We start from the raw sequence: 55,873 nt of genomic DNA on the forward strand, positions 1-55,873 counted from the left end.
TGGGGGCGGCGCAGCCCCTGGATTCAAACATGACTAATGCCGGACGGGAGAAAAACCGCCGGGTAACTATAATTATCTTGCATGAAGCGGACTAAAGTCCGGGGGAGTGAGTTATGAAAACGAAACAAATCACACAATGGCGCCTGGTATCTTTTTTGGCGCCCTTGCTGCTCTGTGTAGCAGGGTGCGGGAACCCTATCCTGCGGGATGCCTGGATTACTGAATCGAAACCGGGGGCCGAGGGGCCTCTGGTGGGTGTGGACAAGGCCGCCCTTACTGCGGCTATCGCGGAGGCGGAAACCCTGATCGCCGGCACGGCAAGCGGGGAGGACGCTGCGGCGATCCCCCTGGGGGTTCACTTTGTTACGGGCGCGGAAAAGGCGGCGTACCAGGCGGCCATTGACGCTGCTCGGGCGGCGCGGGATGACGGGGCGGCGCTGGACCTTGCCACGGCGAGCGGCGTGTTTACTGCCGCCGCCGCCGCCAAGACCGGGACCAAACCCGGCCCGGCTCCCATCCTGGGGGTGACGGCGGTCAGCTTTGACGGGGCGGTCTATGGCGATGCGCAGCCTGAGGCGAAGCCTATTACGATTACCAATAGCGGGACTGGGGCAGCGGCTATCAGCGCGGTCGCGCTGAGCGGCGACGGGAAGGACGACTTTACGCTGGGCGGTTCCGGGGATGCGGTAAGCGCGGGTGGCAGTATTGCTACGCGGACTGTGCAGCCTGTGGCGGCCCTTGCGGCGGGAAGCTATACGGCGACCATCACCGTGAGCTATGACGGCGGGGCTGCGGCAACGGCGCAGGTGAGTATTACTGTCAGCAAGGCGGCGGGGGGCGCCGTGGGGACGCCGGGCGGGGACAGCGCCGGGACTACTATCACGGCAACGGCGCTTACGGTGGACAACGATGAGCAGGAGCCTGAGTACGCCATAAGTACCGGGGACACTGCGCCGGACACGGGCTGGCAAGATTCGCCCAGCTTTAACGGGCTTGACTACGGCGTTACCTACTATGTGTATGCCCGCGCCGGGGCGAGCGCGAATTATGGTGTGGGCGCGGCAGTGCGAAGCGCGGCAATAACCGTGGGCAAGCTGAGCCAGGAGGCCTTTGGGTTTGGCGCAGAAACGGTGAGTAAAACCTACGGCGACGGCGCCGGCGCCTATACCGCCACCGGTGGGTCGGGGGACGGTGGGATTAGCTATGCGGCAAGCGGGGGCGACGGGGCGGTCAGCGTGGACGCGGCCAGCGGCGCCGTTAGCTTCCTGAAGGCGGGTACGGGGTACATCACCGCCACCAAGGCGGGGGACGCCACCTATAATGCGGTCACCGCAACACTGACGGTGACCGTGGCCAAGCGCCCCCTCACCGCCACGGCAACGGCCACAGGCCGGCCCTACAACGGCACGACAGAGGTGACTGTCACCATCACGCCAACAAACAAGGTGGGTAGTGATGAGGTCTCCATCACGGGGACGGGGACGGCGGACAACGCCAACGTCGGCAGCAGGACTGTCAGCATTTCCGGCATCGACCTGACCGGGGCGGCGGCGGGTAACTATACTGCGCCTGCGCCTGCAAGCATTACCGGCGTTACGGTGACTATCAGCAAGGCGGCGCCTGTTTACACGGCGCCCACCACCCTCAGTGCATTTGCCGGGCAGACCCTGGCGGATGTTGCACTGTCCGGGGGCTTTAGCTGGGACACCGACCAGAACCCGACGACCACCGCGGTGGGCGGCGTGGGGGACCATACCTTTAAGGCGAAGTACACCCCCACGGACACGGAGAATTATCTGGTGGTGGAGGATATCCCGGTGAGTATCGCCGTAACGGCGAAAACCCTCGCCATTACGGTCAGCCTGAACCTGAGCCACGAGGTAGACCTTATCGACTTCCCGGCGGACGGCATCACGCTGTCCAGGGCCGGGGACGCCAAAGCGACCATAAACGCCACAGGATATACCAGCGTGAAGTGGTATGTGGACGGCGATGCGGCCGTCAGCGTTGATGGCGACAGCATTACGCTGAACGCGGGGGATTACGATGTGCGGAACCATCAGGTCACCTTCCAGGGTGACCGGGACGGGGTCACGTATTCCAAAGAAATCGGCTTCACGGTAAGCAAGTAAGGGAGGACCGGCATGAACAAACACAATATGGTCACCATTTCCATTTCCATTCTGAAAAAGGTGACCCGACCTTGGTCGGCAGTCACCTTTCTGGCGCTGATGGCCCTGGGGGGGTGTATGAATCCCCTGTCAGAGCGGTCCTCCTCCGGCGGCGGCTTCACGGATACGGTTCCCGATGGCTACGGGCGGGTGACGGTCTCCCTGGCAGGGGCCGGGGCGCGGACCCTGTACCCTGCGGCGGAGGACTTTGGCGCCATTATCCTGAGTTTCCAGGGGCCTGTGGGGGCTGCTATCCCTAAGCCTATGCCGGTCATCGACGGTTCCGCTTCGGTGGACCTGGCCCTGGGGGCCTGGACCATTACTGCCACGGCGTATACCAAGGCCACGTCGACCGTGGCGGCGGCATGGGGCAGCGCGAAAACCACCATCGGCGCCGGGGAGAACCCGGCGCTGGGCATCACCCTGTCGCCCTATACGGGGGACAACGCGGCGAAGGGAACGCTGCGCTATGCCATCAGCATTGGCGCTATTGACCAGACGAAGCTTGATTCCGCCAAGATAACGGTTACAAAAACGAACGGGGACGACCCGGACGTGACTGCCGGCACTGGTGCCTTAACCTGGGACAAGGATGCAGGCGGCAAAGGCAAGTATGCGGGCACTGTCGACCTGGACGCCGGTTATTATCTGGTGCAGGTCAAGCTGACCCGTGGGGGATTGAGCGCCACCCGCAGCTGGGTGGCCCATCTCTACCCCGGCCTGGAAACCCTGGCGACCTATGACTTTAGCGAGGCGGACCTGAAGCCCGCCCTGATGGGCACGGTGAGCCTGGACGGTTTGCCGATCTATGGCGAGGAACTGACGGCGGTTACCACTGACCTGGAAGCGGGACCCGGCGACCTGAGCTATGTCTGGAAACGGGGCGACATAGCGGCGGGCGAGGAAGCGGAGATTGACGACGAGAACGCCGCCACCTATACCCTGACCGCCGCCGATGTGGACAAGCATATCGTCGTGGAAGTGAGCCGCGCAGGTTACGACGGCAACAAACGAGCCGACATAGGCCCGGTGGCCAGGCGGCTCCTCACCGTTAAGAAGGCGGAGGCTATGGACCGGTTTTATGACGGCTCGGAAACGGTGACTGTCACCATCAAGGCGGGAAACGTGGTGGGCGACGACGAGGTCTCCATCACCGCGGAAGGGGCGGTGGACAGCGCCAACGCCGGGGCGGACAAGAAGAATGTTACCATTAGCAATATCGTTCTGATCGGGGACGATGCGGATAACTACGCCGCGCCTGTAAGCATTACCGGCGTTGAGGTGACCATCAGCAAGGCGCCGATTACCCCGGTGGTGGAGGTGGAATCCTTCACCGCGCCGGGGGAGCCTGACCCGCAACTGGAGAGCGGCAATCTGGGGAGCGGCGGCGTGTCGTACACCTACGCCACTGCGGAAGACGGCGAGTACGACAGGAAGGCTCCCGAAAAGGCCGGGACCTATTGGGTCAAGGCGGCGGTGGCGGAAACCACGAACTACCAGGGCGCTGAGAGCGAAGCGGTGTCCTTCACCATACACCCCGCCGGGAAGCCGATCACCGCCTGGATGGAGAACCATGCCATCGTTACCGACGCGCCCAATACGGTGATCCTTTCGAGGGCCGGGGATAGCGGCAAGGCAAAGGCTCTCTTCGTTACGGTGAAGGACAGTGAGAAAGCCGACAGCTACCAGTGGAGCATAGGCGGGGTGGTGCAGGAGGAGGAAACCGATTCGTCCTTTGCGTTTGACAGCGCCGACTGGGACATCGGGAAGTACCGGCTAACGCTGCAGGTGGTGAAGGGCGGCGTGCCGTATTCAACAATAATTAGCATTACGGTTGGGAACTAGGGGGAAGGTATGAAGAGTATACAAATGATACGGGGAACCATGGCGGTGTTATTACGGGGGGCGGGGGCCGGGGTTCTGGCGGCTTTGTTCCTCTCTTGTGCCAACCCGGCATCGCCGCCGCAGGCGCAGGGAGGGACGGCGCCGGCGCCGGCGGGGACAGCGCAGGTGCGGTTTGTCCCGGACTTTGGCGGCAGCGCCCCGGCCTCGCTGGGCCTCCGGGCTTCCCCGGCCCTGCGGGCAGGGTCCGAGCGGACTATCTTTCCCTCCGCGCCGGAACCGGAAGACCTTTACCTGGAATATACCTTTACCAAGGGCGACGCCATTACGACGCCTGAAGTAGACGAGGATGGGGTGTATACCCTGGAAATCAGGGATGACTGGACGGTGACGGCGAAGGCCTATCTCGACGCGGATCATGAACAGCCGGTGGGAGAGAGCGATGCCACATCCTTTACGGTTAGTGATGACGCCGATGTCCAGAACATAGCCATCATCCTCAACCCCATAGCGGGCAGTGGGCAGGGAACTATCGACTATACCATCAGCTACCCGAAGGCGGCGACCTTTGCCGCCATCACCCTGAAAAAGATAGGGGGCGACACTCCTGTTACTTTGAACGACCCTTCCGAGGATGTCGAGAACACGATGACCCATAAGGGAACCGTGGAGGAGGCGGATGCGGGGTACTACGCCCTAACGGTGCAGCTCAAGGACGACCAGGGGCGGACTGCGGGGAAAAATGACGTGGTCCATGTGTATCAGAATATGAAAACTACTATTGATCCGGCGGACTGGACCTTTACCGTTGCTGACTTTACGGCGTTTCTGGTGAAAACCGCCGCGGTGACCGACCTTGTGGCCCCCGCCACGGAGGTGGCCCCGGCCGAGAGCCTGAACGTCGACAGCGAAGCGCCCTACACGGTGACGAGCCTCGCCTGGAAGCTGTTCACCGGGGGCGATTCCTGGGCCGACTTCTCCGGCGGCGCTTTCATGCCCCAGGCCACCTACCGGGCGGTCATCACCCTGACGGCCAGAAGCGGCTACAAGTTTTCAGGCAGCTTCACCCCCACGGTGAACGGGACCACCTCCGGCGACTGGATCGTGAGCGGCGGGACCATTGTCGGTGGCGACACCGTCATGAACACCCTGAGCTTCACCGTCAGCTTCCCGGCAACCACCGGCGGAAAGGTGGCGGTCACCACCCCCAGCTGGGAAACCACGATGACCCCCCCCTTCACCGGCAGTATCCCTGTGGGGACTGTGTACCCTACGCCGCCTGCTACGTCGGTTAAGTATGATTATACCTGGGAAAAGGGCTTTGAGGCGGTAACGCCTGAGCAGAAAAGCGGGAAGTTTATCCTGGCGGAGGGGGATGGCTACACCCTGACCGTAAATGCGTATGTCGATAATGTTATCGACGCAAACCACCTGGTGGGGACCGGGACGACGATCTTCTCTGTGGCCAATGGCGATGACAAGAACGTCACCGTGACGCTGAAGCCGGTGACCGGGAACGGGACCTTGAAATATACCATCAACTACCCGTCGGGGGCCACGGTCTGCAACCTGACCCTTACGAAAACGGGCGAGTCCCCTGTTATCTTGACCGCCACCACGAGCGGCACATCCCTAACCAAGACAGGGCTACCTGCCGGGAGCTACAAGCTCAAGGCGAAGCTGTTGAACAAGGACAAAACGGGGGTGTTGGAGAAGAGCATGACGGTCCACATCTACGGGAACATGACCACCACCGTGACTGGCACGAACTTTGAGTTTCTGGCGAAGGATTTTAAGGTGGGGGACCCGGCGGTATACGGGGGCTGGACTGGGGAGTATACCACTGACAAGGACAATGACCTTATCAAGAGCATCACCCTCACGGGGAAATCGAAGACTATCCTCATCGGCCGCAAGCCGAATCAGCAGGTCAGCCTGAAGATAGACAGCAACGGCGATCTCCAGTTCCGGGACAATGTGGGCCGGGGCGTCCCCATAGGCAGCTATGCGGAGTTCCAGTTGATTAACACCGATGACAACAGAAGCGGCCGCTACATTCAGGAAGCGGACCTGGACCTGATGGGTTCCTCAACACAGCAATGGACGCCGGTGACCCTTGGAGGAGGGACCTTCGACGGCGACGACAAGGCTATCAGCAACCTGTATATATCCTACATGGGGGGCGGCTTAAACAACCAGGGCCTCTTTGGGTATGTTGAACACGGCGTTGTGTCAAATGTGCATATAGCGAGCGGTACCGTTGCCGACTACGCCATTGACGGCGGTGGTGGGGGCAGCAGTATCGCCGGCGTGGCGGGGTCCATCTACGACGCCACCATCCAAAACTGTTCCAACAACGCCACAATTAATGGCTTTAACTCCAGCTCCAATATGGGCGGCGTGGTGGGGTACAGCCGCGGAGGCTATGTCACCAACTGCTTCAACACCGGCTCCGTTACCGGCCGCAACAGTATCGGCGGCGTGGTGGGTTATTCTTATTCGTGGAGCGGGATCAAAGCCTGCTCCAACAGCGGCAAGGTTAAAGGCTATGAGAATATCGGCGGCGTACTTGGGTCTAATGGCTCTAACAGCCATGTCAAAGCCTGCTCCAACACCGGCGAGGTTTACGGTTTTACAAATGTCGGCGGCGTGCTGGGGCTACTCGAATCCAATGAAATCGTCGCCTGCTACAACACCGGCAACATTACTAATGGTTACGACGCCGTCGGCGGCGTGGTAGGGAGGAACCGTACCGGCGCCGTCATCGCCTGCTACAACACCGGCTCCATTTGCAAAAATCTACCTGGTGACCTCTTTAATGCCGGCGGCGTGCTGGGGTTCAACGGCAAGGACCCCAGTTACATCTCCATCATCGGCTGCTACTGGACCGATATAGCTGATGACCGTGCAGTCGCAGGCGTTGGATCCCACAGTTCCGGCAGGCCCGCCGGCCCCACCTCGCAGTTCAGCTTCGCCTATTGGCCCACCGTCGACACCAATACCGATATCGGCAACGAGCTCTACCTCAAGGAATGGGGTATCGGCGACGGCAGCGATAACGGCAAATACTGGAAGAACCTGGGCAACAACTTGACCATATTCAACACGAACCCGGCATATCCCAAGCTCTATTGGGAGTAATAAAAAGGCTGCGGGCAAGTTCCTGGACGAAAAAGGCGCCGGGCGCCTTTTTCGTCTTGGAGTTTGGCGGAGCCAAACTCCAGGGCTGGGGGACGCGGGAGCTGGGGAGGCCCACAGTGGAAAAACAGGGCTCACCGGCAAAGCAGAATCACTATACAAGCCGTATCGTATCGGAGGCTTGTATGCACAGAAAAACTATGGCAGGAAAGGGCCGGCCCTTTCTGCTATGCGGAAACGGCTATCTTCTCCCGCACCATCTCACCGACAATCTGGGCGGGGGTTTTGTGTTCCGCTTCGTTTTCGTTGCCAAGGTAATTCATGGTGAGGGCATCGTAGCCCATAAGCCGGGCTTCGCGCTGGCTCAAAAAGCCCGTCCCATTGGGGCCCAGGGTAAGGTCGGCGCGGCTTATCTCATCGTCCAGGGCCCGGGCTTCTGCGGACTGGTAAGTCCGTGCATCGTTCATTCGTTCCATAATCATCTCCAACTATACCATAAATCCGCCATTCCCGCCACTACCAACAAAAGGCAGGAAAGGGCGACCCGCCATGGTCGGCAGGCACCTTTTTGGAGGGGGAACGCCGGGCGCCGGGAGCCGAAATGGTGGGGAAGTCCGGCCGTTGGCCTGGGTCCCCCCGGTTATGAAAGATACATGCACATGAAGACGGGTATACCCCTCCCCACGCCCGATTTGCCGATAAGTACAGGGCACTAAATTTATACCGCCTACTCTATCAGCATATATTCGTTGAAGTACAGTATTTCTATCTGCCCCAGCCGGAGTATGGCATTGTACCGGGACAGGAGTTCCGCCTTTATTTCAGCCTCGCTTTTGCGGCCCAGCTCTTCTACGCTGAGCGCGGCAAAATAGGCGATGCTGATGTTCCGGAGCTCCTTGAGCCGGGAAACCAGTTCCTCCGAGAAGGGCCGGTCGCCGGGGTAATAGGGGAAGGCTGCCTGGAGGATCACCATCCCCGGATTGGGCGCGGCGGTGGGGCAGCGGAGACGGCCCAGGCCGGTAAAGATATTCGCGTCACCGGCGGACAAGGGCGCGGCGGGGGAAACCGGCGGGGATGCGGCGGCCTTGGGTCGGAGTATCAGGGCATAGAGGGAACCCCCCAGGATGACCAGAACCAGAAACAAAACGATGACCAGGAGAACACGGTAGAAAATCAGTAAGGGCCGGGACTTTCGCTCTGGGGACCGGGGCCCGGAAGGCCGGTATTCAATACGGGGCATATTATATCAGGCGGATGCCCGCCTCCTCGAAACGCCGGAGGACCTCCAGGTTCACCGCGTTGATGGTTCCCCAGTAATCGGCCTGCTTGGTAATATAGTAGACAAAGGTGATTTGGCAGACCAGACCGCCTACGGAGGCCAGGGCCGCGATGGGCTGGCCTTCCAGGCCGGGGACGGTATTGTGGATATTCCTCAGCAGGTCAATCCCCTGGGCAATCTTTTCGCCGGTGTTATCCCCCCGAACCCTTATGGTCTGGGTGATCTTGGAATGGGGGGCGGAGCTGACGTTCTCTATGGGGGTGGCGGCGAAGAGGCTGTTGGGGATAACCACGGTGCGGTTTTCCAGGGTTCGCAGCCGGGCGGTCCGTATCCCAATTTCGGTGATAACCCCATCGTAATCGCCTATCTTTATCCGGTCGCCCAGCCGGAAGGGCTTATCCACAAAGACCGTGATGGACCCAAAAAAGTTGGAAAGCGTATCCTTGGAGGCCAGAGCCAGGGCGGCGCCTCCCAAACCAAGCCCGGCCAATAGGGCGCTGATATTGTAGCCCAGGACCCGCAGGACCAGGACGGCCGCGATGATCCAAACAAGGGTTGTAAAGAAGTTCCGCAGCAAAGGCTGCAGGGATGTCTCCCCCTTAAGGAGCGCCCCCCCTTTGCCGGGCACATAGTGATCAACAATGGCGCCGAAGATCCTGTTTATGCCCAGGCTAAAAAACAGGATCAGAAGAATATACAGGATACGGTCCGTCCAAAGTGACACCCCTGGGGACATTCCCAGTTGTTTCAGCCCCAGATGTATACCCCCCAAGGTAACGCCGATAACCAGGGGCAGCCGGATTCCGTCTATGATCAGATCATCAAGCTTGGATTTGGTCTTGGAACAGGCGTGTTTTAGTATGGCCGCCATGATCCAGGAGCAGATCTTCCCGGCCACAAAGCCCCCGGCGATAAAAGCCGCCGCCAGGAACCATTGTTTCACCGGGCGCCCCAATAAAATGTAACTCCATAAATCCTGCATATACTCCCCTGGGATCCCTTCCTTTTTTTATTGTTAAAGAATATTATGACACTTAGCATACCATTTTTAAGGAGTTATTACCATGTTCGTACAACGGAATTCAATGGGAACTGAAAAAAAGGAAAAAATGAGGGGTGGTGAAGGGATCGTTAACTTCACCTATTTTGTGCCGAGCGATACGGAAAAGAACGCCCGTATGCTGGCGGAACTGTCCCTGGAACCCGGGGCGTCCATAGGCTACCATAAGCATGATAATGAAACCGAATACTTCATCTTTATTTCCGGTACCGGCACTGCCAATGACAATGGTACGGAGGTCTCCGTAAAGCCCGGGGATGTGATCATCACCGGCAACGGCGCTTCTCACGGTGTCAAAAATACCGGTTCCGTCCCCCTGGTGCTTAACGCCCTGATAGTTACGCATTAAGGAGGTACACCCATGTGCGGCATCGTCGGATATATCGGGGCGGAAGAGACAGCCCCAATTCTCATTAAGGGCCTTAGACGGCTGGAGTACCGGGGTTACGACTCCGCGGGGATCGCCGTTTTAGGCAGGGCCGGTTTGACGATTCGGAAGTCCAAGGGCGCCCTAAAAAACCTGGAAGAGAAGATTGCCGGTGAACTGGGGACAGGCGGCCTGGACGGTACCATGGGTATAGGGCATACCCGCTGGGCAACCCACGGTGAACCCTCCGACATTAACTCCCACCCCCATACTGATGTATCCGGTAAAATCGCCGTGGTCCACAACGGGATCATAGAAAACCACGCCAAACTCAAAGCATGGCTTATGGAGCACGGGGTTATCTTCCTCAGCGAAACCGACACCGAGGTTATCGCCCATCTTATTAACTTCTATTATAAAGGTGATTTACTGCAGGCCGTGATTGGGGCGCTGAAACGGCTTGAGGGTTCCTATGCCCTGGGGATCATCTGTGAGAATGATCCGGATCGGATCATCGCGGTTCGCAAGGAAAGTCCCCTGGTGGTTGGGGCGGGTAAGGGGGAAAACCTCATCGCCTCGGACGTACCGGCACTGCTGGAATATACCCGGGAAGTCTACTACCTGGAGGATCGGGAAATCGCCGTACTCTACCGGGACCGGATAGAGTTCTACAACGAAGAGGGCGAACAGCGTCAACGGGAAAGCCGGCATGTGGAGTGGGACGCCGCCGCCGCCGAAAAGGGCGGTTACGAGCACTTCATGATCAAGGAAATTCACGAACAGCCCAAGGCCCTGCGGGATACCCTGCGGGCACGGATTAAAACTGCAGGTACAAAAACTATCAACCTGGAAGAGATCGGTTTCGATGCTTCCTGGGCAAAGGCGGAACGGGTGGTTATCGCCGCCTGTGGTACGGCATGGCACGCCGGGGTTATCGGCAAGTATGCCTTCGAAAAGTTTGCCCGGATCCACACGGAGGCGGAGATCGCCTCGGAGTACCGCTACCGGAACCCCATATTCAACCCCAAGGATATTTTCCTTATCATAAGCCAGTCCGGAGAAACCGCGGATACCCTTGCTGCCATGCGTATGGCTAAAAAAGGCGGCGCCCGGATCATCGCCATTACCAATGTTGTGGGTTCCACCCTGGCCCGGGAAGCGGACCTGGTAATGTCCACCCTGGCGGGACCGGAGATCGCCGTGGCATCCACCAAGGCCTTTACCACACAGCTTATGTGCGTTTATCTCATCGCCCTCCAGCTTGGACGGCTCCGGGAAACCATCGGCATACCGACCGGTATGAACGATACTGAACTGGCTGCCCATATCGAAGCCCTGGAAAAACTGCCGGAGCAGGCGGAGCGTATCCTTGCAGGAAAGGAGGATATTCAGCGTTTTGCCTCCCTCCAGTTCAACAAGTCCAAGGTCTTCTACATGGGCCGCCTCTTCGATTACGCAGCGAGCCTGGAAAGCGCCCTAAAGCTCAAGGAGATAAGCTATACCCATTCGGAGGCCTTTGCCGCCGGAGAACTGAAACACGGCCCCATCGCCCTGGTCGATGAAACTACCCTGGTTACCGCCCTGTGTACCCAGCCGGCGCTGTTTGACAAGATGGATTCCAACATAAAAGAAGTAAAGGCCCGGCACGCCGCCACCGCGGTGATCACCTACGAAGATGTGGATTACTTTGATAGCACTGCGGATCAGGTTTTCCATATACCCCGGACCCTGGAGAGTCTTTCTCCCATCCTGGCGATTATCCCCTGTCAGCTTTACGCGTATTACTGTTCGGTCCTTCGGGGCCTCGATCCTGATAAACCGAGGAATTTGGCAAAATCGGTGACCGTAGAATGAAAAGCAACAGGGTCTAGCGTTGGCCTCCCCTGTACGGTGGGATAACCGGGCCATTTTTTATCTTTTATGGCCCCTGATAATTGAGCAGATCCTGGGGGTTACCATGGGCATCGCCGATACGGTGATGGTCAGCTCCGTGGGGGAATACGCTGTCTCCGGGGTATCCCTGGTGGACGTTATCAACAATCTGCTTATCCTGGCCTTTGCCGCCCTTGCCACGGGCGGTTCTGTGGTGGTAAGCCAATACATAGGCCGCAGGGATACTAAAAACTCCGCCAGTGCTGCCAGGCAGCTTATCTATGCTAATACCATCATTTCTATTGTTATTACCCTGGCAGCACTGATTGTGCATACCTGGATTCTGCGGCTGGTCTATGGAAATGTCGAAGCCGATGTGATGAAAGCGGCCCGGACCTACTTTTGGATCACCGCCCTGTCCTATCCCTTTCTTGCGATCTACAACTCCGCTGCGGCCCTCTTCCGCGCCATGGGTAACAGCAGGGTTCCCATGCTTATCGCCCTGCTGGTAAATTGCATGAACATCGGGGGAAACGCTATTTTTATCTTCGGCCTTCATATCGGGGTCGCCGGAGCGGCCCTGTCCACCCTCATTAGCCGTGTGGTTGCGGCGGTAATACTCCTGTTCCTGCTCATATCCGGCGCCCACAGTTCCGGTCCCGCATCATTGAAGGGTTTATCCGCTTTCCGCCTGGATCCCCGGATGATCCGTAATATCCTGAACATAGGCGTTCCCAGCGGGGTGGAAAATTCCATGTTCCAGTTCGGTAAAATCCTGGTTTCCCGTATCTTTACCAGCTTCGGTACCGCGGCTATCGCGGCGAATGCCATTGTTTCGGTGACCAATTCCCTGTCCTTTATGCCCGGACAGGCCTTCGGCATTGCCCTTCTGACCATCGTTGGACAGTGCGTAGGCGCCGGGGATTATGAGGGGGCCAAACGGTACGCCGGAAAAATACTAAAACTGTGCTATGTGGTACTTATTATTCTGAATGGTTCAATGCTTATCTTTATGGATCCCCTGATAAGCCTGTTTAATTTAAGCGCCGAAGCGCAAACCCTGGCTAAAGGTTATATGCGGGTACAATGTATCAGCGCTTCCCTTTTTTGGACCCTGGGTTTTACTCTGCCCAATGCCCTGCGCGCCGCCGGAGATGTACAGTACTGTATGGTCGTGGGCGCCGCCACCATGTGGCTCGTCCGGGTAATAGCAGCTTACATCCTGGCTTACCCCCTTGGGTTTGGCTCCTTGGGGGTATGGATCGCCATGGGCTTGGACTTCGTCGCCAGAACTGTCCTCTATACTACGCGCTGGGTTCGAGGCAAGTGGCAGTACAAGACGGTTATCGGCGAAGGGTAATGTATAGGCGTCTGTCGGCAAATCGGGCGTGGGGAGGGGTGTACCCGACTTCATGTGCATGTAGAGTCTGCCTATGGAGCCCCTGCGGGTCTCCGCCGGCAGGGAATTCCATATACATGAAGCCGGGTACACCCCTCCCCACGCCCGCTTGTGTCACAGAACGGAATTCGGCGCTGGGCACAACAATATAAACGTAATTCTTCTTTGCGGGTCATTGTTCCTACGTTTATAAATTATTCTTTGCTGTTTTTTTTGTTTCGAAAATTTGCTTTAGGCTTTCGGTATAGGGCGGACGGGCTATGCCGTATTCGGTGATAATGCCGGTGATTAGTTCGTTGTCAGCAAAATCAAAGGCGGGATTGTATACCTTTACTCCTTCCGGGGCCATACGCTCTTTGTACCACATCTCCGTTACTTCTTCTGCGGGGCGCTCTTCAATTACGATATCCTCGCCTTTTGCAATCGACATATCTATTGTAGAAGTGGGGGCGCATACATAGAAGGGGACACCGTAATATTTGGCCAGGATTGCCACACCGGAAGTGCCGATTTTATTCGCCACATCACCGTTGGCGGCCACCCGGTCGCAGCCCACAAAAACTATCTGTACCCAGCCGTTTTTCATTACCTGGGACGCCATATTGTCGCAGATTACCGTGGTATCCACCCCGTTCGCCACCATCTCGAAGGCCGAGAGCCGGGCGCCCTGCAGCAGAGGACGGGTTTCATCGGTGAATACCTTGAAATTATACCCCTTCTCGCGGCCAAGATGGACAGGCGCCAAGGCGGTGCCATACTTCACCGCGGCCAATTGTCCGGCATTACAGTGGGTAAGAATACCGCAGCCATCCTTGATTAGACCAAGGCCGTATTCGCCTATGGAACGGCAGGCCCAAATGTCCTCGTCACGAATTTTGACGGCTTCCCGGTGGAGCGCTTTTTTAAGATCCGGAATAGGCAAGGCGGAATTCGCCTGCGCCGCCTCATCCATGCGGTTAAGCGCCCAGAATAGATTTACTGCGGTAGGACGGGCGCTCGCCAGATAGTCCTTAGCTTTTTTAAACTGGGCATAAAAACTATCGTAGGTATCAGAACGGATTTCCTTTGCCGCGAGATACAGCCCGAAAGCCGCGGTAACTCCAATTGCCGGCGCTCCCCTTACCTGCAGGATATAAATAGCCCTGTGGATATCTTCCTGTTTGGTAAGGGATATTATTTCCACCTTTCCCGGCAGTTTGGTTTGATCGACAATAACCAGAGCGCTTTTTTCATCATCCAGGGCGACGGTTTCATAATTCAGAATATTTTGAGCCATCACAGTATCCTCCTTTATACTTCGCGATAGAATTTAATTAAAATTACTGAATGTTTATTAAACTATATTTATCTAATAGATTTTGTAAGTGTCTCATTGGATTGTTTAAATGTCAAGGAGGAGTTTAAATACTTATTCACCGAATTAATCGACAAATCGGGAGAGGGGATGGGCACACCCGGCGTTCGCGCGCATGTAGAACCTACCTACGGAGCCCAGTAGGTCTCCTCCGGCAGAGAATTCCATATGCACTCAGCCGGGTGTGCCCATCCCCTCTCCCGCTTGTGTCAATTAAAAAAGTAACTGTCACCCTACATTACACAGCCACCGGGCTTACACCGGAAGAGTCTAAAAAGATTTAGCAAACCCGATCTTTACGATCCCTCATTCTTCCCAAACCCGCCCCACGCCCGGTTTGTCGACAAAGTACAAAAAAAGGGGTATTCAGCAAAAACAATATGGGATACACTCACCAACCAGGGAGATGCTATGTCCGATTCGGATGACGGAGCTAGTGATAAAATGATAGATTTGCGGAGCGATACGGTAACAGGCCCCACCGATGCTATGCGTAAGGCCATGGCAAACGCCGAGGTGGGGGATGATGTATACGGCGATGATCCCACCATCAATAAACTTGAAAAGCTGGGCGCGGAGATCAGCGGTAAGGAAGCGGCAGTTTTTGTGCCCTCCGGTACCTTTGGCAACCAACTGGCCCTCTTTACCTGGTGCAAGCGGGGTACCGAGGTGCTCCTTGGGGAGGAGTGCCACATCATCCAGCACGAAGCCGGGGCGGCTTCGATTATCGCCGGGATACAAACCCGGCCTATTCACGCCCCGGACGGAGTTTTGCGGCCCGAGGCTCTCCGGCAGCGGCTGCGGAAGGCGGATCTCCACGCTCCGGCTACATCCCTTATCTGCCTGGAAAATGCCCACTCCCTGGGCCGGGTGGTGTCACTTGCCGATATGGATGCCGTGCGGACCGTGGCGGATGAGTGGGGACTCCCGGTTCATCTGGACGGCGCCCGGCTCTTCAACGCCGCCGCCGCACTAAAGGTGGAGGCCCGGGAAATCGCCGCCCGTGCAGACTCGGTGATGTTCTGCCTGTCTAAGGGGCTCTGCGCCCCGGTTGGTTCCCTATTGGCGGGAAAGCGGGATTTTGTCGAGGCCGCCCGGTACAAGCGGAAGATCATGGGCGGCGGAATGCGTCAGGCAGGAATACTGGCGGCAGCGGGGATCATCGCCCTGCAGGAACAGACAAAGCGGCTGGCGGAGGACCATGGACGGGCGAAACGGCTGGCCAGGGAACTTGGGGCTATCCCGGGTGTTGTTACAAAGCCGGAAGAGGTGGATATCAACATGGTTTTCTTTTCATTTCTCCCCGCAAGGGATGGGGGTATCGCCAAGGGTATCGTAGATTTTTTCGCCAAGCGGAATATCGTGATCAGCCCACCGGATCAGGGGGTGTTCCGCTTTGCCACCCATTACTGGATAGGGGACAGCGAAACCGATGCTGTCCTGGAGGCTTCCCGGGAAGCCTTCGGAAAATTATTTAAGGGGATAGTATCATGAGTGTCTACGAGGAACGCCGGAAAAAACTATACGAATGGATGGTCAATGAACGGATCTCCATGGCCATGTTCGAGGATACCGAAGGCCGCAGGGATCCTGCGATCCGCTGGATGACCGGCCAGCCATCGGACGCACTTCTCTTCCTGAGCGCCGAGGGAAAGTCCCTCCTGGTTCCCTGGGACGCGAATATGGCGGCCATCTACGCCCAGGTGGATGTCGTTATCCCCTACAGCGAATTTGAACGAGGTTCGGTTAAAGCCCTGCAGGGTGCGGCGGCACTTTTCAAGCTCCCCCTGGGTTCACGGGTGGAAATTCCCCCGGTTACTTCCTATACGAACTTTCTCAAATACGTAGGAGATGCCGGCGAATACGATATTCTCTGCCGAAACAATGGGACCCACGGAGAAGCGGAAAGCCTCCGGGCGATAAAGGACGAGGAAGAACAGGGGATCTACCGCAAAGCTGGGGCGATCACCAACGAGCTTATCGATCTGCTGGAAACCAACATTACTGCGGGCAGGCTCCCCACGGAAATTGACGTGGTATTCTTTATTGAGGCGGAGTGCCGTAAACGGGGCTGCGAAGGTACGGGCTTTGAAACCCTGGCCGCCGGCGCCGGGCGGAGCTTCGGCATCCACGCCTTCCCCGCCTATACCGCCGAACCCTTCGCCGGGCCCGGTCTGTCCATCCTGGACTTCGGCCTCAAGTACCGGGGCTACACCACCGATGTAACCCTCAGCTTTGCTAAAGCTCCCCTGAGCCCGGCCCAGGAAAAGATGCTCTCCCTTACGGAAAAGGCCTACGCAAAGGCTCTTTCAATGGTTAAGGACGGGGTCTATACCCGGGAAATCAGCTTGGCGGTGGACGCTATTTTCGGCAAAACCCGAAAGGCCATGCCCCATGCCCTGGGCCACGGCATCGGCCTGGAAGCCCACGAAGCGCCCCACCTGCGCAGCCGGCAGGACAATACCTGGCAGCTCCGACCGGGGATGGTCTTTACCCTGGAACCGGGACTTTACGATCCCGTTCACGGCGGCTGCCGTCTGGAAAACGACATACTCCTCACCGATTCGGGCCCGGAGCTTCTTACCAATGCACGGATAATCAGATTTTAGGAACCCCCAAAGGGTCCCCCAGCCTGCCACTCCGGCAAGTGAATCCACCGGGCAATCTCCATCTTCGTACTATAAACACAGGCGTACCCCTCCCCACGTCCGGTTTTGAGTATACTAACTCTATATACTATAACAACTTATATTGAGGTAGAGACATTGCTCAGCTCTTCAACAACCCCGGATACCTTTGCATCCGCTTCGGCAATAAATTCTGCCTCGGCGCCAGTACTGTCCGTATAACGGAGGACAAAAAGAGGGCTTTTGGCAAAAAATATTCTCTTAAAAAGAGATTTTTCTACACGCAGTTCCGCTTGGAGGATATGATCCCGGGGGATGAAAAGGGTCTTTTCCTTGGGAGGATCGCCCCCGGTGGAAGCCCGGGAAAGGACCTGCAGCCAGCCTTCGTGGGGAAAGTGGTGAAACCGGAACCCCCCTGATGTGGCTATCAAAAGGCCCCAAAGCGGGTAATCGTACTCCGGCCAGCCGGAAAGGTATTGTCCCAGGGCATAGGAATGGACCTTTTCCCCTAACGCCGCTTCATATTTTTTCCAGAACTCATCCGGATCGACATTCTTCTTTCCAAACATAGCTTCCCAATCTCCTGATTAAGTCTAACAGGGACTTACCCTATTTGTAAATGTAGTAAAAAACGGATACACTCTATACTATGGCAGATTTTGATGTTTCCAAACCTTGGGTAATTCTGATCCCCGCCAAAACTGGCCCTGCAAAGCGGGGGGCGGAAGAATTGTCCCGGATAATAGACCTGCTCCGCCGTCAGGCAGGGCTTAGCCTGCCCTCCCCCGGGATTATCGACGATTCCCAGCCCGGACCGGCTACCGATGTTCCCGAAATTTTACTAAACTGTTCCGCTGCCGATTCGTCCGATCCGGTAAGCAAAAACGGCTTTGCCTGGCGGACCGGTACAAACCGTATCGAAATCTACGGCAATTCCCCCCGGGGCCTCTGTAATGGGCTCTTCAATTTCCTTGCCGCCCTAGGATTCCGCTGGCCCGAACCCGGCAAGGAAGAAATTCCACGGGCAACACCCGGGATACTAAGCTATCCTCTGGCGGAAGCTTCGGCCCTCCGGACCGATACGGAGGACCCCGCTTTGCGGAAACGACTCCTCTTAACCCGGCGAAAGAACCGGGAAGCGGTCCTTATCTGGGCCGCCCGGAATTGTTTTGACGCACTGGTTGTTCCCGTGCGGAAATTGCCCTTACCCAGGGACCGATCCCTGTTCGATCTGGCAGCCCAATACGCCCTGGATATCGAGCTTAGCCGGGAACTTTCATCATTGATAAGCAGGAAACTTTTTTTCTTCCGGCGGGAACTCTTCCGTATGGAGGAAGGACGGCGAAAAAAAGAAGGGCTTTTCTGCGTTACCAATCCTAATACTATTACTTTGATACAGAAAAACGCCGCCCGCCTGTTTTCCAAGACGGAGGTTACCATCTTCCACCTCTGGCCCAGCCTGACAAAGAAAACCCACTGGTGTTCCTGTCCCAGCTGCCGGGCCTTCTCCCCGGAGGAGCAGAACCGCATTGCCATCAATGCTGCGGCAGATTCACTCATAAAAATTAATCCCCTGGCACGGCTCTCCTTCTACGAACCCCGGAGCGAAACTACGGAACAAAACAATACGTTGGAACAGAGGGGGTATATCGCCCCCAGACCAAATACCTTCCGGCTGAACAATTTACCTGAGGCATACCACCAATGAATACTATTGTATTGATCGAAGATCACGAAATGATGCGGAGGGGGATCTCGGAGTGGATCACCGATACCGGCCAGTGGAAGGTAGTTGGGGAAGCTGCCTCCCTGGATGAAGCTCATGTCCTCTTTGACAGCTACCCTGAGCCGCCTGATCTGGTGCTTCTGGACATCAGCCTCCGGAAAGATTTTGGCCTGGATCTCATCCCCTGGCTAAAAGAAAAATACCCCTGCGCCGCAGGAGAAAACAGTAAACCTGCTATCCTTGTCTATTCGGTTTATCAGGGTTACACCCTTATACAGGAAGCAATGAGAAGGGGCGCCCTGGGTTATGTGTGCAAGACCAATAGTGACGCCGAATTCGCCACAGCTATAGAATCGGTACTACTGGGGAAACGCTACATTGATCAGAATCTGACACAAAAAATCTTTGCCGTTCCGGACATTCTGATTGGCCTTACCAAACGGGAGCGGGAAATATTTTCTCTTGTCCAAAACGGTATGGACAACCGCGGCATAGCAAAAACACTCGCCATCCATCGGGGTACCGTGGAAAACTACATCAGCCGGCTCTACGATAAAACCGGCGCTAAAAACCGTGAGGATCTGAAAAAACTGTAGGGGTGTTCTTCTAGGCTTCTACGATGAGCCCTTCCCGGGCCATGAGGATCTCCATGCCGGTTTTTTTCGTGACCATTCCCCGGAATTCCGTTTCAAAGGCCGCAAGCTGCGTATCCGTGCGGTGAGGATCGTGGTGAAAGAGAACCAGCTTCTTAACCCCCGCCTTTTGGGCAGCCGCAATGGCGTATTCGTAGGTGGAGTGGCCCCAGCCTATCTTGTCCGCCTCGTATTCGCTGGAAGTATACTGGCTGTCATGGATGAGCACATCGGCGTTCCGGAAAAAGTTGAGTACCTTTTCGTTTTCTTCCCGGGCCGCCTGTTCACCCTCCCTGGCGGCATCCTCGTCATAGTGGGGATCCTGAGGATTGGTAGGGAAAAGGTTTCGGAAAGGCTCTGTGTCATAGGCAGTAACGATGGATTTACCCTGGTATTCAAAACGATAGCCCAGACAGAGTACGGGATGGTTCAGGTACTTGGTCCTTACCCGCAGGCCGTCACCCAGATCCAGGGTAGTTTCTTTAATCTGATCGTATTCAAGGTGAGCAGCCAGATCGCTTAACCGTACCGGCCAGTACCGGTAGGAAAGCTGCGTTCCAATGATAGATTCCATGGTATCATCTTCGTAAGAGACAGGCCCGCGGATACGCAGTTTTGTTGTTGGCATAAAGAGGGGGGCAAACAAGGGAAAGCCCATAATATGATCCCAATGGGTGTGGGTAACAAAAATATCCGTATCAATGGGACCTTTTTTACAATCGTTGTCCAGGAGCCACTCGCCCAGGACCCGTATCCCCGTCCCCAGATCTACGATAGACAGCTTTTCGTCCGCCCGGATTTCCAGACAGGCGGTATTACCCCCAAACTCAACCGTGGAAGCTCCCGGACAGGGGATGGAACCCCGGCTGCCCCAAACGCGAACACTTAACATAGCGGTACCCTCATAGCTTAAGAAAAATCTGGGCTTTTTCTATTTCGTTATCAACGATGGGTTTAATATTTTCAAGCGCTTCCCAGTTTAGCCCAAGAGTTTCCAAAACCACCGCGTCAATCTTTTCAGGATGGCAGTCTCCGGAAAAACCTATCTTCATAAGTGATGCAAAATGATTAGCCGCAGCAACACTGTAGAGCAGATCCTTATGATCCCCCGCATATTCGGCACAATTATGATGGTGGATCACCGCATCCCCCAGGGCGCCCTCAATGCGCCATGCCTCTACCACCCTTTTCCCCACCTCGTTATGGTTGGTCCCCATGTTTTCAGTTTCCGCCTGGAACAGGGAGAGTCCCTTCAAATCCGCATCCTTGATGGCGAGCAGGTAGTCCCTGGGCAGTACCCCGTTCAGGGGTATCTTTCCTATGTCGTGGAGCAGGCCCGCGGTAAAATACTCCTCCAGCAGACTGGGATCAACGCCCCTTTTTCCGGCAATGAGCTTCGCCGCCACCCCCACGCAGAGTGAATGCCGCCAGTACCCCTCACAATCAAGCCCCTGAGATTCCTTTGGGTTGAATTGCCCAATGACAGCCGAGGAAAGGGCGAGGTTTTTTACGGTGTTGATCCCCAGCATGATGATAGCCCGGACCAGACTCGTAACATGCTGTTCCAGGCCGTAGTACGCTGAATTGATAAGCTTGAGCACCCGGCCCATCAAAACGGGGTCCAGGGAAATTACATGATTAAGATCCGCCGGACTCATATGGGGATTATTACAGATCTCCAACACCTTGGACAGGGTGGTGGAGAGGCTGGGCATATTCTTTATATAGTCATCGATTTTCTGGTTTAAGGCTTCATCCATTTGGATTTTCCAAAGTATCAATGATGAACTTCATTTCCATATGGGCATCGCTATGTAAAAAATCATCCTGCTCCGAATCCGGCAGGGCTTCGGTCAGGGTCATCAGGTATCGCATCAAACCGAGTAAATCACCCGCTGCTGCGGTCTCCGGTTCAGAAGCAGAAACCGGAGCCGACACTTCTGCTGCGGGATCCGGTTCGGGAGCGAGTGCCGACACTTCTGCTACGGGATCCGGTTCGGGATCCGGTGCTGGCGCTTCCGCTACGGGAACCGGTTCGGGAGCAGGGGCCGACACCTCTGCTGCGGGAACAGGTTCGGATACCGGCGTTTCCGCTGCGGGAACGGGAGCTCCCCCCTCAGCTGCAGCTTTAGCCGCCGCCTTAGCCTCCCGGGCTTTCGCCAGGGCTATGGCGCCGGGATGGGTGGACTTCGCTTTCGCCACAGGAGGCGCCTCGGCGGCGGCAGGGGGCGGGACCAGGTCCAGCCAGTACCGGGACTCGGGGGGCTCGATTATAAAGCGGTCGTAATTATCGGTACCCGCCTCGGCGGGATTCATGGTTGTTATTTTTTCAAAAATATTTTTCGCCTCTTCGTCGTTCCCCTGTATGCCCTGGATCGCCCCTTCAATACGCAGGGCATGGATATTGTCAGGGTCCTTCTCCAGAATCGCCCGGGCCTGATCCAGAGCTTCATCGTGGCGTTCCAGTTTTTGGTAGAGCGCCGCCAGACGGGTTCTGACCTCCCAATTCGTTGGGACAAGATCCGCCAAACGTTCCAGTTCTTCCAGGGACTCGGCAAAGTTGCCCAAATCTTCCAGGGCGCGGGACAGGTTCAACGCAGCATTGACATATTTGCTGTCTATCTCAAGCGCAGCGCGGTACTTTTTGATGGCGTCCTTATGGCGGCCCTGATCCGCCAGGACCACACCTTTGTTGTTCAACGCTTCGGTATTGGAGGGATCAAATTTCAAAACCCTGGAGAAAGTCCGGTTAGCGGCGGCATAGTCTTCCTGCTTAAACAGAACCAGCCCCAGGGCATTCATGGCTTCAAGCCAACCGGGGTGGAGGCGAAACGCCGCTCGGTACCGCGGCACCGCCTTATCCGGCTGTTCCATGGTCTCCAAAGCAATGGCAAGATTAAAGTGCAGGACCGGGTTTTCCTTGTCCAGGTTTTTCCCCTTACGGAAAGCGGCGAGGGCCTTCTTCCCGTTCCCAAGCCTGCTCTGGGCTATCCCCAAAAGGTTATGGGCCGCCGTGTATTCAGCGTCAATCTCAAGGGCGGCCCGCAGATTATCCACCGCGTCCGTGAACTTTCCGTCCCGGAGAAACATTCGGGCCCGCTTTGTTAAATCCTGTACATCCTGCGCGCTCATTCAACCATCCTTAAGGGGCGGGCCGATACTTCCCGGGAGAACACCCCTGCGTTTGCAGGGTTCGACCGATCATAGACTGCCACGGCGAAATAGTACAGTACGCCGTTTTTTAGGCCGTCAATACGGACGGAAGTTCTCTTCCCAACATTTATTGGCGATACTCCAAGTATAGCACTTTCTCCAAAATATTCCCCGGACGCGGTGCCGAAATACACCAGATATCCGCTTACATCCGAGTCAGGACTGGCCCTCCAGGAAATGTCCACCGCGCCGTCCCTTGCCAAGGCGGTCACCATGGAAGGAGGCAGGGGCGGATCGTCCCGCTGGTACACCACCCGGATCTCGTCCAGGTAGGGCGCAGCCTCCCCATCACCGCTTGGGTAGAAGGCCGCCGCCAACTGGACATACCGGCCCCGGATATCCCCGGTAAAATCCGTTCCCGGTTCAAAGGGCTGCCATCCCGAATCAGCCCACTGGTAGGGGGTATCCGCCGCCCGGATAAAAAACTGTACCATAGAATTATTAGCAAAGCGGAACCTTCCGGAACCGACATATTCATTCTGCATGATGCCCCCGGCCTTGGGATTCCGGCCGCCGGGAGAGAAATTGCCCCCCAGGGCTTCCACCTTCAAAACCTGGCTGTTCCGTTCACCCAAATCCAGGGGTCTCGTTTCTATACGTCCGCCCTGAAGGGGATATTTGGATAGCAGGGGGGTTTCGTTATACCGGCTGTAGACCCGGAATTCGTCCATAAGTCCGGCAAAACGTCCGCCCAGGACCATGGTTCCCCCATCGCCCGCCATGGGAGCGTAGACTTCGCCCCCTTCCCGGCCGGTGGTGGTTGCATAGACCACCCCTTCAAGGCGTCCGTCCACCAGGTATTCCAGGAGGCCCGTATCAGAATCAAAGCGGATAAGGTGGTGGCTCCAGGTCCGGGGAAGCACCGGGGAACCGCTCAGGTTAAGGGTCATCTGTTTGCCGTCATCGGGGGAACTGAAAAAATCCAGAAAAGACCAGTTAAGCCGGTTCCTCGCCGCAATACACTGTATACGCTGAAAGGTCTTTCCCCCCTGCCTGGTCTGCCGGGTTGCGCTCCAGGAGAGCAGCTGTTCGCCGTTTTCCATATTGAGGGGATAAAGCCAGAACTCTATGCTGAAATCCTTAAAATGCTGGCCCGAATAGAGCAGCGCCTCCGGTGAACGGGGGCTGATAACCAGGGGGCCTTCCATTTCCTCTAGGGCTTGCCGGGGAGAATCGCCGGAGAAAAGGGCCGCCCCGGTTCCTGCCCGGGACCAGCGGTAATTTACCCCGCTCAGGGCCGGGGAAGCGCTCACCCGGTAATGGCCGGTCTTATCGGTAAACAGCTCCGGCCTCCCCTCATCAAATGACAGGGCCATATCCAGGTAGGGATCGTCCCCGGGCCGGGCTGAGGAGAGGGTCAGTACGGGGTTTGTCCGAATGGCGGAAACCTCGGCGATCCCCGTCCGTTTATCCACCGCATTCCAGGACGACGACGCCCCCAACACCAGGGTACTTTCCCCGATAGCGTACACGGCCCCCGCAATATGCAAAAAAATAATGACTATACCGATTGTAACTGTTGCTTTTCTCATAAATTCCCCTTTTAATATCGGTATATACCATGGATCATGAAAGGTTTTCCGAAAATTTTACCGCCCTAAAGGCCTTTGCCCACGATGCCCCCCAGGAACCGGGGGTCTATATCATGCGGGATGAGGATAGCCATATCATTTACGTGGGAAAAGCCAAGGTACTGCGGAACCGCCTGGGGTCCTATTTCTCCGGTCTCAAGGATGTAAAGACCCAAACCCTGATCCTCCATGCCCGGAGCATAGAAACCATAATCGTGGCCAACGAATACGAAGCGCTGCTCCTGGAAAATACCCTGATCAAGCAGCACACCCCAAAGTACAATATCAACCTGAAGGACGGCAAAACCTACCCGGTGATCCGTATCACCGCCGGACCCTTCCCCCGTATCTTCAAAACCCGCCACATCATCCAGGACGGCTCCCGGTACTTCGGCCCCTTCCCCAATGTCCAGGCGGTGGACACCCTCCTTGAGCTGATCGACAAAATCTTCCCCCTGCGGAAATGCCGCACCCTGCGGAAACGGGACGCGCCCTGTATGTACTTCCACATCGGCCGCTGCGCCGGTCCCTGCTGCGGCAAAATCACCGAAGGAGAATACCACCTTCACATAGACCGTATACAAAAGATCCTCTCCACCGGAAATTCCCTTGAAAACACCGGAGAAACCGATTCCCTGATTGTGGAACTCACCGAGCGTATGCACGAAGCCGCATCCCAACTGCTCTTTGAACGGGCCGCCCAGATCCGTAACGCCATTACCGCTATCAGGACACTACGGGAAAGCCCCTCCATGGTGGACTTTGATAACGAAAGCCGGGACTACATCGCCTGGGCCAGCGAAAGTATCTTTACCACCTGGTCGGTCTTCTCCATGCGGGGAGGCAAAATGACCGGCCGGGAACTCTACCGCACCCGTTCCGCCGCGGAAGAAACGGAATCCCTGGAGACCTTCGTCGCTGCCTACTACACCCCGGACCGCCCTCCCCCGCCCCGCATATTCATTGGCCTTGAGACGGAAACCCCAAGCCCGGACTTCCCCTTTCTAAAACGGTGGTTTAAGGAACAGTTCGGGTACGAACCGGAATTGCTGGTCCCCCTTGAAAAACGGCTCCAGGCGGTTCTTGCCATGGCCCGGCAAAATGCCCTGGAGGATCTCCGGCAGCGGCTCAAGGAACGGGGCGCAGGCCCTGCCCTGGACGAACTAGCCCAGGCATTGGACCTCGGCGGCAGACCTGAGCGTATTGAAGGTTTCGACATAGCCCAACTGGACGGTAAACACCCCGTGGCGTCACTCATCTCGTTTAAGAACGGCATCCCGGACAAGAAAAACTACCGCTACTTCAAGCTCCGTACCGTGGTTGGGGTGGTGGACGATTTTGCCTCCATGCGGGAAGCGGTACAGCGCCGCTATTCCCGGCTCATCCGGGAAGGCGCGGAGCTCCCGGACCTGATCCTCATCGACGGCGGCATAGGCCAGGTAAACGCCGCCAAGGGCGTTCTGGACGAGCTGGGTATGCACACCGATATTGTGGGCCTGGCCAAACGGGACGAGGAACTCTGGCTCCCCAACGCCCGCAACCCCATCCGTCTCTCCAAACGCTCCGAAGCGCTCAAGGTACTCCAACACGTCCGTGACGAAACCCACCGCTTCGCCACCACCCTGAACCAGAAACTTCGTTCCAAGGACCTGCTCTTCCCTGCCCTGGAATCGGTTGAAGGCATAGGCCCCAAGCGGGCCGCAGCGATCATGAAGGCCTACGTCACCCTGCCCGCCATCGCCGCCGCCGCCCCGCAAGACCTGTCGGACCGCTGCAACATCAGCGAAACCGCCGCCCGGGCAGTCCGCGCCGCCGCCCAACTCGCCCTGGAGGACCAGGCCGCCGCAAAGACCCGCCTCGCCGGCCAGGGGAACCGCGCCAGGAGCCGCTTCGGAACCCCGGCCAAAACCCCGGCCCGGGGAACCGCCGGGAACACCGGCTCCGGCGAGATATATCCGACCAGCGAGGCGATAGCGTTTCTGGCGGCGGAGGCTGCGGAGGAGGAGTTTGGGACGGAGTAAATCTGATGTGGAGTGATGCCTATGCAATTGCCTGACGGTTCAGGGGTACGATGTGGTCAAGGGCATCCTGGATTTTACGTTTGGCCTTGATTCGTTCAAAATCAAGCTGTATACCGGTAAAATAACCTTCGGACAGGCCAAAAAATTTGCATAGCCGCAATTTAATGATAATCAACTATTTCAACATCATAGGCATCATTTGATTCCAGTTTGAAGCAAACACGATATTTATCATTTATCCTTATGGAATACTGGCCTTCACGGTCACCATGCAGCTTTTCCAGATGATTTGCGGGTTACGCCATTAATCCCATCCAGCAGCTCAGTTTTACTGCACTTTTCCCTGCTCCACCCCACCCCGGCAACTATGCTCAAGCACAGTTAATGCGCACAGGCGCCGGGATATTCTGGAATTCCCTGCCGGAGGAGACCCGAAGGGGCTCCATAGGCAGACTCTACAGGCATCCCGCAGTGGGGCTCCCCCGCCCCCACCGGCGTTTTTCCGATGTGATCCTGGCTTAAATATAAAAAAACCGCCCCTAAGGACGGTTCTGTAAGCAAAATTGTATCCCCTACCAGGAATCAGCCATATCATCAGGATCCCGGCTCTCTTCGGCAAAGAGGTCCGTCACTGCACGGACATCGTCCAGGTAAACATAGTAGCTGCCAAGAGCTTCCATGGGATCAACGTCAATCCGGAAACCGACCACCTTAATTCCCATCTGGTTATTGTAGTGATAATTCCGCTGGATAATACCATGCCGCCCGTCCGGGGCCTGGGGAGGAACTGCAACGGTTAGCTGCTTCCAACCCTGGAAATTGAGTTTTCCCACATAGAGTTCATAGTTCTTACCAAAAAAGTCCTGAATCAGAATATGCAGTTCATGGTCAAAGTTACGGCCCGCTACCCAGAGGGAGATCGTCTTGGTGATGCCCTCAATGGGAATAGGACGGATAGGGTACATGGTAAAGCTGCTGTAACCCCGGCGGAGATAATCAATCCGGGTACCCAGAACGTAGCGGTCCGGAATATCCATACCATCTTCTTCCGGTATGGGCTTCTTTCCCAGGGGGCTTCCCTCAAAAAGACGGGTAGTGGAATACCCCTGGTCCGGAGACATATGGGAACGCCAGAAACCGTCGTGCTCAAATCTCTCGACGGATATTTCCTTCAGTTTCTGCTGGGCGGATTCAATCCCGAGCCGTTCGGTATTGGTACTTCCAATTTCGTCCTGAGCAAAAGCAAAGCCAGCCATAGATATCAACAACACTGCGATTATATATCGTTTCATTTCAATGCCTCCTTAATTACTCGCATTCCAGAGTTCTTCGACCCGTTCCGGCAATGCCAGTTCGTCCCCATCAAAGAGAGATTCAAAGGTATCCGTAAGAATCTTAAACTGATCGAAGTAAATCCGGAAATCGGCCACCGGTTCCGTAGGAGGAGTCCAGACCCGGAATTTTACAAAGGTCAGGGCCGCCAGCCGGGGAAGTACCCGCTTTGCCTGGGGTATAGAGGCGGGAACCCGTACCTGCAAATCTTTCCAGCCCTGGTAGTTGAGGTGTCCCAACTCAACGACATGGATAACCCCCTGATAATCCCGGAAATAAGCCTCCAGGGTATAATCAAGGTTCGAACCCCAGGTCCATATATCCAAATACTGAATCCGGCCGGGAATGGGGATCTCAACGTTATTCGGTCCGTCTCCGGAATCCGCACCGTCCGCCGCCGTCGGGTAAATATCTATCCAGTTAAAACCCTGGCGATCAAACCTTCCCCACACGCCGAGGCTTTTAAGTTCCTTCCCTTCACGGTTAATGCCGTGGAGAGCCTGAGGCCAGGCGGCAATAAGACTGGCTTGCGGCCATTCGCCGGCATCGGTTTTAGTGGCAAATTTACTGCCCATAACTTTCCATACATAGGGAGAATCGCCATCAAAGGACTCCAATATAATGGAAGTACTATTAATAGTAATATCATCCCCGTAAGCTGCGCCAACCGCAATTATTGCTAAAAGTACGAGACATACAGCTTTGAAACTGCCCTGTTTCATCAAATACTCCTTTTTCCATGTCTTAAGGAAATGAGGTCAGCTAAGATTATATTTACTTAACGGACCTTTGTCAAACCTCCATAGGGGTTTTTCCTAGAGTTAGTTACATAATCGGCCTTTTTTTTTTACATAACCCTTTTAATCACCCTCTTTGTCCTTAATTGCCTTTTGTATATCCCGAAGAATCTCGGCATCCCCAATCCGATCCTTAAGAACCAGAATTTCCGAAGACACCGGCGCCATCTCGCCTCCCCGGTGAAGTGTTTTTGCCGCCACCGCCGCTAAAGCCCAGGGAGAATCATCAAATATAACCTTGATTTCCCGCGCAGTAACCCCAGGATCCACCCATGAAAAGATGATCATCGGAACAGACGGGCTATCCTCGGGATAATTTTCCACAGCCCGGGCCATGATGATACAGGAAAGCTCCTTTGGAAGGGTATAATCCTCGCCTTTGTCCACAAATATGGGAGAATTATCGAAACCCTGATCCCGCAGTCCCTTTAAAAAGGCATCCTTATCGTTCCAATCAACCAATTCGCCGGTAAAAAAGAGGATGTTCCCGCCATTCGAGCGGGCAAAAAGGGCTGCACAACGACCCGCCCGGTAAAGATCCCCTGTTTTATCAGTTTTAATGAAAACCAAGCCATCCTCTTCTGAGAACTGGGTCCGCGGATCACCTCCCACCACCCCCACGGGGATTCCCGGAGACTCTTCCGCATAACGCCGCGCTCCCTGCCGGTAAGCGAAGGGAAACAACGCCGCATAAGGTCTGGCCGCCGCTTCCACCGCCGCAAAGGCCACCACGTCCGGAGAGGCTCCACCGGCTATCTGCACTACCTTAAGCCGACGGAACAATTTCAAGGAGATCTCGATCTGTTTTACCCAACTCCGGTGGAATCCGTAGAGCCCGGTAAATTCATCGTCTACCACCATTAATACCGGGGAACGAAGCGTATACAGGGCGGGTCCCAGTGCAAGGATCCCAAGAATGATCAGGATGATGATTACTATACGCCGATGTTTAAGAGCCATAGATGAACCATAGTCCGGCCGGGGCGTGAAATCAAGGGTGCTTCCTTGACCAAGCCATTCTCTTACTATACCATATAGTATATAAATAACTAAGGAGTACTATATGACAAGTTACAAGGAACTAGGGCTGGTCAATACCGTGGATTTATTCAAGAAAGCGGTATCTGGTGGCTATGCACTTCCGGCATTTAATTTTAACAATATGGAACAGATGCAGGCCATCATTCAGGCATGTGTGGAGACCAAATCACCGGTTATCCTCCAGGTTTCTTCCGGGGCACGGAAGTATGCCAACCAGAATCTTCTGCGGAACATGGCCAAGGGCGCCGTGGAATATGCCCACGAGTTGGGCTATGATATCCCCATTGTACTCCATTTAGACCACGGGGATAGCTTTGAGCTCTGTAAGGACTGTGTCGAAACCGGATTTTCCTCGGTAATGATCGACGGATCCCATCTTCCTTACGATGAAAACGTAGCCTTGACCAAAAAAGTCTGCGAATTTGCCCATTCTCAGAAGGATTATGTGACCGTAGAGGGGGAACTGGGGGTTTTAGCAGGGGTTGAAGACGATGTTTCCTCGGAACACAGCAACTATACCCAGCCCGAGGAAGTGCAGGACTTTGTGGGAAAGACCAAGGTCGATTCCCTGGCGATTTCCATCGGTACCAGCCACGGCAGGACCAAGTTTAAACCTGAGCAGTGTACCAGAGGCCCCGGCGGCATCCTAATCCCCCCGCCCTTGCGCTTCGATATCCTGGCGGAAGTTGAAAAACGGCTGCCGGGCTTCCCCATTGTGCTCCACGGTTCCTCCTCGGTGCCCATTGAGTACGTGGAGATCATCGAAAAATTCGGCGGCAAGCTTTCCAATTCCGTTGGTATCCCCGAGGAACAGCTGCGGAAGGCCGCCAAAAGCGCGGTCTGCAAGATCAATATCGATTCCGATGGCCGGCTGGCTATGACCGCCATGATCCGCAAGGTTTTCGCGGAAAAACCGGACGAATTCGATCCCCGGAAGTACCTGGGACCTGCCCGGGATGAATTGAAAAAACTCTACGCCCATAAGACTGTCAGTGTCCTGGGTTCCGCAGGCCAAGCCTAAGGAGCCGCCCTACCCTGGGACCGAATGTCCCAGGGTATCCGGGTTTTGAAAATCTAAAAAAAATACCATAATACGGAGAAATCTCTAGCTAAAGCCCATATTTTTTGGTATAATCAGTATGGGTATATCTGTGCAAAAACTTCGGGCGTTATATAGTATCCTGGGCTTTACTCTTTTTCTCAGCAGCTGCAGTGATATGGATACCGTTTTTTCTTCCCCCTTTTCTTCCCAGGGAACGTACCGGGTAAATGCCCTAGTAGACAGCGATTACACCCTGGATGAATACTCCGTTGTTAATCAAAACAGTAAAATACGTCCTTTTTTTGTGAATTCCGTGGTCAATGATCCGGATGTCCGGGGACTCACGGTTTTTGTGCAGGATCTTTCGGGAACCACGATCAGCAGGAAGGTTCGGTATGTACTTTCTACGGATACCCAGGAAACAAAGGAAGTTGAGGAAAAGGAACCCCAGGGTAGTTCCGGCGAAGTTCCCCGCAGTCCAACCCAGCCGTTAGAAGAAAGCAGCCCCGGAGAGTTTGCAAGCCGGCCCCTTGTCGAAAGCGACGCCGCGTTAGGGGTATCCCCCGAAAGCTTAGCCGGAAATACTGCGGGGGATAAATCTCCGTTGACCGGGAACCCTGCCAAAAATTCTTCCGCTGAAGAGAAAACCGATGAGACAGTTCTTCCTGCGCAAGTTACGAAGAAGGGAGGAACGGATACAGTCATAGCCGCAGAGACCAACTCCAAGGCTGCGGAAAAAAGTAAAACAGCCGATGCTCCGGTAGAGCCGTCTTCGCGTCCACCGTAAAGACAGCGGCGGATCCCAAGGGGTTGGAGGATCAGGTGCTTTCGGTTAACCATCTGGATCAGTACCTTCCGGCCTTCCAGATCTTTGAGGATCTGGAGATAGGCCGGTATAATCTTATTTTCCAGGTTCTGGGAGAAAAGGAGATACTCTACAGGACTTCTAAATTGATTTACTTCCTTGGGGATGCGGATTTTACGCTAGGGGAGGTTCAAAGTTACCTGCCGGGAATATCCACGGGGGGGCGCCTTATTCCTCCGGGGATTAATGTGGTGTTGGAAACTGAGATTAGCGCCGATGACCGACTGGACCCCTATATAATTTGGTACAGTGGAAAAAAAATCATTGCCCAGGGCCGAAGCTCCGATGGGGCAAACTATCTTTTGTGGAAAACGCCGGAACAAACCGGTTTCCATATTATCAAAGCGGAGGTATTCCCTCTGCTGCCGGAGGACACTGCGCCCAACAGTATGCTCGGAAAAGTTAAAGAACTATCCCTTGCAGTATCCGCAAAGACCGAGAGGATACGGTACTTTGACAGCTTCTCCAAAGACTTTATCAACTGGTACCAATTCTGGGGAAACCTGGATGACGCCAAATCCTCCGGTAATCCTGAAAGACAGCTAATCCCCCTGTTCTCCCAGAAGCCTCGTTGGATACCCTTTGCGGGTATGTATGGCCTTTTTATCGGCCCCGATGATTCTTATACCCTCCCCGGAAAGCCCTTTACCCTATCCGGGAAGGAACAGGGCAAGGGCCGAATTTTTTCCCATCTCGTCCTCCTTACTGAAGGAAGCGTTTTGAACATCCGCTTTAATTCAAAGAACGGTCTTCCCGATGCGGCGATTCTGGATTTGTCCTTTGCGCGGGAAACTTCGTTGCAAAATGCGGAGGGGAATATAACGCTCCGGCTTTTCCCCGCAGATAATTCCGAAAACGAACCCCAAGAGATCTCCCTTGCATTGAACCCGGGCGAACTAGACGCTTTTATTACCCTCGTTATTGATTTTGAAATTGCTCCGGATCATCTTAGCGCGTCACTGCACACGGAAAATCCGGCCCGGGAAACTGAATCTATCACCCTTGCCCTGGCTGAGCCGATAAACGGAGAGGGTACGATCCGGTTCGGCGGTACGGAACATTACAAGTGGAACGGAAACCCCGGTAATGGAACACTCATACTCAACGAACTGGCCCTTAGCTATGCCCGTTTGCCCATTTTCAAGGATGAGGATGAGCCGGCGCCGGAAAACAACCCGGACCAAGAGCTAAAATCCGCCCAGTAAAACTGATTTATGAAAACTGTTCCTGCGCGGGAAACTTCGCTGCAAAATGTGCTTATCCTGATTGCCGGTATTTCCCTGTTTACAGGCTGTTTTTCCACTTCCTCCAAAGTTGTAATTCTTGGCCCTGTCCCGGAGTACCAGGAAAAAAACAGTATCATTGAGGTGATAGATCATGAAAACCCGGATGAGAATATGCCCGAATGGGTGGTCCGTTATCTTAGTACGGGCGCCATCGGGATTGAGACCTTGCCAAAATATGAAAATAGGTATGTTTTTATCGGAAAGCAAAGAGGAAACAACCTGGATTCCCTAAGCCTCTGGGCAACAAGCTTTTCGATTGACCGGGATTTTTCCCGGCTGGTCTCCGCACGGATCCAGGCCCGGTTTACCAGAATGGCCAGAGGAAATCCCGGGGAAGAATTCGGCCGTTATTTTGAAACGGTGATAAAAAATTCCTCCGATACTGCCTTTAGCGGGGCCAGTCAGGAGGACAGTTTCTGGATAAAAAAAAGAATCCTTGGGGATGACGTATTAAGCCCCATAGGGGAATCCTTTGAATATTATGTTCTGATAAGCATTGAAAGGGAAAATTTGGAAAAACAGATCAACCTTCTTCTCACAACTGCCCGGCCGGATCTTCCCCCAACGAGGGAGCAATCCACCGCCGCCATGCGGCTTAGGCTTATTTTTTATGAAGAATTCTGAGCTTGACCACAATGGCCCGGCCCATTAGTCTAAATCCATGACCGAGGCCATTACTATCAGCAATGCAGAGGTATTACCACCCCTCTTTGCCATATACCGCTGGGGTATAGATCTTATTCAGTATATTCAGGGCATTCAAAGTCCCGGACTCACGGCGTTTATCAGATTTGTAACAGCCCTGGGAACGGAATATTTTTATATTCCCGTGGTTCTCCTTATTTTTTGGTGCATAAACGAAAAAAAAGGAGCCCGGTTGGGTTTTCTCATCATATTTTCCACCCTTATAAACGGGTTTTTCAAGGAACTATTGAAACAACCCCGGCCTTTTACCCTGGAACCTTCGGTAGGACTGGCCTTTGAACCAAGTTACGGCATCCCTTCGGGGCATGCCCAACTGTCCCTCTGTTTCTGGCTGACCCTGTCCCTATGGATCAGCGGTTCACGGCTTGTAAAATCCCCCCGGCAGGCTGCGGCTATCCGCCTTGGAGCGGTTCTCTTCATCCTGCTCATCGCCTTTACCCGGCTCTACCTGGGAGTCCATTTCCCCACGGATATTCTGGCGGGCTGGCTCCTGGGGGGTCTTACCCTGGGGCTTTGGTTTGCACTCGAACCCCGGGTTACGGCGCTTCTGGATACGGGCGGCCTACGGGCAAGGATGATTGCCGTCGCGATCATCGCCCTGGGAATGATAAGCCTCTACCCATCAGATCGCAGCCTGGGCGGCCTGTTCCTCGGGTTCGGCGCCGGTTACGCCCTGATGCTTCAGCATTTTCCCTTTAGCGCCCGGCCCGGTATTTCCCCTGTTGCCCGGTGTCTCCGCTATGTCCTGGGCCTTGCCGGGGGCGCCCTGATCTACCGGGGTTTCAAGGTCCTTTTCCCCGGCGAGGATTCGATATTTTCAGCCCTGCCATACTGGGGAGCGGCGTCCCCCTTTTACGAGCTGGGCCGCTTTGTGCGTTACGGTTTGCTGGGCCTCTGGGCATCCGCAGGAGCGCCCCGGCTCTTCCTGCGGTTCCACTTGGCGGAGCCGCGGCAATAGTCATGAACACCCCTTCCTACGGCGATACGGTCCCTATCGCCGCCATCGCCACCACCCTTGGGGAAAGCGCCCTGACCCTCATCCGCAGCTCGGGTGAACATTGCCTGGAAATCCTTGCTGCTGTTTTTTCCCGGCCGGAAAAACTGCTTGGCGCGGCGGGTAATACCATCGTCCACGGCTGGCTCATCGGGCCGGCGGGTGAAAAAATTGATGACGTTCTGGTATCGGTTTACCGCAGTCCCCGCAGCTACACCGGCGAGGACGGGGCGGATATTTCCTGCCACGGGGGCATCGCCGCAGCAAAGGCGGTGATGGCGGCCCTCCACAAAGCGGGGTTCCGGGACAGCCTTCCGGGGGAGTTCAGCTTCCGGGCATTCATGAACGGCAAACTTGACCTGACCCGCGCAGAATCGGTGATGGAGATAGTATCCGCCAAAACCGACCGGGCCCGGGAACATGCGGTACACCGGCTTTCCGGCGCTCTGGAAAAAGAAATCCGGGATATCAACACAATCATTGTGCAAGCCCTGGGGGCATCGGAAATTTTTCTGGACTATTCCGAAGACGATGGGATTGGCGCTGAAGCCGGGGGCTTGCTCCCGGACCGGCCGCTGGTGGAGGAGGCCCTGGCCCGGCTCAAAACGCTGGCCGCCTCCTACCGCCGGGAGCGGCTCTTTGCCGAGGGCGCCCTGGCGGTAATTGCCGGACGGCCCAATGCAGGAAAGTCCAGTCTCTTCAACCTGCTTTTAAAGGAAGACCGTTCCATCGTCACCGATATCCCCGGTACTACCCGGGACTGGATAGAAGCCTGGGTTTCCATCGAAGGCATCCCGGTCCGGCTTGCGGATACGGCGGGACTCCACCAATCGGAGGACCCGGTAGAAAAACTCGGCATGGAACGGAGCCGGGAACTTCTGGGGGCGGCGGATATCATCCTCTATGTGTTAGACGGCGCCGAAGGCATCACCCCTGAGGACCAGGACTTTCTACAGAACCACTGCGCGGGGAACTTCGTTGCAAATTGCACAGCCGCCCCAAGCGGAGTTATCCCGCCGGTAATATTGCTCTGGAACAAAGCTGACATAACCGCTCCGCCCCTAAGTAATCAGCCCGCAGTAATGCTGTCCGAAACAATTCCGCTCCCCCGTCCCGTCAGCGCCAAGACCGGCAGTGGTATTGCGGAGCTGACCCGGGAGATCGCCGGGGTTTTGGAGAAAAAAACCGGCGGCGGTGAAGGAAAGGCGGGGGCAGGGATCGGGACAGCGCGGCAGAAGGAGCTTATCGATAGGGCAGCCGCAGCGCTGGAGGAAGCGCTCGCCCTTGCGGACAAACCGGAACCCCTGGACCTCATCGCACCATTACTGCGGGAGGGAGTGAACGCCCTGGGGGAAATTACCGGGGAAGTTTCCACCGCAGAAATACTTGACGCCATGTTCAGCAGATTTTGTGTGGGGAAATAGCAATGGATTATGATTGCATAGTGGTTGGGGGCGGCCATGCGGGAATTGAGGCGTCCCTGGCAGTTTCCCGGCTCGGTTTTTCGGTACTGCTTATCACCCAAAACCCCGACCGGATCGGGGCGCTCTCCTGTAACCCCGCAGTGGGGGGGCTCTCCAAGGGCAACCTGGTCCGGGAGCTGGACGCCCTGGGCGGACAGATGGGCAAGCTCATCGACGCAACCATGATCCAGTACCGGGTCCTGAACCGCTCCCGGGGTCCCGCAGTCCAGGCGCCGCGCGCCCAGGCGGACAAGTACGCGTATCAGACGGCCGCGCGGTCTGCGGTGGAAACCCAGCAGGGGCTGACGGTTTTTATGGACACCGTGATCGACCTGATAAGCGCCGAAAACCGTATCCAGGGGGTGGTAACACAACGGGGCCATCGTATTTCCGCCCGCACCGTAATACTGGCCACGGGTACTTTTATGGAAGGTAAGATATTTATCGGCGAGTACGACGCGCCGGAAGGCAGGCTTGGGGAAGAGGCGGCCCTGGGTCTGGGGACCAGGCTCCGGCAGCGGGGCTTTCCCGTGGGGCGGCTCAAAACCGGCACCCCCGCCAGGATTGCCGGGGATTCCATCGATTACACAAAAATGGAACGCCAGGACGGCGAAAGCCCAAGGCCCTTCTCCTTCGACGTGGAAACCGGCGCGGTCCCGGACCGGCCGCAGATCCCCTGCTGGATCACCTATACCACTCCGGCTACCCACGAAATTATCCGGGCCAATATCCACCGGTCGCCGCTCTACGGAGGGAAGATAGTCGGAGTCGGCCCCCGGTACTGTCCCTCCATTGAAGATAAGGTGGTCAGGTTCCCTGAACGGGATCGGCACCACATCTTTATTGAGCCCGAAGGGCTGAGTACCAACGAGATGTACATGAACGGCGCTTCCAGTTCCCTTCCCGAGGATGTGCAGCGGGATTTCATCCACAGTATTCCCGGCCTGGCGGAAGCCCGGATCGTCCGGCCCGCCTATGCGGTGGAGTACGATTATCTGGACCCCCTGGACCTCTACCCGACCCTGGAGTCCAAGCGCATGGACGGCCTTTTTATGGCAGGCCAAACCAACGGCAGTTCCGGCTACGAAGAAGCCGCAGCCCAGGGCATCATGGCGGGGATCAACGCTGCCCAAAAAATGCGCGGGGATCCGCCCCTGGTTTTAGGCCGGGCCGAGGCTTACATCGGGGTCCTGGTGGACGACCTTACCACCCTGGGTACCAAGGAACCCTACCGTATGTTTACCAGCCGGGCCGAACACCGGCTCATGCTGCGCCACGATACGGCGGACACCAGACTGAGCCCAAAAGGCCGGGAGACAGGACTGGTGTCCGATGAACGCTGGGAGCGGTTCCAGAAAAAAACCGCCGGCCTTGGGACAATCGCAGAATTACTGCGTACCCGAAAGATTCCCGGCCCCATTGCCGCGGTCAGTAACATTAATATCGGAACTGCAGAAAACCCGGCAGTATCTTTGCTGTCCCGTGCTGCGGGCGGCCTTGCCCCGGCCCTGGGGCCCCATGCCGGGGACAGCCTGGAACGTGCCCTGACCGATTCGGCGGTGAAGTTCGATGATATCCTGCCCTGGGCGCCGGAGCTGGCGTCCTGGCCCCGGGAGTGGATTGAGCGGAGCTTCCTGGACATCAAGTACGCCGGGTATATCGAAAAGGAAAGCCGGGCCGCAGCCCGGGGGGCCAAGATGGACGCAATAAAGCTGCCCCCGGACATGGACTATGCCGCCATCTCAGGCCTTTCTGTGGAATCAAGAGAAAAACTGCGCCAGGTCCGGCCCCTGACCGTGGGCCAGGCCGCGCGTATTCCCGGGGTACGCCAGGGGGATATCGCCCTGCTTATGGTATTAATGAAGGCCCGGCAAAAAGATTTGTAATTATCACAGATTAATAGGGAGGGAAAAACACAATGAACCTGCTATTAGTTATTTTGGGCGGCGGCTGCGGCGCCGGGCTGCGGTACCTGAGTGTCCGGGGGATAGGCGCGGTCTTCAAACCAAGCTTCCCCCTGGGGACCCTGGCGGTCAACGCGGCGGGCGCTCTGATCATAGGCTTCCTCTTTGGGGCCTTCGAAATACGCGCCGTTCCCGCCCAGTTCCGGCTCTTCCTCATCACCGGTTTTCTGGGCGGCTATACTACCTTTTCTTCCTATTCATTGGAAACAGTACGACTATTCATGACCGGCAGTATTTCTGCGGCCATCGCCAATATGGTCCTTAACAACCTGCTCTGCCTCGGCTTCACTTTTTTAGGGTTGGGCCTGAGCCAAAAAGTGGTACCCCATGTTTAGTTCTTAACCTTTATCGTTGTCATGTCCTTCACCTGGAATAAGACGCCATCACCACAAAGGACACAAAGGGAAAGAAAGAAAAAAGGGGAAATACCCTTGGTGTCCTTAGTGGTTAAAAATTCTTCCTCTTCCTTCTTCTTTGCGGTTCATTAGCCGGGCATCACCCCGGGGGCCAGTCAAGAGGCCTGCCGCCCAGGACATGTACATGGAGGTGGTCCACGGTCTGCCCGCCGTCGGACTTGCAGTTGATCACAAAACGCGCGCCCTTTTCTCCGCAGCCTAATTCTACCGCCAGTTCCTGGGCTTTGAACAAAAGCCGCCCCAGGAGGGCCGTATCGGACTTGTCCAGTTCCATAATATTCCGTATATGCTTTTTAGGAACCAGGAGGAAGTGAACCGGCGCCTGGGGAGATACATCGTGGAAGGCCAGGATTTCATCATCTTCGTAGATCTTTTTGCCGGGTATTTCGCCCTTAACGATTTTACAGAAAATACAATCGCTCATGTATCTTTCCTTTTGATAAGCTCGAACCCGCAGTAGGGAACCAGGGCTTTTGGCAGTTTTACTGTGCCATCGGCTTGCTGAAAGTTTTCCAGAACGGCGATAATGCCCCGGGAGACGGCGATGGCGGTTCCATTGAGCATGTGGACAAAGCGGTTCTTCCCTTCATCGTCCTTGTATTTAACATTGAGCCGCCGGGCCTGATAGTCGGTACAGTTGGATGTGGAAGTTACCTCCCCCCACTCACCGTTGTTGCGGCCCGGCATCCAGGCTTCCAGGTCCCACTTGCGGTAGGCCGGAGCCCCCAGGTCGCCGGTACAGGTATCCACCACCCGAAAGGGAATCTCCAGGCCCGTAAATATTTCCTCTTCTATAGAACGGAGTTCCTCATGGAAACGATCCGAATCTTCCGGAAGGCAATAAACGAACATTTCCAGCTTGGTAAACTGATGCACCCGGTACAGGCCCTTGGAAAACTGCCCCGCAGCGCCCGCTTCCCGGCGGAAACAGTGGGAAAGACCGGCCATACGCAGGGGAAGTTTTTCCCGGCTCAGAATCGTATTGGAGTAGTAACCCCCCAGGGTGATCTCCGCAGTACCCACCAGGCAGGTCCCCTCGTCCTCCACGGTATAGACATTGGATTCCGCCCCACGGGGGTTGAAGCCGATGCCCTCCAGGATCTCCTCCTTGGCCACATCCGGGGTGATAAAGGGGGTAAAGCCCCGCTTCTGCAAAATATCCAGGGCATAGCGCACCAAGCCCAGTTCCAGGAACACTCCCTCGTTCTTAAGGTAGTAGAACTTGGTCCCCGAGACCTTGGTGGCGGAATCAAAGTCGATGATATCAAGGTCCTGCCCCAGCTTAACGTGGTCCACCGGCTCAAAGTCAAACTTGGTAGGTTCCCCCACCCGCTTCACTTCCAGGTTATCCTTGTCTTCCTTGCCCAGGGGCGCTTGGGGATGGGCCATATTGGGGACCCGCCGGCCTTCGGTGTCAAGCTCCGCCTCAGTCTTGCCCAGTTCCGCCTCCGCTGCGGCAATATCCTCTTTAAACTTCTTCCCTTCCTCGATAAGCCTATTCCGGGCCTCAGGCTCAAGTTTCCCCTTCATGGCCGCGGCATTGGCGTTCCGCTGCTGCTGCAGGGACTGGAGCGCCGTAGTCAGTTCGGTACGGCGGTTAAAAAGACGGACCACAGCGTCGGCGTCGGCTTTCATATACCGGTCGGCAATGTTTTTCTTCACCGCCGGGAGATTTTCTACGATAAAACGATAGTCTAACATGATAAGCCAGTGTACCCCCCAAGGGGGCTCTAAAACAAGACCCCGAATTCAACCAGTAGTTATTCCTTATTGCGAATAAGAAACCTTACCATGAGCCGGGAGACGCCGTAACCGCCAAAGATAACCACAAACCGGTCAATCAGGTTGATGGGGATACGGGAAAAGATATCGGACCAGAGCACAGGAACATTATTCCGCAAAAGGCCCAGTTTAAAAATATCCTCCGGGGAGAAGGAATCTTTAGCCCGGGAAGCCACGGCGAAAATACAATAATCAATAAGCCCCCCAAGAACGCTGATAACGACACAGGTGGTAAGATAGAGGAGGAGCAGGGAAGCCACGGTACTGATAAAGGGTTCCCGGGGTTTACTAAGGCGACGGCAATACATCCACACCAGAATCACTTCAACGATACTGCAAAGCACAAAAAAATAATTAAACAACGGCGCATGGTCATGGGTATTAATAATAATGGCGCTTAGAATAGAGGCAGCTATCCCCGGCACGAGGCCCGTGGCAAAGGTAAGGGCAACGCTAAAGACCGTGTCAAGAAACAGGGACAGACGAAAACCCCTTCCCGTTAGGATATTGAGGAAAAAATTAGCCGTCACCGCCAGGAAGCAAAGCAAGGTTAGTTTTAATCTTCCCTTCATCATCCTGAATGTACCCTATACTGGTTCATTGCTCAAGACCAGGGCGAGCGCATATAAAATATGACTCCGGAAAAAATGGGAACGGTCAGCCCACCCTTATAAAGGGTGTTTAAGTGTATTTGAGGGGTTTTGTAAAAAAACGCAGAGAAATACTTTATCGGCAAAATCGGGTGGGGGGAGGGGCATCCCTGGCGTTCGCACGCTTGTAGAATTCACTTACGGAGCCCCTTCGGGTCTCCTCCAGTGAGGAATTCCAAATGTGCTCAGCCAGGGATGCCCCTCCCCCCACCCGCCTTTGTCAATAGGCAACGCGCTTACCCTAAACCAGGCCACTTCCACCGCCGGGAACTGCACCAAGCTTAGTTAGGCGCCGGGAAATACGCTCAAACACAGACTAATCGTACAGGCGCCGGTGGGGGCGGTGGAGCCACGCTGCGGGATATTCTGGAATTCCCTGCTGTAGGAGACCCGCAGGGGCTCCGGAAGCAGACTCTACAGGCATCCCGCAGTGGGGATTCACCGCCCCCACCGGCGTTTTTCCGATCTGCCCGGATCTGCTTTAGTATCAAGCACCATTTTGCTCAGACTTGAATGAAATTAATAAAGACGTTTAAGTATGATCATGGAAAAACGTTTTTGGCAAATGTGCTTCCTTGGCGCCTTCATTCTTAGCGGAAGCTTTTCAGCCTTTTGCGCGGGAAACTCCGTTGCAAGCAGCTCTGGGCAGGGGGACCATTCGGGAGAACCGGTGTATGTGTTTTCCCGGCAGTGGCTGGACATTGAACAGCTTATGCTGGAAGAAAACGGGCAGGACAAAAACGAACAGCTTTTGGGGATGCTTAGGGATTTCCGTGCATCCCTGGAGGATCTTATTGAAACTCCGCTTTACCAAACCTACCGGTTTAATTCTCTTTTTCACAAGGAGACCATGAATCGACTCTTCGCCGCAAGCGCCAATTTTGAGGAGGCGGTTCTGCAGGGGCGGCAGGAGGAATTGCCGGCGCTGGCCCTGGATATGAACGAAGCCCTGAACAACTGGCAGGAACAGGATGCGGAGGTGGCGGACGCCATACATCTGCGCTATTTTAATCAGTTCTTTATCCTTACCGCAGTTATCAGCCTGCTTGCCCTGGCCATATGGCTGCTGAACCGGGCGCTGGCCCATTCCCAGGTACGGGCGGAACAGAGCGCCGCCTTCTCCCAGGCCATAGTATTAGCCCAGGAGGACGAGCGGAGCCGGATAAGCCGGGAGCTCCACGATACGGTTGCCCAGGATCTGCGCGCCCAGGCGCTGCGGATTGCCGGGCTTAAGCGGGTGGAAGACCGTACTGAACAGGCTGCGTTATGCGACGAGTTGGCCGCAACCCAACGGGGGTTGGTAGATTCCATACGGGCTATCTGCGACGGCCTCTTTCCCCCGGACTTCCGGTATCAGGGCCTGGGTGATGCCCTGGACCGGCTCTGCAGGGAATTTGGTGAACGCACGGGAATCGACTGCCGCCTCACCCTGCGGGAAGACCCCCGGTATACAGACATGGACACCACGGCGCAGCTCCAGTGTTTCCGTCTGGTACAGGAGGCGCTTACCAATATTGAAAAACACGCGGAAGCATCCGAGGCGGCGGTGGTATTACGCTGGGAGGAGGATACCCTGCTTATCTGCATCAGCGATAACGGCAAGGGCTTTACGGTTTCCCCTTCCCGGGAAAACCCGGCTATCTATGCCGCCGGGCATTTCGGTATCCGGGGAATGTACACCCGCACAGCAATTCTGCGCGGCAGTCTGCGTTTTGAGAGTGAACGCGGCGAAGGAACCACCGTAATTATTCGGGCGCCTTTTCCCCGCGAAGCTCCCAGGCCTTAAGCCGCATATCCGCCCGTTCCAGTTTTTGCTTGGCGGTCCCGGACTCAAACTTAAAGCTCGAATTCTTCAGGATTTCCTCGGCCTGTCTCTTTGCTTCCAGGGCCCTTTCGTGATCAATTTCATCGGGCCATTCGGCGGAGTCTACCATGAGCACCGTCTTACCCCCCGCCACTTCCAGGATGCCCTCTGAGACAAAGCCGGTTTTCCACTGACCGCTTCTTTCCTTTATCTTTACCAGGCAGGGTTTAATCGGTGCGGTTATGGCCGCGTGGTGGGCAAGAATACCAACTTCGCCGTCCAGGAGGGTGACGCTGATAGCTTCAACCTTGTCCTTGTAAAACGGGCGGTAGGGGGTATGCACTTCAAAGGTAAACAGGCTTGGCATTATTTTTTTACCCTGGCGAGGATGTCGTCTATGGTACCGGACATAAAGAATTCCTGCTCCGGCACATTGTCGGTCTCTCCGTCCAGGATCATCTTGAAGCCCCGGATAGTTTCCTTGACCGGTACGTAGACCCCGGCCATGCCGTTAAAGTGGGCCGCCACGTTCAGGGGCTGGCTGAAGAAGCGCTGCACCTTCCGCGCCCGGGACACGGTGATCTTATCCTCAGCGGAAAGTTCGTCCATACCCAGGATGGCGATGATGTCCTGCAGTTCCTTGTAACGCTGGAGTATCTGCTGGGTCCTGATTGCCGTATTGTAATGTTCCTCCCCAACTATGGCGGGGTCCAGAATACGGGAACTGGAAGCCAGGGGGTCCACCGATGGGTAGATGCCCAGTTCCACGATCTTCCGGGAAAGGGTGATGGTGGCGTCCAGGTGGGCGAAGGTGGTAGCCGGGGCCGGATCGGTCAGGTCGTCCGCAGGGACGTAGACCGCCTGGATACTGGTGATGGAGCCCTTGGAGGTACTGGCGATCCGTTCCTGGAGGCTCCCCATTTCGTTGGCCAGAGCTGGCTGGTAACCTACGGCGCTGGGGATACGGCCCAGGAGGGCGGAAACTTCGGCGCCCGCCTGGATAAACCGGAATATGTTGTCGATAAAGAGGAGCACATCCTGGCCGCCATGGTCGCGGAAATGTTCCGCCATGGTCAGCCCCGCCAAGGCGACCCGCATACGGGCGCCGGGGGGTTCGTTCATCTGGCCGAATACCAGGGCAGTCTTGTCTATAACCCCGGACTCGTTCATGTCCCGCCAGAGGTCAGCCCCTTCCCGGGACCGCTCCCCTACCCCGGCGAAAACCGAGTACCCCGAATGTTCGGTAGCGATATTGTGGATCAACTCCATGATAACTACAGTCTTGCCTACGCCGGCGCCGCCGAAGAGGCCTATCTTCCCCCCCTTGGCGTAAGGCGCTACCAGATCAATAACCTTAATCCCGGTCTCAAAAACCTCGGTGGCGGGTTTCTGCTCCTCAAAGGGCGGCGGGGCACGGTGGATGGAAGCGTACTTCCCCGCAGTAAAGGGCCCCTTATCGTCGATGATCTTGCCGGTGACGCTGAACATACGGCCCAGGACCTCATTTCCCACGGGTACCCGGATGGGGTTCCCCGTATCCTCAACCGGGAGCCCCCGGGACAAACCTTCGGTGGCCTCCATAGCGACACAGCGCACCCGGTTATCCCCGATATGCTGGAGTACCTCAAGAATCACGTTCTTGTCCGCGGCCTTGATTTCCAGGGCATTCAAAATCGCCGGAAGCTTACCCTCCTCAAACCGCACATCCACCACCGGTCCAACTATCTGTGTAATAACACCTATATTAGCCATAAGCTATTCCTCACTTTTATTCGCTCTGGGCCGCAGAGCCCGAAATAATTTCCGATACTTCCTGGGTGATGCTGGCCTGCCTAACCCGGTTATAGTGGAGCTGCAGGGAACCCAGCATCTCCTCCGCATTTTTCGAAGCCTCGTCCATGGCGGCGATACGGGCGCTCTGCTCGCTGGCATAGGCCTCCACAAGACAGCCGTAGACCAGGCCCTTGATATACAGGGGCACCAGGGCGTCAAACACCGCCTCCTCCGAGGGGATGTATTCAAAGCTATGGGATTCCCGCTCCTTCGTTTCAATCTGGTTCAGTTCCTGCCGCATGATATCCGTCTTGAGGGGCAGGATATGTTTCTCCGTGGGGAGCAGCTTTATTGTACTGTACATATGGGTATAAACGATGTGCACCTCGTCAAACATACCCCAGAGATACTGTGAGATGATATAATCGGCGATCTCCTTGGCGTCCTCTACCTCGGGTAGTTTGGACTTGAAAGAGAAATTTTCTAAAATCAGATGGGGGGAATGCATGAAATGGCGGTACCCGATGGCGCCGATAAGCACCAGGATGGGGTTTTTGACCTTTGCGCAAACATCGTTTACATACCGGAAAATGTTGGCGTTATACCCGCCGGCAAGACCCTTATCGCTGGTAATTACGACTACCGCGCTGTGATAGTTTTCGTCATCAATTTTTCTGCCGAAAAATTCACTGTGCACATACCCTGAACCGGCTACGATGTCGTACATGGACTTCTGGATACGGTTAAAATAGGGTTCCGTATCCTCCAGAACCCGCCGGCCCTTCCGCAGTTTTGCTGTGGAGATCAGGTCCATCGCCTTTGTAACCTGTAAGGTCTGCTGTATCGCCCGCATCCGCAGCCGGACATCCCGTAAATTCGCCATGGTCTCCCCTATTGTTTGGCTTGTTTGAACGCTTCAATGGCGCCGGTTAGACCCTGCTCAATTTCCGGGGACATTACCCCGGTATCCGCAATTTCCTTGAGGAGTTCCCCCTTGCGCAGCTTCAGGTACTCAACAAATCCCTTTACAAAGGTGGAGACCTTATCCACCGGAACATCCAGAAGGAAACCGTTGATAGAAACAAAGAGCACCGCCACCTGTTCCTCCATAGCAAAGGGGGAGAACTGGGGCTGTTTAAGCACTTCCATGAGCCGCTGCCCCTGGGCAAGCTTGTCCTGGGTGGCTTTGTCCAAATCGCTGCCGAACTGGGCGAAGGCGGCCATTTCCCGGTACTGGGCCAGGTCCAGCCGCAGCCGTCCGGAAATCTTCCGTACCGCCTTGGTCTGGGCGCTTCCCCCTACCCGGCTGACCGAAAGACCCACGTCGATGGCAGGGCGGAAACCGGAATTAAAAAGCTCCGAATCCAGGAAGATCTGGCCATCGGTGATGGATATAACATTGGTTGGAATATACGAAGATATGTCCCCCGCCTGGGTTTCCACGATGGGCAGGGCGGTAATGGAACCGCCCCCCTTGTCGGTGGAAAGCCTGGCGGCCCGCTCCAGGAGCCGGGAATGGAGGTAAAACACGTCCCCGGGGAAGGCTTCCCGTCCCGGAGGCCGGCGCAGGAGCAGGGAGATGGTCCGGTAGGCCACGGCGTGTTTGGAAAGATCGTCGTAGACCACCAGGACATCCTTACCCTGATGCATAAAGTGTTCCGCCATAGCGCAGGCCGAATAGGGCGCCAGATACTGAAGGGCGGCGGAATCCGAGGCGGAGGCTAATACCACAAAGGTATAATCCATGGCGCCGAAGCGTTCCAGGTTCTTTATAATCGCCGCCACCGAGGAGGATTTCTGCCCGATACCGCAGTATACACAGTAAACACCCTTGCCCTTCTGATTGATGATGGTATCAACCGCCAGGGCAGTCTTGCCGGTTTGACGGTCCCCGATGATCAATTCCCGCTGACCCCGGCCTATGGGGATCATGGAATCCACCGAAAGGGCGCCGGTTTGGAGGGGCACGTTCACCGGGCCCCGCTCGATAACCGGTGCGGCGGGGGACTCCACCGGAAGGTACGCCTCCGCTAAGAGATCGCCCTTGCCGTCGATGGCCACGCCCAGGGGGTTCACCACCCGGCCCAGCAAGGCCTGTCCCGAGGGAACCGACACGACCCGGCCGGTAGCCTTGGCTTCCTCCCCGGCCTTTACCAGGGATTCCCCGGAGAGGAGCACACAACCCACCCCGTTTTCCTCCAGGTTCATCACGATCCCCGTGGCGCCGGAGGTGAATTCCACTAGTTCTCCGTATATGGCCTTATCCAGACCGTAAATGGTGGCCACCGAATCTCCCACCTGACCAACAAAGCCGACAGAATCGGTGGAAGCCTTTGATTCCCAATGTTCAATCTGTTCCTGCAAGACCCTGGAGAGGTCTCCAAAATTCGTCATCTAAAACCTCCATCGGAAGCTGCGTGCAATTCCCTGGCCATTTTTTGTATTTGACCCTTCAGGCTGGAATCGATCAGTTCAGTACCGATACGCAGCCGGTACCCGCCCAGAAGTTCGGGTACAATTTGAGAACCCAGCTTGATATCCCGGGCGCCGTATCGCTTTTTCAATCCGGCCTTAATCTTTTCCTGTAAATCCGTATCCAAGGGGCGTACCGATTCGACATTAACCGAAACCACCCCGTTTTTTGCATCAATCCGCTGTTCAACCGCCCGAAGAGCTGCATTTAGGTACTTAATTTGTCCCCTACGTACCAGAAGCACCACAAAACGGAGGGCATATTCAGCGCCTAAACCGGCCCCGGAGCTTTCCAAGGCGCTGCGGAGCACTTTTTCCAGCCGAAGTGCGTCATTAACCCCGGAAATTCGCCCGGGAAGATGGGAGAGGGAGGGCACAAAGACTTTCAGCGCGTCCAAAGCCTCTACGGTACAGTCGTTGCCGGAAGCTTCGCTGGAAGTTCCGCAGGCCGCCAGAAAGGCATCCGCCCAACGATCCCCCTGGAACATCAGTTATCCTCCGGTTTTGAGACTGCTGAATCGGAAAGCTCCTTGAGAAGCAGCTCAGCCTGATGGTGGCTGTCTTCATCGGAGAGTTCCCGTTGGATAAGACGGCTGGAAGCGCCGATAACCAGGGCGGCGGCATCGGCATGGAACACAGACATGGCCGCCCGTTTTTCCGCCTCAAGCTGTTTATGGCCCTTGTCGATCAACAGCTCAGCCTGGGCTTTGCCTTCGGCGACGATCCGGGCCGCCTCAGCCTGGGCGGTCTCTTTGGCGGAACGGATAATCTCCGTAGCCTGGTCCTCAACCATCTTCAGCTGATCCTCGTACTGCTTCAGGAGACCCTTCGCCTGATTCCGTTCCTTTTCCGCCAGATCCAGCGAGTCCTGAACCTTCTTTGCCCGTTCTTCAATGAACTTGGTTACCGGCTTGAAGAGGATCTTCCGGAGTATGAGAAAAAGAATGAAGATATTGATTATCGTTATGATAAAGGTTACGGAAAAATCAAGCATTTTTTAACCCTGCCCTTAGGGCAGCTTGCCAATCAACAGGATTGATATGACCAAGCCGTATATGGCGGTGGATTCCGCCAGGGCCATGCCGGTGAAAAACCAGGGGATCAGTTTCCCCGTAGCTTCAGGCTGGCGGGCAATAGCCTGTAGCAGCCCAGATGTGGCGATACCGATACCGATACCTGCGCCAATCCCCGTTATAACCGCGATTCCGGCCCCAAGGGCCGCTAAAAGTGTTAAATCCATTAGATTCTCCTTTACGTATATTCATCAAGCTTATACTAAGCCCGCTGTTTTTAACCCTATTCTTCCTCATGCCCTGTTTTAAGGGCCTCGGACAAATACATACTGGACAGGAACACAAAAATAGCCGCCTGGATAAGGCCGTCAAAGAAATCGAAGTACAGGGAAGCGATCATAGGAAGGCCCAGGGGCAGGAGCCCTTCAATCATGTGCATCAACACATAGCCCCCCATGATATTTCCAAAGAGCCGCAGGGACAAAGACAGGAGCCGGGTACCGTACTCCATGAGGTTAAAGGGCAGCATAAAGGCCATGGGGTGGAGCAGATGCTTAAACCATCCCAGGGGACCCTTGGCGATGATCCCAAACACCAGCACCCCCAGGATGGTCAGCACCGCTAGGGAAGCGGTCACGTTAATATCCTTGGTAGGGGGCGCAATAGTAAAGAGGGGAATAAATTCCCGACCCATGAAGGAAACTTCCACCGGGGAAAGGACCCCGATGATATTTGCCAAAAGGAGGAATAAAAACAGGGTTCCCATATAGTAGCCAAAATACTTAGACCAGGAACCGAACTGGCCTTTGGCAAAACTGTTGAGGAATTCCACCATGGTTTCCAGTATCGCCTGGGGACCCTTCGGTATTTCGGTGAATTTCCGAGTAAAAACCAGGGCGCAGATGATAAGAATAGCCATCACCACCCAGGAGATGATCACCGTTTCGGTAATAGGAAGGGTAGTTCCAAAAAGGGAAATGGTGAAAATCGTCTTAATTTCCAGAGCATCCATAAAAAACGTCAGTCCTTTTTGAAAAAGAAGTCGTCACGGAAATATTTTTTTAACAATTCCTCGGAAACCGAGTCCTTGCCTTTCATATTGGTATAAGTGGCTTCCAGGAAACCCTTGGTCAGGTAAAAACAGCCCAGGAGGAAGAATTCCGCCACATTATTGACCACCCCCATAGCCTGATACATACGGATGGTACTGTCAAGAACGAAATCGGTCATGATGTATTGGATAACCACCTGTTCGGACAGGTTAACCCCGTAGATCACCTCCGAAATGGGGAAGCCCTCCCGCATTTTATCCTTACCCATGCGGACGAAAAAGTCCCCCAAAGCCGCCCGGTCCAGCCCCCGATCCAAAGTCCTGGCTAAGAGGGGGTAAATGCTGGCCCCTTCGTCAATAATCCCTTCATCGTCAAGAGCAGCGTACTGCTTTAACTGGGGAGCTTTGCGGATTAGATCCTTCCATTTTTTGGCAAGGTCCCGGGCATTGATATTCAGGGTATCGATAATCGTTCCATCAACCATGCTTTTACTATAACACATAAACAAAATTGGTCAACGGATTATAAATTTTTTGTAGTTTATTTCAATTTTGATTCCTCTTATATAGAAGACTCTTTTTCTACGACCGGAAGGCCGGGGGTATTTTAGTTTCATTTAATCCCCTTTATCCTTGATAATAGTTTCAATTAATGATACAATTAGACCTATAATAAACCTTAAATGAAACTATTAAGGGCAAAATGGCAAATAACGAACAAAAAACGATACAGATAAGGCGACAGGCAATATTCGACTTTGTAAAGGTAAAAACGTCGGCCAGCCGTGAAGAAATACAGGACTATATTGCCGCCAAGTTTCCGCAAAGCTCCAAAATAACCATACTTCGTGATTTGGATTATCTTGCCGCCAATAAGGGGATAGCAAAGCAGGGAAAAACCAAGTCGGCTGTTTATGCTTATGCCGCCTCGCCATTGCTGGAAGCCATAAATGTTGAGGAATATTTTACCAAAGACCCGGATGCCCGTGTACTAATCAACACCCATTTTAATTTTGGCGTTTGGGATAACCTATACGACATTTTGAGCGAAACCGAAAAGGCGGAACTTGCAGCCAAAAACAAACAATACCTGACGAAACGGGCGGAGCTTTCGCCAACCGCCCTTAAAAAAGAGATAGAACGAATCACCATTGAGCTTGCCTGGAAATCCTCAAAGATCGAGGGCAACACCTATACTCTGATTGATACGGAAGAACTTATCAAAGGAGGTATTGAGGCAAAAGACAAAACCCACGATGAAGCCGTTATGATACTGAATCATAAAAAAGCAATAGAGTTTATTTTTACCGAGTCTTCTTATTTCAAAGAATTGAGTATGGCTAAAATAGAATATCTGCACCGGCTTTTGCTTACCGATCTTGGCGTTTTGCTTGGGGTTCGTCAAAGGCGAATCGCCATTACCGGCACGAATTACAGTCCGCTGGACAACCCGTTTCAAATCAAAGAAGCTTTGGAGCAACTGATTTCTGTGATCAATGCGGCGGAAAACCCTATCGAAAAAGCCATTATTACCGTGCTTATGATTTCGTATATCCAACCCTTTGAGGACGGGAACAAGCGAACATCCCGCATCTTGGGCAATGCGTTATTGCTTGCAAACGATTATTGTCCATTGTCCTACAGAAGTGTGAACGAGGGCGAATACAAAAAGGGTATATTGTTATTCTATGAACAAAACAACGCCTCATACTTCAAGCGGATTTTCATAGACCAGTTCAACCTTGCGGTGGATAAGTATTTTTAGTATAAGGAATGAGATATGGCAAAAGAAATTTTGGTTCTTACCGGAAGCCCGCGGAAAGGCGGGAAAACTGCTGGAACGGATTAGGATGGAACAGGATAAAGGACGGAAAAGATAAATGACAGATCTTGAAGCATTAATTTTAAGGCTAATAAAACTCCCTGCAGAAACTGTGTGGCTTGAATTTAAAAGAAATAACGATAATCCCGAGGAAATTGGTGAGTATATTAGCGCATTGAGCAATTCTGCGGCGTACCATGAACGAAATGATGCTTATATTATATGGGGCATTGATGATAAAACCCATGAAATTGTTGGGACGACTTTTGATTATCGTACTCTTAAAGTTAAGGGACAAGAGTTAGAGAATTGGCTACGTCAATTGCTGAGCGAAAATGCTATTTTTCAGTTTTATACAATTACTCTAAAAGAAAAGAAAGTTGTGTTATGTTTAATCAATAAGGCTATGTTTGCAACGGTTAAATTTAAAAGCGAAGAATATATCAGAGTTGGTTCATATAAGAAAAAATTAAAAGACTTTCCAGTTATGGAAGGCCAGCTATGGAGTAGAATAAACAATGACAGATTTGAAAAAATGCTGGCAAAACAGGATTTATCCCCATTAGCTGTCTTGCAAAGCCTGGATTACGGTAGTTATTTTGAATTGATTCATATTCCATTACCAAATAGTACGGAAGCTATTATTCACTATCTTGCAGAAGAGGAAATGATTATAAATCAAGATAATGGATTATTTGCAATTACTAATTTGGGCGCTATTTTATTTGCAAAAAATATCGAATTATTTAATACGATTTCCCGGAAAAGTATCAGGGTCATTCAATATGAGGGAAATAAACGTACTGCTACAATTCGTGAAACGGATGGGCGTAAAGGTTATGCCAGTGGCTTTCAGGGCTTGTTGCAATATATAGAAGGACTTTTGCCTGCTAAAGAAAATATTAAAGATGGTTTAAGAAATGCGGGTACATTATACCCTCAAATAGCGCTGCGTGAGTTGATAATTAATGCACTAATTCATCAGGATTTTTCAATATCAGGAACAGGTCCAATGGTTGAGATTTTTAATAACCGTATTGAAATTACCAACCCTGGCATACCATTGGTTGATGCAAAAAGGTTTATTGATAATCCTCCTATATCACGAAATGAAATGATTGCTTCTTTGATGCGAAGAGCAAATTTGTGCGAGGAAAGAGGAAGCGGCTGGGATAAAGTCGCCGCATTATGTGAAGTATATCAATTACCGGCGCCAAAAATTGAGATTTATGAAAAACATACAAAAGTCATCTTATTTTCGTATATTAAGTTTGGGAATCTCACTAGTGAGGAGAAAAAATGGTCATGTTATATGCATGCTTGTTTAAAGCAGGTAAGCGGGGAGCAGATGACAAATGCTTCTTTGCGGGAAAGGTTCGGGGTTCCGGAAAGTAATAAATCCGCCATATCCCGTTTAATTGCAGCGACAATTAAGGCAAAGTTGATTAAAGCCCTTGACCCAGATGCAGGACCTAAATATAGGTCGTATGTACCATTCTGGGCATGATTTTACTTGCTGTAAGTTGCTTGTTTATGCATTACAACGCTATATATAGCGTTGTAATGGTGGTATTACCCTTTATATAGTGTTATAATGCCAATTTTTACTTGCTTTTTATGAGGCAAGGAAGACTTAGAAGCTTTTGTAGAGAAACAAGTTAAGGAAATTGGTTCCATCCTTATTCTTTGCCAATACAGGTTGTTTATTTTATTTGTCAATGTTTTGATCAATTATTTCTTTTGTCATGATTTCCCATTCTTTCTTGAATTGCTCTGTTTTTTTTATTAACTGTTTATCGCTTAAAATTAATTTTATAAAATCGGTTAATGCATAAGTAAATTCTTTAGAGCCATCTCCGCCATATATATGCAGCCATTCATGTAATACAAGTCCTACGGCGTGAGCAAAAGGCATGGTAAAAATTTCAGTTGATAAAAATATATTTATTGGTATATTCATAAACGCTCATTTTAGAGTCTCGTCATTGTCCGCCGTCTCTCCTTCAAGTTTCACTTCCCCCACTACTTCCACGGTGATATCAGAAACAATCTCCGGTACCGAAAGTACCGCCAGATCCGGCAACTCCCGTTCCGTTGAGGACTTAACCAGAAACCGGGCTGCTTCTGAACAAAGGATCAGCGGATGCCAGCCTTGATCTAGTACGGCAGCCACCGACCGGGAAAGCGCCTTGATCCAGACAGTTCTGGTGGGCGAGTCCATGGCGGACATGATCCCCGAAGAGGTTTCCACGGTACTGTCCAGAATCTTCTGTTCCAAGCTCTGGCTTAGAGTGAGTACCCGGAGGACCCTATCATCGGTGGCGTACTGCAAGCATATCTGTCGGCTAAGGGCTTGCCGGACCTTTTCGTTGAGGAACTGCATATCTTTGGCTGCCTTGGTGGCCGCCGGGCCGTAATCCACCAGCGCCTCCAGAATAGCTACCATATTGCAAATAGAAACCTGTTCCCGGAGCAGAGCCTGGAGGACCTTATAGATTTGTCCCAGAGTAAGAATCTTCTGTACCTCCCCCACCACTGCGGGGTAATCTTTCCCGAGAGTATCCAGGATTGACTGCGTCTTCTGGCGATCCAAGATCTCCGGAGCATGGCGCTTGATGATGTTCGTTAAATGGGTAGCGATAATTGAGGGAGGATCCACCACGGTATAACCCGCCCGTTCCGCCTCGTCCCGCTTATCCTCGTTTATCCAGAGGGCCGGGAGACCGTAGGCTGGCTCGCGGGTTTTTTCACCGTCTAACTCTTCCTTTACCCCTCCGGGGTTAATACAGAGGTAATGCCCCATACGTATCTTGCCCCGGCCCACGTCCACACCCTGGATCTTAAAACAGTACTCCGAAGGTTCCAGCCGTATATTGTCGATGACCCGTATCCGGGGAATAACCAGCCCCAGGTCCAGCCCGGATTCCCGGCGGATCCGGTGGACCCGTTCCAGAAGTTCCGCCCCCTTCTCCCGGTCCACCAGGGGGATGAGTCCGTACCCAAGTTCCAAGGACAAGGGATCCAGGGGTACAACGGGGGACATTTCCGCCTCCTCGGGGTTGGGACTCTTTGTCTCTGCGGGCTGTTTCCAGCAAAACCGGATCGCCAGAATGCACAACCGGACGGCCAGTGAGAATCGAAAAGAAACATCCTCCCAAAAAACGCCGTTGAAAACTAACCGGATTACAATAATGCCAACGGCGGTGGAAACCAGTAACGCCGAAAACGCAGAGAAAACCCGGAGCATGTGACCACCAAACCCCGCACCTTGGATCAGGATGAGCCGGGTGCAAGACACATTCAAGGCCAAACTGAATACGGATATCACCAAAAGGAAGGGGGGAACGATGTTGAAATTTGTAACTTTCTTGGTATAAAGGACAGTCAGGAATATGAGCAGAGCTAAAACTAGGTTAATGGCCATGAAGATGTCCAGAAGCGGCGTGGGAAGCGGGATGACGATCATCACCACCACCGTCACCACTGCCATAAAAAATTCCCTGCGCTTACCAAACAGATTCTTAGTTAGAAAATTCCAGATATCGGACATTATTCAACCCACTCTCTTTTATACTCTATAATGTACAAATACGGTTAAAATATTCAAAACTATGGCAAGTATAGAATAGTTAATCTGTCATATAATGATAGAGGAAAAATTTTCTATTTCAACTGCTGCTATAAGAAAAATACGGCGCTTATTGAATATAACCAACGGTTACCGAAAAAGCCGGGGCCTGGGAAAACTTGTCTTCCCCCGCATAGCCAACCAGTACTCCACAGAGAGGGGAAAACCCTTCCGGTAGTCCGGCTTTTTTGGCCAGCGGAGGATTATCCTTAAACGCCACGGCGGCGGACCCAACATAGCAGGAAGCGAGATCCAAAGCGGTGGCGGCCACAGTGATATTCGCGGCGGCGCAGGCTGCATTTACTCCGCTATAGGGAGATTCCGGGCCGGAAATCAGAAACAGGGCAGGAGCGCCGTAAAGGGCATGATACCCTTCCAGATCGGCCCGTTGTTTGGCAAAACCTCCCATGGCTCTCATGTTGGCCAGGGCTTTTTCATCAATTTCTTTCAACAGCTCAGGGCTTGTAATTACTGAAATATGAAAATTACCGAATTTCGGCGCTCTGGTCCCGGCTTTCGCCAGGGTTTCCAGTTTATCCTGTTCAACCTTTTTTTCAGTGTAGCCCCGAACACTTTTTCTGGTTTCAATCGCTTTTAATGCATCCATAATTTTTCACTCCCGGTAAATAATATAACAACCATCAAGATTGCTTGCCGCCATGACTTGCCGCGCCCCTACGTTTCCGGCTTTATTTTTTCTATTATATCCATAAAGCGGCCGGAAAGTTTTATGAATTGTTTTGTTTCCCGTTCGCCAAACTGATCGACAACCTGCGATAGTAACGCCATGGCCTTTTGCTCCTGCTCCTCAACCACAAGGCTGCCTTTTTCGGTAAGCGAAAGCAGCTGTTTCCTCCGGTTAGCCTTGTTTATATCCCGTATGATAAAGCCCTTTTGTTCCATCACTCCCAGCATCTGGGAAACCGCAGCCCGGCTGATACAGAGTAAATCAGGAATCGTTACTTCACCGTCTTCAAAGGTATGGTTTTTAATACCCGCCAATACGACAAGTTCCGCCATGGAGACATTCTCTCCGGAGCCGGGATGGAAAACCCGAAAAGTCATCTCCAGCTGCTTGAACCTGAAAACTGAATGAATCATCCGGTTTATAAGATCCCCTTCCATTCCTACCCCAAAATAGCGCAAATTCATTTGACATTTTCATGTATTGTCAATATATTAACAATAAAGTAATTGACAATTAAGGGCAAGGGGTGTAACCGGATTATGAGGAAGCTGCCCGGACAGGACAAGTTAGAACGCTTTATGCGGGGACGCTATGGTCATGATGAACTTAACCGCGTTTTTTCGGCCTTGGCCCTGGCGCTCTGCTTTGTTTCCGTTATTATTCGGTGGCCCCCGCTGTCATCATTGTCCATGGCCCTGGTCATTATCTGCGTCTTTCGCTCCTTTTCAAAAAATACCGGGGCGCGGGTTAGGGAGGCAAATTACTATTTCAGCCTGAAATCCAAGTTGATTCGCTTTTTCGGCGGCGCCGCAGAAAACGTACGGCAGCGCATGACCCACCGGATTTTTACCTGCCCCTCCTGCGGCCGGCGCTGCAAGGTCCCTAAGGGCAAGGGCCGTGTCAAGATCACCTGTAGGCACTGCGGCACTCAGTTTATAAAAAAGGCCTAGGGGGGAACGGTGTTCGGAACTGTAAGGGCAAATCGAAAAGCGCTTTCCCCGGAAGAACGAAAA

At 54.2% G+C, this 55,873-nt stretch carries 55 protein-coding genes (1 of these 55 cut by a window edge); 25 read left to right on the forward strand and 30 right to left on the reverse strand.

All coding sequences use genetic code 11. From position 1 onward, the window contains the following. Positions 1–113: 113 nt before the first annotated feature. The 3 genes from TPRIMZ1_RS0117350 to TPRIMZ1_RS19480 are packed head-to-tail and all read left to right on the forward strand — an operon-like array spanning position 114 to position 7,154. Positions 114–2,132: a beta strand repeat-containing protein gene (locus TPRIMZ1_RS0117350; RefSeq protein ID WP_010263708.1), complete on the forward strand. Its 2,019-nt coding sequence runs from the start codon at positions 114–116 to the stop codon at positions 2,130–2,132. 12 nt (positions 2,133–2,144) lie between these two features. Then, positions 2,145–4,016, forward strand: a complete 1,872-nt coding sequence (locus tag TPRIMZ1_RS0117355) for a YDG domain-containing protein (RefSeq protein ID WP_010263709.1) — start codon at positions 2,145–2,147, stop codon at positions 4,014–4,016. 9 nt (positions 4,017–4,025) lie between these two features. After that, entirely contained in the window at positions 4,026–7,154 is a 3,129-nt protein-coding gene (locus TPRIMZ1_RS19480) for a hypothetical protein (RefSeq protein ID WP_010263710.1), read from the forward strand. 224 nt (positions 7,155–7,378) lie between these two features. On the opposite strand, the gene TPRIMZ1_RS19485 is transcribed toward TPRIMZ1_RS19480, so the two are convergent. The 3 genes from TPRIMZ1_RS19485 to TPRIMZ1_RS0117375 form a co-directional block, all read right to left on the reverse strand. Then, positions 7,379–7,627, reverse strand: a complete 249-nt coding sequence (locus TPRIMZ1_RS19485; RefSeq protein WP_010263712.1) for a hypothetical protein — start codon at positions 7,625–7,627, stop codon at positions 7,379–7,381. A 251-nt stretch (positions 7,628–7,878) separates the two neighbouring features. Further along, on the reverse strand, positions 7,879–8,391 hold the full coding sequence (locus TPRIMZ1_RS0117370; RefSeq protein WP_010263713.1) for a flagellar basal body protein FliL: 513 nt from the start codon (positions 8,389–8,391) through the stop codon (positions 7,879–7,881). Position 8,392: 1 nt separating this feature from the next. Next, positions 8,393–9,373 (reverse strand): mechanosensitive ion channel family protein, encoded by a 981-nt coding sequence (locus TPRIMZ1_RS0117375; RefSeq protein ID WP_232616869.1) that lies wholly within the window; start codon positions 9,371–9,373, stop codon positions 8,393–8,395. A 121-nt stretch (positions 9,374–9,494) separates the two neighbouring features. On the opposite strand from TPRIMZ1_RS0117375, the gene TPRIMZ1_RS0117380 reads away from it, so the two are divergent. The 3 genes from TPRIMZ1_RS0117380 to TPRIMZ1_RS0117390 are packed head-to-tail and all read left to right on the forward strand — an operon-like array spanning position 9,495 to position 13,089. Beyond that, positions 9,495–9,839, forward strand: a complete 345-nt coding sequence (locus TPRIMZ1_RS0117380) for a cupin domain-containing protein (protein WP_010263717.1) — start codon at positions 9,495–9,497, stop codon at positions 9,837–9,839. Between the two features lie 12 nt (positions 9,840–9,851). Further along, positions 9,852–11,711 (forward strand): glutamine--fructose-6-phosphate transaminase (isomerizing), encoded by a 1,860-nt coding sequence (gene glmS, locus TPRIMZ1_RS0117385; protein WP_010263719.1) that lies wholly within the window; start codon positions 9,852–9,854, stop codon positions 11,709–11,711. A 19-nt stretch (positions 11,712–11,730) separates the two neighbouring features. Continuing rightward, the gene (locus TPRIMZ1_RS0117390) at positions 11,731–13,089 is read left to right on the forward strand and encodes an MATE family efflux transporter (protein ID WP_010263721.1); all 1,359 of its coding nucleotides are present in this window, start codon (positions 11,731–11,733) and stop codon (positions 13,087–13,089) included. A gap of 226 nt (positions 13,090–13,315) precedes the next feature. Here TPRIMZ1_RS0117390 and mtnA read toward each other — a convergent pair whose 3' ends face one another. Then, positions 13,316–14,404: an S-methyl-5-thioribose-1-phosphate isomerase gene (mtnA, locus tag TPRIMZ1_RS0117395; RefSeq protein ID WP_010263723.1), complete on the reverse strand. Its 1,089-nt coding sequence runs from the start codon at positions 14,402–14,404 to the stop codon at positions 13,316–13,318. Between the two features lie 489 nt (positions 14,405–14,893). Here mtnA and TPRIMZ1_RS0117400 point away from each other — a divergent pair, with 489 nt between their 5' ends. Together TPRIMZ1_RS0117400 and TPRIMZ1_RS0117405 are read left to right on the forward strand one after the other, a co-directional pair. Beyond that, positions 14,894–15,976: a threonine aldolase family protein gene (locus TPRIMZ1_RS0117400; protein WP_010263725.1), complete on the forward strand. Its 1,083-nt coding sequence runs from the start codon at positions 14,894–14,896 to the stop codon at positions 15,974–15,976. Further along, positions 15,973–17,091: a M24 family metallopeptidase gene (locus TPRIMZ1_RS0117405; protein ID WP_010263727.1), complete on the forward strand. Its 1,119-nt coding sequence runs from the start codon at positions 15,973–15,975 to the stop codon at positions 17,089–17,091. Before TPRIMZ1_RS0117400 ends, TPRIMZ1_RS0117405 begins: the two co-directional genes overlap by 4 nt. A gap of 137 nt (positions 17,092–17,228) precedes the next feature. On the opposite strand, the gene TPRIMZ1_RS0117410 is transcribed toward TPRIMZ1_RS0117405, so the two are convergent. Next, positions 17,229–17,678, reverse strand: coding sequence for a hypothetical protein (locus tag TPRIMZ1_RS0117410; protein ID WP_010263729.1), 450 nt, complete (start codon positions 17,676–17,678; stop codon positions 17,229–17,231). An 80-nt stretch (positions 17,679–17,758) separates the two neighbouring features. On the opposite strand from TPRIMZ1_RS0117410, the gene TPRIMZ1_RS0117415 reads away from it, so the two are divergent. Together TPRIMZ1_RS0117415 and TPRIMZ1_RS0117420 are read left to right on the forward strand one after the other, a co-directional pair. Continuing rightward, positions 17,759–18,817 carry a hypothetical protein gene (locus TPRIMZ1_RS0117415; RefSeq protein WP_010263731.1) on the forward strand — a complete coding sequence of 353 codons (1,059 nt, stop codon included), beginning with the start codon at positions 17,759–17,761 and terminating at the stop codon, positions 18,815–18,817. Beyond that, positions 18,814–19,431 carry a response regulator gene (locus TPRIMZ1_RS0117420; protein WP_010263733.1) on the forward strand — a complete coding sequence of 206 codons (618 nt, stop codon included), beginning with the start codon at positions 18,814–18,816 and terminating at the stop codon, positions 19,429–19,431. The genes TPRIMZ1_RS0117415 and TPRIMZ1_RS0117420 overlap by 4 nt, the downstream gene beginning before the upstream one ends. 10 nt (positions 19,432–19,441) lie before the next feature. Here the strand turns inward: TPRIMZ1_RS0117420 and TPRIMZ1_RS0117425 are convergent, their stop codons facing one another. From TPRIMZ1_RS0117425 to TPRIMZ1_RS0117440, 4 genes are read right to left on the reverse strand one after another with little or no spacing between them, the layout of a single operon-like run. After that, positions 19,442–20,359 (reverse strand): MBL fold metallo-hydrolase, encoded by a 918-nt coding sequence (locus TPRIMZ1_RS0117425; RefSeq protein WP_010263736.1) that lies wholly within the window; start codon positions 20,357–20,359, stop codon positions 19,442–19,444. 10 nt (positions 20,360–20,369) lie between these two features. Continuing rightward, on the reverse strand, positions 20,370–21,227 hold the full coding sequence (locus TPRIMZ1_RS0117430) for an HDOD domain-containing protein (RefSeq protein WP_010263738.1): 858 nt from the start codon (positions 21,225–21,227) through the stop codon (positions 20,370–20,372). Then, on the reverse strand, positions 21,220–22,599 hold the full coding sequence (locus TPRIMZ1_RS0117435; RefSeq protein ID WP_010263739.1) for a tetratricopeptide repeat protein: 1,380 nt from the start codon (positions 22,597–22,599) through the stop codon (positions 21,220–21,222). The genes TPRIMZ1_RS0117430 and TPRIMZ1_RS0117435 overlap by 8 nt, the downstream gene beginning before the upstream one ends. Beyond that, positions 22,596–24,212 carry a LamG-like jellyroll fold domain-containing protein gene (locus tag TPRIMZ1_RS0117440; RefSeq protein WP_010263741.1) on the reverse strand — a complete coding sequence of 539 codons (1,617 nt, stop codon included), beginning with the start codon at positions 24,210–24,212 and terminating at the stop codon, positions 22,596–22,598. The genes TPRIMZ1_RS0117435 and TPRIMZ1_RS0117440 overlap by 4 nt, the downstream gene beginning before the upstream one ends. Before the next feature lie 29 nt (positions 24,213–24,241). On the opposite strand from TPRIMZ1_RS0117440, the gene uvrC reads away from it, so the two are divergent. Beyond that, entirely contained in the window at positions 24,242–26,272 is a 2,031-nt protein-coding gene (gene uvrC, locus TPRIMZ1_RS0117445; RefSeq protein WP_010263743.1) for an excinuclease ABC subunit UvrC, read from the forward strand. A 19-nt stretch (positions 26,273–26,291) separates the two neighbouring features. Here the strand turns inward: uvrC and TPRIMZ1_RS20770 are convergent, their stop codons facing one another. Both TPRIMZ1_RS20770 and TPRIMZ1_RS21075 read right to left on the reverse strand, forming a co-directional pair. Further along, positions 26,292–26,447, reverse strand: a complete 156-nt coding sequence (locus tag TPRIMZ1_RS20770; RefSeq protein WP_198429957.1) for a hypothetical protein — start codon at positions 26,445–26,447, stop codon at positions 26,292–26,294. Then, positions 26,434–26,556 (reverse strand): type II toxin-antitoxin system RelE/ParE family toxin, encoded by a 123-nt coding sequence (locus TPRIMZ1_RS21075; RefSeq protein WP_081503700.1) that lies wholly within the window; start codon positions 26,554–26,556, stop codon positions 26,434–26,436. The genes TPRIMZ1_RS20770 and TPRIMZ1_RS21075 overlap by 14 nt, the downstream gene beginning before the upstream one ends. A 100-nt stretch (positions 26,557–26,656) precedes the next feature. Between TPRIMZ1_RS21075 and TPRIMZ1_RS20625 the strand changes: the two genes are divergently transcribed. Then, positions 26,657–26,794, forward strand: a complete 138-nt coding sequence (locus TPRIMZ1_RS20625; RefSeq protein WP_157784310.1) for a hypothetical protein — start codon at positions 26,657–26,659, stop codon at positions 26,792–26,794. Positions 26,795–26,844: 50 nt separating this feature from the next. Here TPRIMZ1_RS20625 and TPRIMZ1_RS0117460 read toward each other — a convergent pair whose 3' ends face one another. The 3 genes from TPRIMZ1_RS0117460 to TPRIMZ1_RS0117470 all read right to left on the reverse strand — a co-directional run bounded on the left by TPRIMZ1_RS0117460 (position 26,845) and on the right by TPRIMZ1_RS0117470 (position 29,361). Then, positions 26,845–27,564, reverse strand: coding sequence for a flagellar filament outer layer protein FlaA (locus TPRIMZ1_RS0117460; RefSeq protein WP_010263746.1), 720 nt, complete (start codon positions 27,562–27,564; stop codon positions 26,845–26,847). Between the two features lie 12 nt (positions 27,565–27,576). Beyond that, on the reverse strand, positions 27,577–28,326 hold the full coding sequence (locus TPRIMZ1_RS0117465; RefSeq protein WP_010263747.1) for a flagellar filament outer layer protein FlaA: 750 nt from the start codon (positions 28,324–28,326) through the stop codon (positions 27,577–27,579). A 138-nt stretch (positions 28,327–28,464) separates the two neighbouring features. Then, the gene (locus TPRIMZ1_RS0117470) at positions 28,465–29,361 is read right to left on the reverse strand and encodes a hypothetical protein (protein ID WP_010263749.1); all 897 of its coding nucleotides are present in this window, start codon (positions 29,359–29,361) and stop codon (positions 28,465–28,467) included. 103 nt (positions 29,362–29,464) lie between these two features. Here TPRIMZ1_RS0117470 and TPRIMZ1_RS0117475 point away from each other — a divergent pair, with 103 nt between their 5' ends. The 8 genes from TPRIMZ1_RS0117475 (at position 29,465) to crcB (ending at position 38,096) form a co-directional block, all read left to right on the forward strand. Beyond that, positions 29,465–30,463 (forward strand): class II fructose-bisphosphate aldolase, encoded by a 999-nt coding sequence (locus TPRIMZ1_RS0117475; protein ID WP_010263751.1) that lies wholly within the window; start codon positions 29,465–29,467, stop codon positions 30,461–30,463. Positions 30,464–30,581: 118 nt separating this feature from the next. Continuing rightward, the gene (locus tag TPRIMZ1_RS0117480; RefSeq protein WP_010263754.1) at positions 30,582–31,271 is read left to right on the forward strand and encodes a hypothetical protein; all 690 of its coding nucleotides are present in this window, start codon (positions 30,582–30,584) and stop codon (positions 31,269–31,271) included. Positions 31,272–31,306: 35 nt separating this feature from the next. Further along, positions 31,307–32,554, forward strand: coding sequence for a hypothetical protein (locus tag TPRIMZ1_RS0117485; RefSeq protein WP_010263756.1), 1,248 nt, complete (start codon positions 31,307–31,309; stop codon positions 32,552–32,554). Positions 32,555–32,563: 9 nt separating this feature from the next. Further along, a complete protein-coding gene (locus TPRIMZ1_RS0117490) occupies positions 32,564–33,259 on the forward strand; it encodes a hypothetical protein (protein WP_010263758.1) in 696 nt (231 codons plus the stop codon). A gap of 37 nt (positions 33,260–33,296) precedes the next feature. Continuing rightward, positions 33,297–34,298 (forward strand): phosphatase PAP2 family protein, encoded by a 1,002-nt coding sequence (locus TPRIMZ1_RS0117495; protein WP_010263760.1) that lies wholly within the window; start codon positions 33,297–33,299, stop codon positions 34,296–34,298. 2 nt (positions 34,299–34,300) lie between these two features. After that, positions 34,301–35,758, forward strand: a complete 1,458-nt coding sequence (mnmE, locus tag TPRIMZ1_RS0117500) for a tRNA uridine-5-carboxymethylaminomethyl(34) synthesis GTPase MnmE (protein ID WP_010263762.1) — start codon at positions 34,301–34,303, stop codon at positions 35,756–35,758. 2 nt (positions 35,759–35,760) lie between these two features. Then, on the forward strand, positions 35,761–37,683 hold the full coding sequence (mnmG, locus tag TPRIMZ1_RS0117505) for a tRNA uridine-5-carboxymethylaminomethyl(34) synthesis enzyme MnmG (RefSeq protein ID WP_010263764.1): 1,923 nt from the start codon (positions 35,761–35,763) through the stop codon (positions 37,681–37,683). A 32-nt stretch (positions 37,684–37,715) separates the two neighbouring features. Further along, entirely contained in the window at positions 37,716–38,096 is a 381-nt protein-coding gene (gene crcB, locus TPRIMZ1_RS0117510) for a fluoride efflux transporter CrcB (protein WP_010263766.1), read from the forward strand. Between the two features lie 160 nt (positions 38,097–38,256). Here crcB and TPRIMZ1_RS0117515 read toward each other — a convergent pair whose 3' ends face one another. The 3 genes from TPRIMZ1_RS0117515 to TPRIMZ1_RS0117525 are packed head-to-tail and all read right to left on the reverse strand — an operon-like array spanning position 38,257 to position 40,534. Further along, the gene (locus TPRIMZ1_RS0117515; RefSeq protein ID WP_010263768.1) at positions 38,257–38,601 is read right to left on the reverse strand and encodes a histidine triad nucleotide-binding protein; all 345 of its coding nucleotides are present in this window, start codon (positions 38,599–38,601) and stop codon (positions 38,257–38,259) included. Beyond that, positions 38,598–39,878 carry a serine--tRNA ligase gene (gene serS / locus TPRIMZ1_RS0117520; RefSeq protein ID WP_010263770.1) on the reverse strand — a complete coding sequence of 427 codons (1,281 nt, stop codon included), beginning with the start codon at positions 39,876–39,878 and terminating at the stop codon, positions 38,598–38,600. Before serS ends, TPRIMZ1_RS0117515 begins: the two co-directional genes overlap by 4 nt. A 59-nt stretch (positions 39,879–39,937) precedes the next feature. Further along, positions 39,938–40,534 carry a hypothetical protein gene (locus tag TPRIMZ1_RS0117525; RefSeq protein ID WP_010263772.1) on the reverse strand — a complete coding sequence of 199 codons (597 nt, stop codon included), beginning with the start codon at positions 40,532–40,534 and terminating at the stop codon, positions 39,938–39,940. A gap of 619 nt (positions 40,535–41,153) precedes the next feature. Between TPRIMZ1_RS0117525 and TPRIMZ1_RS19490 the strand changes: the two genes are divergently transcribed. Beyond that, the gene (locus TPRIMZ1_RS19490; protein WP_157784312.1) at positions 41,154–42,395 is read left to right on the forward strand and encodes a sensor histidine kinase; all 1,242 of its coding nucleotides are present in this window, start codon (positions 41,154–41,156) and stop codon (positions 42,393–42,395) included. Here the strand turns inward: TPRIMZ1_RS19490 and atpC are convergent. Genes atpC through TPRIMZ1_RS0117575 form a run of 9 tightly spaced genes read right to left on the reverse strand, consistent with a single transcriptional unit; the run spans position 42,355 to position 49,207 of the window. Next, positions 42,355–42,780: an ATP synthase F1 subunit epsilon gene (gene atpC / locus TPRIMZ1_RS0117535; RefSeq protein WP_010263776.1), complete on the reverse strand. Its 426-nt coding sequence runs from the start codon at positions 42,778–42,780 to the stop codon at positions 42,355–42,357. The genes TPRIMZ1_RS19490 and atpC overlap by 41 nt on opposite strands. Continuing rightward, entirely contained in the window at positions 42,780–44,165 is a 1,386-nt protein-coding gene (atpD, locus tag TPRIMZ1_RS0117540; RefSeq protein WP_010263778.1) for a F0F1 ATP synthase subunit beta, read from the reverse strand. The genes atpC and atpD overlap by 1 nt, the downstream gene beginning before the upstream one ends. Before the next feature lie 16 nt (positions 44,166–44,181). Continuing rightward, positions 44,182–45,069 carry an ATP synthase F1 subunit gamma gene (gene atpG, locus TPRIMZ1_RS0117545; protein ID WP_010263780.1) on the reverse strand — a complete coding sequence of 296 codons (888 nt, stop codon included), beginning with the start codon at positions 45,067–45,069 and terminating at the stop codon, positions 44,182–44,184. A gap of 8 nt (positions 45,070–45,077) precedes the next feature. Next, complete coding sequence (atpA, locus tag TPRIMZ1_RS0117550) at positions 45,078–46,580, reverse strand: F0F1 ATP synthase subunit alpha (RefSeq protein ID WP_010263781.1); 1,503 nt, start codon at positions 46,578–46,580, stop codon at positions 45,078–45,080. Next, the gene (gene atpH, locus TPRIMZ1_RS0117555) at positions 46,577–47,146 is read right to left on the reverse strand and encodes an ATP synthase F1 subunit delta (RefSeq protein ID WP_010263783.1); all 570 of its coding nucleotides are present in this window, start codon (positions 47,144–47,146) and stop codon (positions 46,577–46,579) included. Before atpH ends, atpA begins: the two co-directional genes overlap by 4 nt. Further along, complete coding sequence (gene atpF / locus TPRIMZ1_RS0117560) at positions 47,146–47,652, reverse strand: F0F1 ATP synthase subunit B (RefSeq protein ID WP_010263785.1); 507 nt, start codon at positions 47,650–47,652, stop codon at positions 47,146–47,148. Before atpF ends, atpH begins: the two co-directional genes overlap by 1 nt. Before the next feature lie 15 nt (positions 47,653–47,667). Further along, entirely contained in the window at positions 47,668–47,898 is a 231-nt protein-coding gene (atpE, locus tag TPRIMZ1_RS0117565; protein ID WP_010263787.1) for an ATP synthase F0 subunit C, read from the reverse strand. 56 nt (positions 47,899–47,954) lie between these two features. Continuing rightward, positions 47,955–48,683, reverse strand: a complete 729-nt coding sequence (locus tag TPRIMZ1_RS0117570) for a F0F1 ATP synthase subunit A (RefSeq protein ID WP_010263790.1) — start codon at positions 48,681–48,683, stop codon at positions 47,955–47,957. An 8-nt stretch (positions 48,684–48,691) separates the two neighbouring features. Beyond that, a complete protein-coding gene (locus TPRIMZ1_RS0117575; RefSeq protein ID WP_010263792.1) occupies positions 48,692–49,207 on the reverse strand; it encodes a hypothetical protein in 516 nt (171 codons plus the stop codon). A gap of 218 nt (positions 49,208–49,425) precedes the next feature. Between TPRIMZ1_RS0117575 and TPRIMZ1_RS0117580 the strand changes: the two genes are divergently transcribed. Further along, a complete protein-coding gene (locus TPRIMZ1_RS0117580) occupies positions 49,426–50,487 on the forward strand; it encodes a Fic family protein (protein WP_010263793.1) in 1,062 nt (353 codons plus the stop codon). Positions 50,488–50,602: 115 nt separating this feature from the next. Beyond that, positions 50,603–52,051: an ATP-binding protein gene (locus TPRIMZ1_RS0117590; protein WP_010263795.1), complete on the forward strand. Its 1,449-nt coding sequence runs from the start codon at positions 50,603–50,605 to the stop codon at positions 52,049–52,051. Positions 52,052–52,252: 201 nt separating this feature from the next. Here TPRIMZ1_RS0117590 and TPRIMZ1_RS0117595 read toward each other — a convergent pair whose 3' ends face one another. From TPRIMZ1_RS0117595 to TPRIMZ1_RS0117610, 4 genes are all read right to left on the reverse strand, one after another. After that, positions 52,253–52,504, reverse strand: coding sequence for a hypothetical protein (locus TPRIMZ1_RS0117595; protein WP_010263797.1), 252 nt, complete (start codon positions 52,502–52,504; stop codon positions 52,253–52,255). Positions 52,505–52,510: 6 nt separating this feature from the next. Next, the gene (locus TPRIMZ1_RS0117600; protein WP_010263799.1) at positions 52,511–54,094 is read right to left on the reverse strand and encodes an FHIPEP family type III secretion protein; all 1,584 of its coding nucleotides are present in this window, start codon (positions 54,092–54,094) and stop codon (positions 52,511–52,513) included. Between the two features lie 148 nt (positions 54,095–54,242). Continuing rightward, positions 54,243–54,779, reverse strand: a complete 537-nt coding sequence (locus TPRIMZ1_RS0117605) for a nitroreductase family protein (protein WP_010263801.1) — start codon at positions 54,777–54,779, stop codon at positions 54,243–54,245. Positions 54,780–54,847: 68 nt separating this feature from the next. Then, the gene (locus TPRIMZ1_RS0117610) at positions 54,848–55,273 is read right to left on the reverse strand and encodes a MarR family winged helix-turn-helix transcriptional regulator (protein WP_232616871.1); all 426 of its coding nucleotides are present in this window, start codon (positions 55,271–55,273) and stop codon (positions 54,848–54,850) included. Between the two features lie 126 nt (positions 55,274–55,399). Between TPRIMZ1_RS0117610 and TPRIMZ1_RS0117615 the strand changes: the two genes are divergently transcribed. Next, positions 55,400–55,810, forward strand: a complete 411-nt coding sequence (locus TPRIMZ1_RS0117615; protein WP_010263803.1) for a Zn-finger domain-containing protein — start codon at positions 55,400–55,402, stop codon at positions 55,808–55,810. 9 nt (positions 55,811–55,819) lie between these two features. Next, positions 55,820–55,873, forward strand: partial view of a DUF5685 family protein gene (locus TPRIMZ1_RS0117620; RefSeq protein WP_010263806.1) — the 5' portion only. The gene runs 774 nt beyond the window's last position; the window shows 54 of its 828 coding nt (coding positions 1–54); the start codon lies at positions 55,820–55,822; its stop codon lies off the right edge, out of view.

It is taken from the genome of Treponema primitia ZAS-1, assembly GCF_000297095.1.
GTDB lineage: Bacteria > Spirochaetota > Spirochaetia > Treponematales > Breznakiellaceae > Termitinema > Termitinema primitia_A.

Excerpts from the sequence above, each read along its gene's own strand:
- TPRIMZ1_RS0117610 (WP_232616871.1), bottom strand. The coding sequence starts at position 55,273 with ATGATTCATTCAGTTTTCAGGTTCAAGCAGCTGGAGATGACTTTTCGG.
- TPRIMZ1_RS0117420 (WP_010263733.1), top strand. The coding sequence starts at position 18,814 with ATGAATACTATTGTATTGATCGAAGATCACGAAATGATGCGGAGGGGG.
- TPRIMZ1_RS0117415 (WP_010263731.1), top strand. The coding sequence starts at position 17,759 with ATGGCAGATTTTGATGTTTCCAAACCTTGGGTAATTCTGATCCCCGCC.
- crcB (WP_010263766.1), top strand. The coding sequence starts at position 37,716 with ATGAACCTGCTATTAGTTATTTTGGGCGGCGGCTGCGGCGCCGGGCTG.
- mtnA (WP_010263723.1), bottom strand. The coding sequence starts at position 14,404 with ATGGCTCAAAATATTCTGAATTATGAAACCGTCGCCCTGGATGATGAA.
- mnmG (WP_010263764.1), top strand. The coding sequence starts at position 35,761 with ATGGATTATGATTGCATAGTGGTTGGGGGCGGCCATGCGGGAATTGAG.
- TPRIMZ1_RS0117495 (WP_010263760.1), top strand. The coding sequence starts at position 33,297 with ATGACCGAGGCCATTACTATCAGCAATGCAGAGGTATTACCACCCCTC.
- TPRIMZ1_RS0117425 (WP_010263736.1), bottom strand. The coding sequence starts at position 20,359 with ATGTTAAGTGTTCGCGTTTGGGGCAGCCGGGGTTCCATCCCCTGTCCG.
- TPRIMZ1_RS0117380 (WP_010263717.1), top strand. The coding sequence starts at position 9,495 with ATGTTCGTACAACGGAATTCAATGGGAACTGAAAAAAAGGAAAAAATG.
- atpD (WP_010263778.1), bottom strand. The coding sequence starts at position 44,165 with ATGGCTAATATAGGTGTTATTACACAGATAGTTGGACCGGTGGTGGAT.
- atpC (WP_010263776.1), bottom strand. The coding sequence starts at position 42,780 with ATGCCAAGCCTGTTTACCTTTGAAGTGCATACCCCCTACCGCCCGTTT.
- TPRIMZ1_RS0117575 (WP_010263792.1), bottom strand. The coding sequence starts at position 49,207 with ATGGTTGATGGAACGATTATCGATACCCTGAATATCAATGCCCGGGAC.
- TPRIMZ1_RS0117490 (WP_010263758.1), top strand. The coding sequence starts at position 32,564 with ATGAAAACTGTTCCTGCGCGGGAAACTTCGCTGCAAAATGTGCTTATC.
- TPRIMZ1_RS0117570 (WP_010263790.1), bottom strand. The coding sequence starts at position 48,683 with ATGGATGCTCTGGAAATTAAGACGATTTTCACCATTTCCCTTTTTGGA.
- atpG (WP_010263780.1), bottom strand. The coding sequence starts at position 45,069 with ATGGCGAATTTACGGGATGTCCGGCTGCGGATGCGGGCGATACAGCAG.
- TPRIMZ1_RS0117435 (WP_010263739.1), bottom strand. The coding sequence starts at position 22,599 with ATGAGCGCGCAGGATGTACAGGATTTAACAAAGCGGGCCCGAATGTTT.
- TPRIMZ1_RS0117595 (WP_010263797.1), bottom strand. The coding sequence starts at position 52,504 with ATGAATATACCAATAAATATATTTTTATCAACTGAAATTTTTACCATG.
- TPRIMZ1_RS0117480 (WP_010263754.1), top strand. The coding sequence starts at position 30,582 with ATGGGTATATCTGTGCAAAAACTTCGGGCGTTATATAGTATCCTGGGC.
- TPRIMZ1_RS0117615 (WP_010263803.1), top strand. The coding sequence starts at position 55,400 with ATGAGGAAGCTGCCCGGACAGGACAAGTTAGAACGCTTTATGCGGGGA.
- atpA (WP_010263781.1), bottom strand. The coding sequence starts at position 46,580 with ATGACGAATTTTGGAGACCTCTCCAGGGTCTTGCAGGAACAGATTGAA.
- TPRIMZ1_RS0117605 (WP_010263801.1), bottom strand. The coding sequence starts at position 54,779 with ATGGATGCATTAAAAGCGATTGAAACCAGAAAAAGTGTTCGGGGCTAC.
- serS (WP_010263770.1), bottom strand. The coding sequence starts at position 39,878 with ATGTTAGACTATCGTTTTATCGTAGAAAATCTCCCGGCGGTGAAGAAA.
- TPRIMZ1_RS0117440 (WP_010263741.1), bottom strand. The coding sequence starts at position 24,212 with ATGAGAAAAGCAACAGTTACAATCGGTATAGTCATTATTTTTTTGCAT.
- TPRIMZ1_RS0117430 (WP_010263738.1), bottom strand. The coding sequence starts at position 21,227 with ATGGATGAAGCCTTAAACCAGAAAATCGATGACTATATAAAGAATATG.
- TPRIMZ1_RS0117600 (WP_010263799.1), bottom strand. The coding sequence starts at position 54,094 with ATGTCCGATATCTGGAATTTTCTAACTAAGAATCTGTTTGGTAAGCGC.
- TPRIMZ1_RS20625 (WP_157784310.1), top strand. The coding sequence starts at position 26,657 with ATGCGCACAGGCGCCGGGATATTCTGGAATTCCCTGCCGGAGGAGACC.
- TPRIMZ1_RS0117475 (WP_010263751.1), top strand. The coding sequence starts at position 29,465 with ATGACAAGTTACAAGGAACTAGGGCTGGTCAATACCGTGGATTTATTC.
- TPRIMZ1_RS0117410 (WP_010263729.1), bottom strand. The coding sequence starts at position 17,678 with ATGTTTGGAAAGAAGAATGTCGATCCGGATGAGTTCTGGAAAAAATAT.
- TPRIMZ1_RS19480 (WP_010263710.1), top strand. The coding sequence starts at position 4,026 with ATGAAGAGTATACAAATGATACGGGGAACCATGGCGGTGTTATTACGG.
- TPRIMZ1_RS0117460 (WP_010263746.1), bottom strand. The coding sequence starts at position 27,564 with ATGAAACGATATATAATCGCAGTGTTGTTGATATCTATGGCTGGCTTT.
- TPRIMZ1_RS0117350 (WP_010263708.1), top strand. The coding sequence starts at position 114 with ATGAAAACGAAACAAATCACACAATGGCGCCTGGTATCTTTTTTGGCG.
- mnmE (WP_010263762.1), top strand. The coding sequence starts at position 34,301 with ATGAACACCCCTTCCTACGGCGATACGGTCCCTATCGCCGCCATCGCC.
- TPRIMZ1_RS0117465 (WP_010263747.1), bottom strand. The coding sequence starts at position 28,326 with ATGAAACAGGGCAGTTTCAAAGCTGTATGTCTCGTACTTTTAGCAATA.
- TPRIMZ1_RS0117525 (WP_010263772.1), bottom strand. The coding sequence starts at position 40,534 with ATGATGAAGGGAAGATTAAAACTAACCTTGCTTTGCTTCCTGGCGGTG.
- TPRIMZ1_RS0117590 (WP_010263795.1), top strand. The coding sequence starts at position 50,603 with ATGACAGATCTTGAAGCATTAATTTTAAGGCTAATAAAACTCCCTGCA.
- TPRIMZ1_RS0117515 (WP_010263768.1), bottom strand. The coding sequence starts at position 38,601 with ATGAGCGATTGTATTTTCTGTAAAATCGTTAAGGGCGAAATACCCGGC.
- TPRIMZ1_RS0117400 (WP_010263725.1), top strand. The coding sequence starts at position 14,894 with ATGTCCGATTCGGATGACGGAGCTAGTGATAAAATGATAGATTTGCGG.
- TPRIMZ1_RS19485 (WP_010263712.1), bottom strand. The coding sequence starts at position 7,627 with ATGGAACGAATGAACGATGCACGGACTTACCAGTCCGCAGAAGCCCGG.
- TPRIMZ1_RS0117355 (WP_010263709.1), top strand. The coding sequence starts at position 2,145 with ATGAACAAACACAATATGGTCACCATTTCCATTTCCATTCTGAAAAAG.
- TPRIMZ1_RS19490 (WP_157784312.1), top strand. The coding sequence starts at position 41,154 with ATGGAAAAACGTTTTTGGCAAATGTGCTTCCTTGGCGCCTTCATTCTT.
- glmS (WP_010263719.1), top strand. The coding sequence starts at position 9,852 with ATGTGCGGCATCGTCGGATATATCGGGGCGGAAGAGACAGCCCCAATT.
- TPRIMZ1_RS0117470 (WP_010263749.1), bottom strand. The coding sequence starts at position 29,361 with ATGGCTCTTAAACATCGGCGTATAGTAATCATCATCCTGATCATTCTT.
- TPRIMZ1_RS0117405 (WP_010263727.1), top strand. The coding sequence starts at position 15,973 with ATGAGTGTCTACGAGGAACGCCGGAAAAAACTATACGAATGGATGGTC.
- uvrC (WP_010263743.1), top strand. The coding sequence starts at position 24,242 with ATGGATCATGAAAGGTTTTCCGAAAATTTTACCGCCCTAAAGGCCTTT.
- TPRIMZ1_RS0117580 (WP_010263793.1), top strand. The coding sequence starts at position 49,426 with ATGGCAAATAACGAACAAAAAACGATACAGATAAGGCGACAGGCAATA.
- atpE (WP_010263787.1), bottom strand. The coding sequence starts at position 47,898 with ATGGATTTAACACTTTTAGCGGCCCTTGGGGCCGGAATCGCGGTTATA.
- atpF (WP_010263785.1), bottom strand. The coding sequence starts at position 47,652 with ATGCTTGATTTTTCCGTAACCTTTATCATAACGATAATCAATATCTTC.
- atpH (WP_010263783.1), bottom strand. The coding sequence starts at position 47,146 with ATGTTCCAGGGGGATCGTTGGGCGGATGCCTTTCTGGCGGCCTGCGGA.
- TPRIMZ1_RS0117370 (WP_010263713.1), bottom strand. The coding sequence starts at position 8,391 with ATGCCCCGTATTGAATACCGGCCTTCCGGGCCCCGGTCCCCAGAGCGA.